51 protein-coding genes (1 of these 51 only partly in view) are annotated in these 57,111 nt (G+C 69.4%); 33 read left to right on the forward strand and 18 right to left on the reverse strand.

What is annotated here, in order from left to right; all coding sequences use genetic code 11:
* Window positions 1–892 precede the first annotated feature (892 nt).
* The 10 genes from BM362_RS43870 to BM362_RS43915 all read left to right on the forward strand — a co-directional run bounded on the left by BM362_RS43870 (window position 893) and on the right by BM362_RS43915 (window position 13,071).
* Window positions 893–1,417: a (2Fe-2S)-binding protein gene (locus tag BM362_RS43870; RefSeq protein ID WP_067589314.1), complete on the forward strand. Its 525-nt coding sequence runs from the start codon at window positions 893–895 to the stop codon at window positions 1,415–1,417.
* A complete protein-coding gene (locus BM362_RS43875) occupies window positions 1,417–3,855 on the forward strand; it encodes a xanthine dehydrogenase family protein molybdopterin-binding subunit (RefSeq protein ID WP_093577179.1) in 2,439 nt (812 codons plus the stop codon). The genes BM362_RS43870 and BM362_RS43875 overlap by 1 nt, the downstream gene beginning before the upstream one ends.
* Window positions 3,852–4,706: an FAD binding domain-containing protein gene (locus tag BM362_RS43880; RefSeq protein ID WP_067589312.1), complete on the forward strand. Its 855-nt coding sequence runs from the start codon at window positions 3,852–3,854 to the stop codon at window positions 4,704–4,706. Before BM362_RS43875 ends, BM362_RS43880 begins: the two co-directional genes overlap by 4 nt.
* A 134-nt stretch (window positions 4,707–4,840) precedes the next feature.
* Complete coding sequence (locus tag BM362_RS43885; RefSeq protein WP_067589309.1) at window positions 4,841–5,584, forward strand: SRPBCC family protein; 744 nt, start codon at window positions 4,841–4,843, stop codon at window positions 5,582–5,584.
* 220 nt (window positions 5,585–5,804) lie between these two features.
* Window positions 5,805–7,019: a GGDEF domain-containing protein gene (locus BM362_RS43890; RefSeq protein ID WP_093577216.1), complete on the forward strand. Its 1,215-nt coding sequence runs from the start codon at window positions 5,805–5,807 to the stop codon at window positions 7,017–7,019.
* Between the two features lie 38 nt (window positions 7,020–7,057).
* A complete protein-coding gene (locus tag BM362_RS43895) occupies window positions 7,058–8,113 on the forward strand; it encodes an NAD(P)-binding domain-containing protein (RefSeq protein ID WP_093577180.1) in 1,056 nt (351 codons plus the stop codon).
* Window positions 8,114–8,358: 245 nt separating this feature from the next.
* Entirely contained in the window at window positions 8,359–10,002 is a 1,644-nt protein-coding gene (locus BM362_RS43900; RefSeq protein ID WP_093577181.1) for a discoidin domain-containing protein, read from the forward strand.
* Between the two features lie 9 nt (window positions 10,003–10,011).
* Window positions 10,012–11,247 (forward strand): MFS transporter, encoded by a 1,236-nt coding sequence (locus BM362_RS43905; protein ID WP_067589305.1) that lies wholly within the window; start codon window positions 10,012–10,014, stop codon window positions 11,245–11,247.
* Window positions 11,244–12,188, forward strand: coding sequence for a TolB-like translocation protein (locus BM362_RS43910; RefSeq protein WP_067589303.1), 945 nt, complete (start codon window positions 11,244–11,246; stop codon window positions 12,186–12,188). Before BM362_RS43905 ends, BM362_RS43910 begins: the two co-directional genes overlap by 4 nt.
* Before the next feature lie 67 nt (window positions 12,189–12,255).
* Window positions 12,256–13,071, forward strand: a complete 816-nt coding sequence (locus tag BM362_RS43915) for an alpha/beta fold hydrolase (RefSeq protein ID WP_093577182.1) — start codon at window positions 12,256–12,258, stop codon at window positions 13,069–13,071.
* A 1-nt stretch (window position 13,072) separates the two neighbouring features.
* Here BM362_RS43915 and BM362_RS43920 read toward each other — a convergent pair whose 3' ends face one another.
* The 4 genes from BM362_RS43920 to BM362_RS43935 are packed head-to-tail and all read right to left on the reverse strand — an operon-like array spanning window position 13,073 to window position 16,774.
* The gene (locus tag BM362_RS43920; protein WP_093577183.1) at window positions 13,073–13,849 is read right to left on the reverse strand and encodes an ATP-binding cassette domain-containing protein; all 777 of its coding nucleotides are present in this window, start codon (window positions 13,847–13,849) and stop codon (window positions 13,073–13,075) included.
* Window positions 13,846–14,874 carry an ABC transporter permease gene (locus BM362_RS43925; RefSeq protein WP_093577184.1) on the reverse strand — a complete coding sequence of 343 codons (1,029 nt, stop codon included), beginning with the start codon at window positions 14,872–14,874 and terminating at the stop codon, window positions 13,846–13,848. Before BM362_RS43925 ends, BM362_RS43920 begins: the two co-directional genes overlap by 4 nt.
* Window positions 14,871–15,872 (reverse strand): sugar ABC transporter substrate-binding protein, encoded by a 1,002-nt coding sequence (locus BM362_RS43930; protein WP_093577185.1) that lies wholly within the window; start codon window positions 15,870–15,872, stop codon window positions 14,871–14,873. The genes BM362_RS43925 and BM362_RS43930 overlap by 4 nt, the downstream gene beginning before the upstream one ends.
* A 29-nt stretch (window positions 15,873–15,901) precedes the next feature.
* Window positions 15,902–16,774, reverse strand: coding sequence for a sugar phosphate isomerase/epimerase family protein (locus BM362_RS43935; RefSeq protein ID WP_067589293.1), 873 nt, complete (start codon window positions 16,772–16,774; stop codon window positions 15,902–15,904).
* 99 nt (window positions 16,775–16,873) lie between these two features.
* On the opposite strand from BM362_RS43935, the gene BM362_RS43940 reads away from it, so the two are divergent.
* Both BM362_RS43940 and BM362_RS43945 read left to right on the forward strand, forming a co-directional pair.
* On the forward strand, window positions 16,874–17,884 hold the full coding sequence (locus BM362_RS43940; protein WP_067589291.1) for a LacI family DNA-binding transcriptional regulator: 1,011 nt from the start codon (window positions 16,874–16,876) through the stop codon (window positions 17,882–17,884).
* Window positions 17,881–18,882, forward strand: coding sequence for a Gfo/Idh/MocA family protein (locus BM362_RS43945; RefSeq protein WP_208865528.1), 1,002 nt, complete (start codon window positions 17,881–17,883; stop codon window positions 18,880–18,882). The genes BM362_RS43940 and BM362_RS43945 overlap by 4 nt, the downstream gene beginning before the upstream one ends.
* Before the next feature lies 1 nt (window position 18,883).
* Here the strand turns inward: BM362_RS43945 and BM362_RS43950 are convergent, their stop codons facing one another.
* Together BM362_RS43950 and BM362_RS43955 are read right to left on the reverse strand one after the other, a co-directional pair.
* Window positions 18,884–19,615 (reverse strand): hypothetical protein, encoded by a 732-nt coding sequence (locus tag BM362_RS43950; RefSeq protein ID WP_143132648.1) that lies wholly within the window; start codon window positions 19,613–19,615, stop codon window positions 18,884–18,886.
* 121 nt (window positions 19,616–19,736) lie between these two features.
* A complete protein-coding gene (locus BM362_RS43955; RefSeq protein ID WP_093577186.1) occupies window positions 19,737–20,333 on the reverse strand; it encodes a TetR/AcrR family transcriptional regulator in 597 nt (198 codons plus the stop codon).
* Between the two features lie 61 nt (window positions 20,334–20,394).
* Between BM362_RS43955 and BM362_RS43960 the strand changes: the two genes are divergently transcribed.
* Window positions 20,395–21,054, forward strand: a complete 660-nt coding sequence (locus tag BM362_RS43960; RefSeq protein WP_093577187.1) for an SDR family NAD(P)-dependent oxidoreductase — start codon at window positions 20,395–20,397, stop codon at window positions 21,052–21,054.
* A gap of 53 nt (window positions 21,055–21,107) precedes the next feature.
* Entirely contained in the window at window positions 21,108–21,611 is a 504-nt protein-coding gene (locus BM362_RS43965) for a GNAT family N-acetyltransferase (RefSeq protein ID WP_232791885.1), read from the forward strand.
* A 172-nt stretch (window positions 21,612–21,783) separates the two neighbouring features.
* Here BM362_RS43965 and asnB read toward each other — a convergent pair whose 3' ends face one another.
* On the reverse strand, window positions 21,784–23,625 hold the full coding sequence (gene asnB, locus BM362_RS43970; protein WP_093577188.1) for an asparagine synthase (glutamine-hydrolyzing): 1,842 nt from the start codon (window positions 23,623–23,625) through the stop codon (window positions 21,784–21,786).
* Window positions 23,626–24,049: 424 nt separating this feature from the next.
* On the opposite strand from asnB, the gene kdpF reads away from it, so the two are divergent.
* From kdpF to BM362_RS44000, 6 genes are read left to right on the forward strand one after another with little or no spacing between them, the layout of a single operon-like run.
* Window positions 24,050–24,151 carry a K(+)-transporting ATPase subunit F gene (gene kdpF / locus BM362_RS43975; RefSeq protein WP_037358287.1) on the forward strand — a complete coding sequence of 34 codons (102 nt, stop codon included), beginning with the start codon at window positions 24,050–24,052 and terminating at the stop codon, window positions 24,149–24,151.
* A gap of 1 nt (window position 24,152) precedes the next feature.
* Window positions 24,153–25,814 carry a potassium-transporting ATPase subunit KdpA gene (gene kdpA, locus BM362_RS43980; protein ID WP_093577189.1) on the forward strand — a complete coding sequence of 554 codons (1,662 nt, stop codon included), beginning with the start codon at window positions 24,153–24,155 and terminating at the stop codon, window positions 25,812–25,814.
* On the forward strand, window positions 25,811–27,904 hold the full coding sequence (gene kdpB / locus BM362_RS43985; protein WP_093577190.1) for a potassium-transporting ATPase subunit KdpB: 2,094 nt from the start codon (window positions 25,811–25,813) through the stop codon (window positions 27,902–27,904). The genes kdpA and kdpB overlap by 4 nt, the downstream gene beginning before the upstream one ends.
* Before the next feature lies 1 nt (window position 27,905).
* Window positions 27,906–28,517, forward strand: a complete 612-nt coding sequence (locus BM362_RS43990) for a potassium-transporting ATPase subunit C (protein ID WP_093577191.1) — start codon at window positions 27,906–27,908, stop codon at window positions 28,515–28,517.
* Window positions 28,518–28,521: 4 nt separating this feature from the next.
* A complete protein-coding gene (locus BM362_RS43995) occupies window positions 28,522–31,080 on the forward strand; it encodes a sensor histidine kinase (RefSeq protein ID WP_093577219.1) in 2,559 nt (852 codons plus the stop codon).
* Window positions 31,077–31,775 carry a response regulator gene (locus BM362_RS44000; protein WP_067589273.1) on the forward strand — a complete coding sequence of 233 codons (699 nt, stop codon included), beginning with the start codon at window positions 31,077–31,079 and terminating at the stop codon, window positions 31,773–31,775. Before BM362_RS43995 ends, BM362_RS44000 begins: the two co-directional genes overlap by 4 nt.
* A gap of 67 nt (window positions 31,776–31,842) precedes the next feature.
* On the opposite strand, the gene BM362_RS48050 is transcribed toward BM362_RS44000, so the two are convergent.
* Window positions 31,843–32,511, reverse strand: coding sequence for a hypothetical protein (locus BM362_RS48050; RefSeq protein WP_157905062.1), 669 nt, complete (start codon window positions 32,509–32,511; stop codon window positions 31,843–31,845).
* 160 nt (window positions 32,512–32,671) lie between these two features.
* Here BM362_RS48050 and BM362_RS44010 point away from each other — a divergent pair, with 160 nt between their 5' ends.
* The 5 genes from BM362_RS44010 (at window position 32,672) to BM362_RS44030 (ending at window position 38,532) form a co-directional block, all read left to right on the forward strand.
* Window positions 32,672–32,968: an acylphosphatase gene (locus BM362_RS44010; protein WP_093577192.1), complete on the forward strand. Its 297-nt coding sequence runs from the start codon at window positions 32,672–32,674 to the stop codon at window positions 32,966–32,968.
* Window positions 32,969–33,147: 179 nt separating this feature from the next.
* The gene (gene smc / locus BM362_RS44015; RefSeq protein WP_093577220.1) at window positions 33,148–36,750 is read left to right on the forward strand and encodes a chromosome segregation protein SMC; all 3,603 of its coding nucleotides are present in this window, start codon (window positions 33,148–33,150) and stop codon (window positions 36,748–36,750) included.
* Window positions 36,751–36,886: 136 nt separating this feature from the next.
* The gene (locus BM362_RS44020) at window positions 36,887–37,435 is read left to right on the forward strand and encodes a hypothetical protein (protein WP_067589269.1); all 549 of its coding nucleotides are present in this window, start codon (window positions 36,887–36,889) and stop codon (window positions 37,433–37,435) included.
* 161 nt (window positions 37,436–37,596) lie between these two features.
* The gene (locus tag BM362_RS44025; RefSeq protein WP_067589267.1) at window positions 37,597–37,938 is read left to right on the forward strand and encodes a beta/gamma crystallin domain-containing protein; all 342 of its coding nucleotides are present in this window, start codon (window positions 37,597–37,599) and stop codon (window positions 37,936–37,938) included.
* 138 nt (window positions 37,939–38,076) lie between these two features.
* Entirely contained in the window at window positions 38,077–38,532 is a 456-nt protein-coding gene (locus tag BM362_RS44030) for a hypothetical protein (protein ID WP_093577194.1), read from the forward strand.
* A gap of 29 nt (window positions 38,533–38,561) precedes the next feature.
* Here the strand turns inward: BM362_RS44030 and BM362_RS44035 are convergent, their stop codons facing one another.
* Window positions 38,562–40,127, reverse strand: a complete 1,566-nt coding sequence (locus BM362_RS44035; protein ID WP_093577195.1) for a sodium:solute symporter — start codon at window positions 40,125–40,127, stop codon at window positions 38,562–38,564.
* 9 nt (window positions 40,128–40,136) lie between these two features.
* Window positions 40,137–41,351 (reverse strand): anhydro-N-acetylmuramic acid kinase, encoded by a 1,215-nt coding sequence (locus BM362_RS44040; RefSeq protein WP_093577196.1) that lies wholly within the window; start codon window positions 41,349–41,351, stop codon window positions 40,137–40,139.
* Window positions 41,352–41,491: 140 nt separating this feature from the next.
* On the opposite strand from BM362_RS44040, the gene ftsY reads away from it, so the two are divergent.
* From ftsY to BM362_RS44050, 3 genes are all read left to right on the forward strand, one after another.
* On the forward strand, window positions 41,492–42,850 hold the full coding sequence (ftsY, locus tag BM362_RS44045) for a signal recognition particle-docking protein FtsY (protein WP_093577197.1): 1,359 nt from the start codon (window positions 41,492–41,494) through the stop codon (window positions 42,848–42,850).
* Window positions 42,851–42,989: 139 nt separating this feature from the next.
* Complete coding sequence (locus tag BM362_RS47190) at window positions 42,990–43,196, forward strand: hypothetical protein (protein WP_143132649.1); 207 nt, start codon at window positions 42,990–42,992, stop codon at window positions 43,194–43,196.
* Window positions 43,193–43,675: a GNAT family N-acetyltransferase gene (locus BM362_RS44050; RefSeq protein ID WP_093577198.1), complete on the forward strand. Its 483-nt coding sequence runs from the start codon at window positions 43,193–43,195 to the stop codon at window positions 43,673–43,675. Before BM362_RS47190 ends, BM362_RS44050 begins: the two co-directional genes overlap by 4 nt.
* Here the strand turns inward: BM362_RS44050 and BM362_RS44055 are convergent.
* A complete protein-coding gene (locus BM362_RS44055; protein WP_067589255.1) occupies window positions 43,668–44,432 on the reverse strand; it encodes an IclR family transcriptional regulator in 765 nt (254 codons plus the stop codon). The genes BM362_RS44050 and BM362_RS44055 overlap by 8 nt on opposite strands.
* A gap of 108 nt (window positions 44,433–44,540) precedes the next feature.
* On the opposite strand from BM362_RS44055, the gene aceB reads away from it, so the two are divergent.
* The 4 genes from aceB (at window position 44,541) to BM362_RS44075 (ending at window position 50,854) form a co-directional block, all read left to right on the forward strand.
* On the forward strand, window positions 44,541–46,115 hold the full coding sequence (aceB, locus tag BM362_RS44060; protein ID WP_093577199.1) for a malate synthase A: 1,575 nt from the start codon (window positions 44,541–44,543) through the stop codon (window positions 46,113–46,115).
* Window positions 46,115–47,311, forward strand: coding sequence for a DUF6986 family protein (locus BM362_RS44065; protein ID WP_093577200.1), 1,197 nt, complete (start codon window positions 46,115–46,117; stop codon window positions 47,309–47,311). Before aceB ends, BM362_RS44065 begins: the two co-directional genes overlap by 1 nt.
* A gap of 264 nt (window positions 47,312–47,575) precedes the next feature.
* Entirely contained in the window at window positions 47,576–49,453 is a 1,878-nt protein-coding gene (htpG, locus tag BM362_RS44070; RefSeq protein WP_067589250.1) for a molecular chaperone HtpG, read from the forward strand.
* 66 nt (window positions 49,454–49,519) lie between these two features.
* Window positions 49,520–50,854, forward strand: coding sequence for an 8-oxoguanine deaminase (locus BM362_RS44075; protein WP_093577221.1), 1,335 nt, complete (start codon window positions 49,520–49,522; stop codon window positions 50,852–50,854).
* Window positions 50,855–51,088: 234 nt separating this feature from the next.
* Here BM362_RS44075 and BM362_RS44080 read toward each other — a convergent pair whose 3' ends face one another.
* A complete protein-coding gene (locus tag BM362_RS44080) occupies window positions 51,089–52,483 on the reverse strand; it encodes an FtsW/RodA/SpoVE family cell cycle protein (RefSeq protein ID WP_093577201.1) in 1,395 nt (464 codons plus the stop codon).
* 158 nt (window positions 52,484–52,641) lie between these two features.
* Here BM362_RS44080 and BM362_RS44085 point away from each other — a divergent pair, with 158 nt between their 5' ends.
* Complete coding sequence (locus tag BM362_RS44085; protein WP_093577202.1) at window positions 52,642–53,316, forward strand: DUF998 domain-containing protein; 675 nt, start codon at window positions 52,642–52,644, stop codon at window positions 53,314–53,316.
* Here the strand turns inward: BM362_RS44085 and BM362_RS44090 are convergent, their stop codons facing one another.
* The 6 genes from BM362_RS44090 to uraD all read right to left on the reverse strand — a co-directional run.
* Window positions 53,317–53,667: a twin-arginine translocase TatA/TatE family subunit gene (locus BM362_RS44090; RefSeq protein ID WP_093577203.1), complete on the reverse strand. Its 351-nt coding sequence runs from the start codon at window positions 53,665–53,667 to the stop codon at window positions 53,317–53,319. It abuts the gene before it with no gap.
* A gap of 36 nt (window positions 53,668–53,703) precedes the next feature.
* Window positions 53,704–54,312, reverse strand: coding sequence for a TetR/AcrR family transcriptional regulator (locus BM362_RS44095; protein WP_093577204.1), 609 nt, complete (start codon window positions 54,310–54,312; stop codon window positions 53,704–53,706).
* Window positions 54,309–55,655, reverse strand: coding sequence for a nucleobase:cation symporter-2 family protein (locus BM362_RS44100; RefSeq protein ID WP_067589242.1), 1,347 nt, complete (start codon window positions 55,653–55,655; stop codon window positions 54,309–54,311). The genes BM362_RS44095 and BM362_RS44100 overlap by 4 nt, the downstream gene beginning before the upstream one ends.
* A gap of 70 nt (window positions 55,656–55,725) precedes the next feature.
* A complete protein-coding gene (gene pucL, locus BM362_RS44105; protein ID WP_067589240.1) occupies window positions 55,726–56,616 on the reverse strand; it encodes a factor-independent urate hydroxylase in 891 nt (296 codons plus the stop codon).
* Window position 56,617: 1 nt separating this feature from the next.
* Window positions 56,618–56,935, reverse strand: coding sequence for a hydroxyisourate hydrolase (uraH, locus tag BM362_RS44110; protein WP_093577205.1), 318 nt, complete (start codon window positions 56,933–56,935; stop codon window positions 56,618–56,620).
* Window positions 56,936–57,002: 67 nt separating this feature from the next.
* On the reverse strand, window positions 57,003–57,111 hold the 3' portion of the coding sequence (gene uraD / locus BM362_RS44115; RefSeq protein WP_093577206.1) for a 2-oxo-4-hydroxy-4-carboxy-5-ureidoimidazoline decarboxylase. 377 nt of this gene lie beyond the right edge of the window; the window shows 109 of its 486 coding nt (coding positions 378–486); the start codon falls outside the window, past its right edge; it ends in the stop codon at window positions 57,003–57,005.

Genomic DNA, 57,111 nt, shown 5'->3' on the forward strand with positions numbered 1-57,111 from the left:
TGCTGCCTGGCTGGTGCGGGCGAGGGTTCGGGTGCTGCCTGGCTGGTGCGGGCGAGGGTTCGGGTGCTGCCTGGCTGGTGCGGGCAAGAGTTCGGGTGCTGCCTGGCTTGGGCGGGGTAGTCGAGTCTCGCGCGGACTGGCTTCCGGCGGTTGGCGGGCTGGACAGGTGCGGAGCCGGGGATCCGGGTGCTGCCTGGCTTCGGCGGCGTTGGCCGGGGCAGCCGAGTCTTGCGCGCGGGCTCGCTCCGGCGGCCGGCGGCACTCGGCGGGCTGGACGGGTGCGGAGCTGGGCTGGGAATCCGAGTGCTGTTCGGTCCGGAGTCCGGGACCTGCCGGTGCTTCGCGCGACCTGCGCGGCAGGTGCCGTTCGGCTTGAGACCCGGTGTCCGGTGACGCTGGCATCTGGGCGACGTGCGAGGTGTTGCCGGGTCCGGAGTCCGGTGCCTGGCGGCTCCGGGTGCTGGGAGGTCGTGCTCCGGGCAGCGGGTGCCACCGGGGACACAAGCTGGCCGGAAGCGCGGCACCGCGCCGAACCGTTCAGGGCGAGACCCAGACAGCTGTGCCGCGACGACCCTCCCAAGCAGTGCGATCCGCCGCGAAAACGCCGTCCAGCAAAGAAACCCGGTGAACCCCCGACTCGAAACCGCGTCCCCTCGGGAAGATCCGCCCACCGAAAAATCACCCGTCCGGTTTCACGCATCTGCGCCTCGAAAAGAACAGCAAAACCGCATCTGCGGAACCGCCACAGCGACGTGCGACATCAGGACTTGTCCGCGCGCGAAAGGCGTAGCACGCTCGGCTGTGAGGCCGATCACGATCGCGCCTTGGCCGTTCCCGAACCGGCCCGCTGCCTCCGCCGGGGCTGGCGGGCATTTGCACTTGGAGGCCTTTGATGCGCATCACCGTCACTGTCGACGGCACGAAATACACCGATGACGTCGAGCCGCGCACCCTGCTCGTCCACTACTTACGGGAACGCGTCGGGAAGGTGGGCACCGTCGTCGGGTGCGACACCAGCAACTGCGGCGCGTGCACCGTCCATCTCGACGGGCACAGCGTGAAATCCTGTTCCGTTCTCGCTGTGCAGGCCGACGGATGCGAGGTCACCACTGTCGAGGGGTTGGCCCGCGACGGCCAGTTGCACCCGGTCCAGCAGGCTTTCCACGACAATCACGCGCTGCAGTGCGGTTTCTGCACGCCGGGCATGATCATGCAGTCCATCGACCTGCTGGCGGACAACCCGGACCCGGACGAGCAGGCTGTCCGCGAGGGGCTCGAAGGCAATCTTTGCCGCTGCACTGGCTACCAGAACATCGTGAAGGCGGTTCGCGACGCCGCGAAGCACATGAGTCCTGGTGCGGGGCCGGAAGCCGAGAAGATCGAGCAAGCCGATCACGTCGGCGTGGGCGGTGAATGATGACTGCCACGATCGAGCCTGAAGTAGGAAAGTCCCGGCGCCGCAAGGAAGACGAGCGGCTGATCACCGGGCGTACCAGGTGGACGGACAACATCGCGTTGCCGGGGATGCTGCATCTCGCGGTGCTGCGGAGTCCGTTGGCGCACGCGAAGATCGTTTCGATCGACACGTCCGCGGCGAAGGAGGCCGCGGGGGTCGTCGCCGTTTACACCGCGGCCGACCTCGATCCCGAGGGCGCGATCGGCATGCCGTGCGCGTGGCCGATCACGCCGGACATGGCTGCGCCGCGACGTCCGGTGCTGGCGTCGGATCGGGTGAATTTCGCCGGCGAGGGCGTGGCGGTGGTGGTCGCGCGGTCGGCCAGTGAAGCGCATGACGCGCTCGAGACGATCGAGGTCGAGTACGAAGACCTGCCGCCGGTGCTCGACCTGGAAGCGGCGCTCGCCGAAGACGCGCCGCTCGTGCACGAGGAATTGGGCAGCAACAAGAACGCCCTCTGGGTGTTCGATTCGGCCGAGGCCGGAACCGGCGGCAACGTCGAGGAAGCACTGTCCTCTTCGGAGATCGTGCTGAAACGGCGGTTCCGCCAGCAGCGGCTGGTGCCCGCGTTCATGGAACCGCGCGCGTGTGTGGTCGACCCGACCGGCGCGCAGCTGACCATGTGGTCGGCCACCCAGGTGCCGCACATCCTGCGCGTGATGTCCGCGCTGACGCTCGGCATCCCCGAGCACAAGCTGCGCGTGATCGCGCCGGACGTCGGCGGCGGGTTCGGCGGCAAGATCGGCGTGCTGCCCGAGGAAATGATGGCCGTGCTGGTCGCGAACAAGCTCGGCAAACCGGTGAAGTGGAACGAATCCCGGTCCGAGACGATGCTCGCCGCGCACCACGGCCGCGACCAGATCCAGGACATCACGATCTCGGCGAAGGCCGACGGCACGGTCACCGGGCTCAAGGTCGAACTGCTCGCCAACCTCGGCGCGTACAACGGCCTCGTCGGGCCGGGCGTGCCGATCCTCGGCGCGTTCATGTTCAACGCGATCTACAAGATCCCGGCCTACCACTTCGCCTGCACCAACGTGTTCACCACGACCACGCTCACCGACGCCTACCGCGGCGCCGGCCGTCCGGAAGCGACGTTCGCGATCGAGCGGATCATGGACGAGCTGGCCGACGAGCTGGGCATGGACCCGGTGGAGCTGCGCGAAAAGAACTGGATCAGGCACGAGGAATTCCCGTTCACCACGGTCTGCGGGCTCACCTACGACTCCGGCAACTACGAAGCCGCGACCGAGAAGGCGAAGGAACTCTTCGGCTACGACGCGCTGCGCCGCGAGCAGCAGCAGCGCCGCGAGGCAAACGATCCGGTGCAACTCGGCATCGGGATTTCGACGTTCACCGAGATGTGCGGGCTCGCGCCGTCGCGGGTGCTGGGTTCGCTCGATTACGGCGCCGGCGGCTGGGAATACGCGTCGCTGCGGATGTTGCCGACCGGCAAGGTCGAGGTGACCACGGGTGCGTCGGCGCACGGCCAGGGGCACGAGACGGCGTGGAGCCAGATCGTGGCCGACCAGCTGGGAGTGTCCTTCGAGGACGTCGAGGTGCTGCACGGCGACACGCAGTCCTCGCACAAGGGTCTCGACACTTACGGTTCGCGTTCGCTGGTCGTCGGCGGCATCGCGATCGTCAAGGCGGCGGAGAAGGTGGTCGCGAAGGCGAAGCCGATCGCCGCGCATCTGCTGGAGTGTTCGGAGGACGACCTGGAGTTCTCCGGCGGCAAGTTCACCGTGAAGGGCACGGATTCGTCGACGACGATCCAGGACATCGCGCTCGCCGTGTTCGCCGCGCACAACCTGCCGGACGGCGTCGAACCGTCGCTCGATTCCGACGCCGCCTTCGACCCGGAGAACTTCTCCTTCCCGCACGGCACCCACCTGTGCGCGGCCGAAGTGGACACTGAAACGGGCCAGGTGAAACTGCGCTCGTACGTCTGCGTGGACGACGTCGGCAAGGTGGTCAACCCGCTGATCGTGGAGGGCCAGGTGCACGGCGGGCTCGCCCAAGGCATCGCGCAGGCGTTGTTCGAGGAAGCCGTGCACGACGAGAGCGGCACACTCACCACCGGCACGTTCGCCGACTATCTGCTGCCCTCGGCGGCTGATCTGCCGTCGTTCACCACGGCCCGTACGGAAACGCCGTCGACCACGAACCCGTTGGGAGCCAAGGGAGTCGGCGAAGCGGGCACGATCGCTTCGACGCCTGCCGTGGTCAACGCGGTGGTCGACGCGGTGCGCCAGTTCGGGGTGAACGACATCGAAATGCCGCTCACGCCGATGCGCGTGTGGAACGCGGTGCGGGGCGGTGCCGTGAATGCCGGCGGACCCGGCGGCGAGGCCGGCGGCGGTCTCGGTTCGATCGACGCTTCCGGAGGTGCCCAGTGATCCCGGCTCCGTTCGACTACGTCGCTCCGTCCACGGTGGACGAAGCCGTGCAGGCGCTCGCCGCGGCGGGCGAGGACGCCAAGGTGCTGGCGGGCGGGCAGAGCCTGCTGCCGGTGCTGCGGATGCGCCTCGCCGCGCCGACCACGCTGGTCGACCTCGGGAAAATCGCCGAAATGCGCGGAGTGCGCGAGGACGGCGACGCGCTCGTGGTCGGTGCGATGACGACGCATTACGAGGTCCAGCGCGACCCGTTGATCGCCGAGCACGCCGCACTGGTGAAGGAGGCGACCGACACGGTGGCGGACCCGCAGGTGCGGCACCGCGGCACGTTCGGCGGCGCGATCGCGCACGCGGATCCGGCCGGTGACCTGCTGGCTCCGGTGCTCGCGCTCGACGGCGAGCTGGTGCTGGCCGGACCGAACGGGCGGCGCACGGTGTCCGCGGCGGAGTTCTTCCAGGACTACTTCACCACCGCGCTCGCCCCGGACGAACTGCTCGTCGAGGTGCGGCTGCCCCAGCACACCGGCTGGCGGGCGCACTACGAGAAATTCAACCGGGTCGCCCAAGCCTGGTCGATGTGCGCGGTGGCGGCCACCGTGCGCACCGAGGGCGGTGTGATCGAGGAAGCCCGGGTGGCGCTCACGAACATGGGCGCGACACCCGTCCGGGCGACCGGCGTGGAGCAGGCGTTGCTCGGCGCGCAGGCCAACGCGGAGACCATCCGGGCGGCCGCCGCGCACGCGGCCGAGGGCACCAGCCCGGTCGCGGACGGGAATTCCGACGTCGAATACCGCCAGCATCTCGCGCGGGTGCTGACCGGGCGTGCCGTCGCGGCGGCGGTGGGCGCCTGAGCCGACCGGCGGTGAAGGACTCCTTGGGGGAATCAGATTCCCCCAAGGAGTCCTTCACCGCAACGCTCCCCGGGAGACGGCCGTAAGGTGGACGGCAACGGCTCGAAGCAGTGTGCAGGAGAGGAGGTCGGCCCGTGCGGCTCGACCACGAATTCACCGTCCCCGCCCCGATCGGGGAGGTCTGGCAGGCCGTCATCGACCCGGAGCGGGTCGCCCCGTGCATGCCGGGTGCCTCGCTCACCAAGGTGGAGGGGGACGCCTTCGCGGGCACGGTGAAGGTCAAGCTGGGGCCGATTTCGCTGCTGTACAAGGGAACTGGCGAGTTTCTGGAGAAGGACGAGGCGGCGCGCAAGGTCGTCATCAAGGCGTCCGGCAAGGACTCGCGCGGCGGCGGCACGGCGGCCGCGACGGTCACCCTCACGCTCACCGAGCGCGACGGCGGCACGCACGGCGCGGTGGCCACCGACCTGGCGATCACCGGGCGTCCGGCGCAGTTCGGACGCGGCCTGATCTCCGAGGTGGGCGGCAAGATCCTCGACACCTTCGCGGGGAACCTCGCGGCGTCGCTGGAGGCCCCCGTCACAGAGGTTCCGGCGGCGAAGACGGAAGAGAAGGTCGCTGAGGCGCCCGCGGCCAAGGGGAAGCACGCCGCCGCGGACAAAACGGTCGCTGCCGAAAAGCCCGCGGCCGAGGCGGTCGCCGACGAGAAGCCGCACCTGCGGAGCGTTCCGGCGGGCGGTTCGACCGGCGAGACCGAGGCGATCGACCTGCTCGACTACGCGGGTCAGTCCGTCGCGAAGCGGCTGGCTCCGGTGGCCGCGGGCGCGGTCGTGCTGCTGATCGTGCTGGCCGTCGTGCGGAAGCTGCGCCGTCGCTGACCGGTGCCGGGATTGCCCGCATGCGCTACCCAGAGCGTGCCCAGTGGGCAGATCGCAGGTGAGTTTTCGCTCGGTCCGGCTAGCCGCGGAGCGGACCCGCTACCCTGGGCAACTTCCGTAGGCCGAATACCGCGTGGGGGCGCCCGTGACGCAGGCACCTGTCCCCATCGGGGTGCGCGGCGCGGTGACGGCCTGGCGCGGCTGGCCGCCGCGCTGGGCGATGTGGGCGGTCGCGCGGCGGCGGTGGATCGGCTACGCGATGGCGTGCGAGGCCGTCGCCGGGGCGCTGATGGTGACGGGTCTGGCGACCGGGTTCGGCGGGCCGGTGCAGTTCAGTTCGTTCGGCGTGCTCGTCGGGCTCGGCATCGCGCAGGCCGAAATGTCGCGCCGGATCGAGCGGCTGCGGCGGTGGATGAGCGGCCAGACGCACATCAACGTCACGTCCGTCTGGTACCTCGCCGGTGCCTTCCTGCTTCCGCCGGCGTGGGTCGCGCTGCTGGCATTGGTGTTGTATCTGCATTTGTGGCTGCGAGTGTGGCGACACGTGCGTACGCGGCCCGCGCACCGCTTCGCGGCGAGTACCGCGTGGGCGATGCTGTCGTGCTTCGCGGCGTCTGCGGTGTTGACCATCGGCGGTCTGGATCAAGCGCGGCTCGACACTGCGTACGGCGTCCTCGCGCTCGTACTGGCGGCAGCCGTCTTTGAGCTGGTGAACGTCGTGCTCGTAGCGGCGGGCATCTACCTGTACACGAACAGCCGCTCGCCCGCGGACCTCATCGGCACCTGGGAGGACAACGCCTTCGAGCTGGCGACGTTGTGTCTCGGCGGGCTAGCTGCGCTGGCGTTCGTCCATCAGCCGGTGCTGGTGGTGTTCGTGCTGCCGCCGTTGCTGTTGCTGCACCGCTATCTCCTGCTGAAGCAGCAGTTGCAGGTGGCGGTCGTGACCGATGAAAAGACCGGGCTGCTCAACACCGCGGGCTGGCACGAGCTGGCGACCCGCGAATTCACCCGGGCCCGGCGGCGCGGGACCGGCAGCGGGTTCGCCGTGCTGATGATCGATCTCGACCACTTCAAGCGCATCAACGACACGTACGGGCATCTCACCGGCGACGAGGTGCTGGCGGCGGTGGCGGTGGCGATCGAGGCTTCGGTGCGGCAAAGCGACACCGTCGGCCGGTTCGGCGGTGAGGAATTCGTGGTCCTGCTGCCCGCGACCGGCGACACGGACGTGCTCGGGATCGCCGAACGGGTGCGGGTCGCGGTGGGGGAGCTGACCGTCGCGGTGGGAGGTCCGCTGCGGATCAGCGGACTGTCGGTGTCCGTCGGGGTCGCGTGCTATCCGCAGGCGGGCAACACGCTCGACGAGGTGCTGCGGTCAGCCGACGCCGCGCTGTACCGGGCGAAAGACGGCGGGCGGAACCGGGTGGCGGTCTGAGCCGGAAATACCAGGCGCGGGCAATTGTTGAACGTTGTATGAGCACTGCGGATCACGAGACCGACGTCGTGGTGATCGGGGCCGGGCAGGCCGGACTGTCGGCGGCGTATCACCTGCGCCGGGCCGGGTTCGCCAACGAACGCGGGTTCGTCGTGCTCGACCACGGCAAACGCGCGGGCGGGGCGTGGCAGTACCGGTGGCCGTCGCTGGTGGTCGGCAAGGTGCACGGGATCCACGACCTGCCGGGGATGGCGTTCGGGACCCCGGATCCGGCGCGTCCGGCGAGCGAGGCCGTGTCGGAGTACTTCGGGCGCTTCGAGAAGACGTATGACCTGCCGGTGCACCGTCCGGTCGACGTGACCGCGGTGCGGCGCGCGGGGGAGCGGCTGGTGGTCGAATCGCCCGCGGAGACGTGGGCGGCGCGCGCGGTGATCAGCGCGACCGGGACGTGGGATCGGCCGTTCTGGCCGCGTTACCCCGGCAGCTTCGCCGGACGGCAGCTGCACACGGCGGATTACCGCGGTGCCGAGGAATTTCGCGGCCGGCGCGTGGTTGTCGTCGGCGGCGGGACGTCGGCGGTGCAATCGCTGATGGAGATCGGTCCGGTCGCCCGTTCGACGGTGTGGGTGACGCGGCGTCCGCCGGTGTGGCGGGAGGAAGAGTTCAGCGAGGACTGGGGACGCATGGCGGTCGCGAAGGTCGACGAGCGGGTGCGGGCCGGGCTGCCGCCGGAGAGTGTCGTGAGCGTGACGGACCTGCCGGTGACGCCGCAGGTGCTCGCGGGCCGGGAGGCGGGATATCTCGACCGGCGGCCGATGTTCTCGCGCTTGGTCGCCGACGGGGTCGTCTGGGAGGACGGCGGCTTCGAGCCCGCGGACATGATCCTGTGGGCGACCGGGTTCCGCGCCTCGGTCGATCACCTGGCACCGCTGCGTCTGCGGACGCCCGGCGGCGGGATCCGGATGGACGGGACTCGCGTGGTCGCGCAGCCGCGGCTGCATCTGGTCGGGTACGGGCCTTCGGCCAGTACGGTGGGGGCGAACCGGGCCGGGCGCGCCGCGGTGCGGGAAGTGCGGCGGCTGCTGGAGCGCTGAAGGTCCGTGAGGGCCACCTTCACGGAATCTGATCCCCTCACGGACCTTCCGGAGGGCGAAGCGGGCGTTCCGGTGACCGGGGCGGCGAGCCGAGGGCTAGATCGTTTCACGGGCGTTCCGGGCTTGCCGGGAGAAACCGGGCCCGCTACTCTGCCGTTTTAGTTAGGAAACTTTCTTAACGCAACGAGACGCCGCAGAACCGTAACGCCGCCGCCCTGTTCCCGTCCGGCCCGAAGGAGTGCGACGTGTCCTCGTCCCGTGTCCGAAGTCTCGCCCGGTTCGCCTTGCCCGCGGCCGCGGTGGTGCTGCTGCCCGCCGCGGTCTCGCCCGCGCGCGACGCCAGTGCCGCTGCCGCCGATGTGCTGCTGTCCCAAGGGAAACCCGTCAGCACGTCCACGCTGGAGACGTCCGCGTTGAGCGGCGAGAACGCCGTCGACGGAAATCTCAAGACCCGCTGGGCCAGTGCGGTCAGCGCCGACGCGCAGTGGCTGCGCGTCGATCTCGGGCAGGCCGCCACGATCCACCGGGTGAAGCTCGACTGGGAAGCGGCCTACGCCAAGAAGTACCGCATCGAGATCTCCGACGACGGCGAGAACTTCAAGCCGATCGCCACGATCACCAACGGCGACGGCGGCACCGACGATCTCACCGGGTTGTCCGGGCACGGCCGGTTCCTGCGCTTCGTCGGCACCCAGCGCGCCACGAAGTACGGCTACTCGCTGTGGGAGCTTCAGGCGTACGGCACGCCGGACTCGTCCGGCGACACCCAGCCGCCCACCGCTCCGTCGAATCTCGCCGCGGCCGAGATCGGCTCGAACAGCGTCGGGCTGACCTGGGCTGCCGCGACGGACAACGTCGGCGTCAGCGGGTATGAGGTGCTGCGGGACGGCAAGTCCGTCGCCACCAGCACGAGCACGTCCTACACTGACAACGGCCTTTCGCCGGACACCGGCTACACCTACACCGTCCGCGCGAAGGACGCCGCCGGCAACGCTTCGCCGGCCAGCGGCGCGGTCAAGGTGCACACGAAGCCGGGGACCGCGGGCAACACCTTCGTCCTCGCCGCGGCGGGCGACATCGCCGAGCAGTGCACGGCGAGCAGCTCCAGCTGCATCCACCCGAAGACCGCGAAGCTCGTCCAGCAGATGAACCCCGCCGCGGTGATCACCATGGGCGACAACCAGTACGACTCCGACGACGTCGGCCTGACCCTGCAGAACTTCAAGGACTACTACGACAAGACCTGGGGCAAGTTCAAAAGCATCACGCACCCGGTCCCCGGCAACCACGAGACCTACGACGACGACACGCCGTTCAAGGCCTACGAGCAGTACTTCGGCAAGATTGCCACGCCGAACGGAAAGCGGTACTACAGCTGGGAAATGGGCAACTGGCACTTCATCGCGCTCGACTCCAACGGCTTCGTCGACGACAAGGACGGCGGCGAGCTCAAGGACACCGAGCAGATGAACTGGATCAAGCAGGACCTGGCGAAGAACACCAAGGGCTGCGTCGCGGCGTACTACCACCATCCGCGGTGGAGCTCCGGCGACCACGGCGACGAGCGCGGGTCGAAGCAGCTGTGGGACCTGTTCGCGCAGAACAAGGTCGACCTGATCCTCAACGGCCACGACCACCACTACGAGCGCTTTTTCCCGCAGAACGCGAGCGGCAAATCGGATCCGGCCGGCCCGGTCGAGATCATCGGCGGCATGGGCGGGGCGAACCCGTACCCGATCCACACCCCGCACGCGACCACGGCGAAGCTGCTCAAGGACACCTTCGGCGTGCTGAAGCTGACGATGACCGACACCACGTTCTCCGAGCAGCTGATCGGTCTCGACGGCAAGGTCCAGGACAGCAGCCCGACCTACACCTGCCACAACTAGGGGCCGGGCATGTACATCGCGGCAAGCCGCAGTTCGGACGTCGCGGCGGGCACCGAGCGGAAGGCCGGCCTGCGCCGGGTGTCGGCGAACGTCGTCGCACTCGGCGCGGTCAGCCTGGTCACCGACATCTCCTCGGAGATGGTGACCGCGGTGCTCCCGCTGTATCTGGTGCTCGGCCTCGGGCTGAATCCGCTGCAGTTCGGCCTGCTCGACGGGCTCTACGCGGGGGCCACCGCCGTGGTCCGCGTGCTCGGCGGGCATCTGGCGGACCGGTGGCGGAGGCTCAAGGCCGTCGCCGGGTTCGGCTACGGCCTGTCCGCGGTGTGCAAGCTCGGCCTGGTCGCGGCCGGTTCGTCGGTCGCGGCGATCGGAGTGGTGCTCGCCGCCGACCGCACCGGCAAGGGGCTGCGCACCGCCCCGCGCGACGCGTTGATCTCGCTCAGCAGCGAGCCCCACACGCTCGGCCGGTCGTTCGGCGTGCATCGCGCGATGGACACCGTCGGCGCTTTCCTCGGCCCGCTCGTCGCGATGGCCGTGCTCGCGCTGAGCCTCGGCAGCTACACCTCGGTGTTCTTCACCAGCTTCTGCGTCGCGGCGATCGCGGTAATGCTCCTGGTGCTGTTCGTCGGTGACCACAAGCAGGAAATCGCCGACCGGGCCGCGGTGTCCGTGCGGGCGGCGTTCGGGCTGTTGCGCGAGCGGGGTTTCCGCCGCGTGGCGGTGTGGGCGGCGCTGCTCGGGTTCGTGACGCTCGGCGATTCCTTTGTGTACCTGGTGCTTCAGCGGCGGTGGGACGTCGCGGCGACCTTCTTCCCGCTGTTGCCGCTGGGCACCGCCGGGGTGTACCTGGTGCTGGCGGTTCCGCTGGGCAAGCTGGCCGACCGAATCGGTCGCTGGCCGGTGTTTCTCGGCGGGCACGTCGCGCTCGTGGCCGCGCTGGTCGCGTTGTGCGGGCCGGTGTCCGGATTCTGGCTCGCGGCTCTCGCGTTGGGGCTGCACGGCGTGTTCTACGCGGCTACCGACGGGGTTTTGATGGCCGCGGCCGGACCGTTGGTGCCCGCTGATCTCCGGGCGACCGGCCTCGCGGTGGTCCAAACTGGACAGGCTGCCGCCCGGATGCTTTCGTCTGTCCTCTTCGGACTTGCCTGGACGTTGTGGGATCTGCGGCCCGCAGTCCTCGTGGCGGCCGGAGCGCTCGCTGTCGTGGCGCTCGGCGCCGCTTTCGCAAGGCCGGTGCGCCCATGAAAAAGGTCCTTCTCGCTGTTGCCGGAACTGTGGTGCTCGCGGCCGCGGCGGTGGTCTACACGGTTGCCGCGCGGCCCAGTCCGGCTGAGCCCGCGAAGGTGGAGCACCTTTCGCTCGCGCCGGGGCAGCTGTTCTTTCGCAGCACGAAGACGGGCAACGTCGGCGTCGTTCCGCTCGCGAATCCTGGTGCCGCACCGAAGTTCAGCGATCTGAAGTGCGACCGGTTCGCCGTATCCGCGTCGACGGGGATGTGCCTCGCGGTGCGGCCCGGCACGCTGCCCGCGGTCAGCGATTTCAGCATCCTCGACCGCGATTTCGCCACCACGCACAAGGACTACCTGCCGGGGACGCCGAGCCGGGCGCGCGTTTCGCCGGACGGCAAGCGGGTGTACTGGACGGTGTTCGTCACCGGTGATTCCTATGCCGCTACCGGGTTTTCGACCCGCGCCGGGATTTACCAGCTGGACAACGGCGAGCTGGAGAAAACGATCGAAGAGATGCCGGTCCTGGTCGAGGGAAAACGGTACTTCTCCGCCGACGTCAACTACTGGGGCATCACGTTCAGCAAGGACGGCAAGCGGTTCTACTCGACGCTGGGCACCAAGGGCAAGACATACCTGATCGAAGGCGATTACGACACCTACCGCGGCAAAGCGCTGCGGGAAAACGTGGAATGCCCGTCGCTGTCGCCGGACGAAACGCGGATCGCGTTCAAGAAGAAGGTCGGCGAGGGCGTCTGGCGGCTGTCCGTGCTCGACCTCAAGACGATGCGGGAGACCGCGCTCGCCGAGCCCCGCAGCGTCGACGACCAGGCGCTCTGGCAGGACGACCACACGATTCTCTACGGCCTGGAGAACGCCGTGTGGTCGGTGCCCGCGGACGGGTCCGGGGCTCCGCGCAAGCTGGTCTCCGACGCCGCGTCGCCCGCCGTCACCAGCTGATTCGACATCTCTTTACTTCGTATAGTACCCTCGTGCCCGGCGATACTTTACGACGTAAAGAGATGAGATGGCTGAAGCGACTCTGCACGACGGAACGCGGATCGAAGCGCAGGTGCGCGGGGACGGGCCGGTGCTGCTGCTCCCGGTCGACCCCCGGCCTGCCGAAGGGCCGGAGGCCGAGGCGGCCCGGCAATGGGGCGCCGATCCGGAGCTGGGCCGTTCGCTGATCGAAGGATTCGCCGGGTTCCGGGTGGTGGCCTTCGACTACCAGGGGCACCGGATGGCGCATCCCGCCGAGCTGACGCCGGACGTCGTCGCGGCGGATTTCCTGGCCGTCGCGGACGCGGTCGGGGCGGAACGGTTCTCGTACTACGGGTACTCGTGGCTGGCGCTTTCCGGGTTGCAGCTGGCGTTGCGCACGGATCGGCTGGACGCGTTGGTGATGGGCGGCTATCCGCCGGTGGACGGCCCGTATGCGGCAATGCACGCGGTAACCCGGGCGACGCACGAGATGGCGCTGGCCGGGCCCACTGCTGAAGGCAAAGGCGAACCGGGGGATTGGGATTCGGTGGACGTCACGTTGTCCACCGGGCAGACGAAGCAGTTCGTGACGTTGTACGAGGCGTTGCAGGATTTCGACGATCGGGCGGTCGAGCTGTCGTGCCCGCGGTTGTGCTTCGCGGGTTCGGAGGATCGGATCGTGTACAGCGAGCGGTGGGGCGGGGTGACCGTCGACATCGCTGGGCCGCTGGTCCGCGAGCGCGCCGAACTGGAGGCGCGCGGGTGGACCGTCGAGGTGCTGGACGGGCTGGACCACATGAGCGCGATGCAGGCGGCCGCTGTGGTTCCGGTGGTGCGGCCTTGGCTGGAAAAAGTCTTGTGAGCTATTCGGCTTGCCGCAGCTCGTGTTCCAGCGCCTCCAGTTCCGCGCCCCCCGCCATCTGCCGGGTCAGCTCGGGCAGCTCGATCTCCGGCTTCTCGTAGGACCCGAGCGCCGTGCCGCGTTTGAGCAGCAGGAAGCGGTCGGCCACCGGGTACGCGTGGTGCGGGTTGTGCGTGATGAGGACGACGCCCAGGCCCCGGTCGCGGGCCTGGGCCACGTACTTCAGCACCACTCCGGCCTGCTTCACGCCCAGCGCGGCCGTCGGTTCGTCCAGGATCAGCACCTTCGCGCCGAAGTGGATGGCGCGGGCGATCGCGACGCACTGTCGTTCGCCGCCGGACAGCGTGCCGACCGGCTGCTCGACGTCGCGCAGGTCGATGCCGAGATCGGCGAGGGCTTTCTTGGTCAGCTCCCGGCCCGTGCGCCGGTCCAGCGCGCGGAACGGGCCGAACCCGACGGTCGGCTCGGAGCCGAGGAAGAAATTGCGCCAGACGCTCATCAGCGGCACCACCGCGAGGTCCTGGTACACCGTGGCGATTCCGCGGTCCAGCGCTTCCCGCGGCGAAGCGAACCGCACCGGCGAGCCTTCGACGAGGAACTCGCCTTCGTCGTGCTGGTGCACCCCGGCGAGGATCTTGATCAAAGTGGACTTTCCCGCGCCGTTGTCGCCCAGCACGCAGGTGACCTCGCCCGGATTGACCACAGTGGACACCTCGCGCAGCGCGACCACGGTGCCGTAACGCTTGCCGACGTCCTTGACTTCGAGGAGAGCGTTCATCGCCGGACCCTTTCCGCGCGCCGCCGAAGAGCGTTGTTGACCAGGACCGCCGCCAGCAGCATGATCCCGAGGAACAGCATGAACCAGTCGTTGTCCCAGCCGGCGAACACGATGCCCTGGCGCGCCATGCCGAAGATCAGCGCGCCGATCGCCGCGCCGACGGCCGAGCCGAACCCGCCGGTCAGCAGGCAGCCGCCGATCACCGCCGCGATGATGTACTGGAATTCCAGCCCGATGCCCTGATTCGCCTGGACGCTCGCGAACCGCAGGATGTTGATCGAGCCGACGAGCCAGCCGGCCAGTGCGGTGCCCATGAACAGCAGGATTTTCGTGCGCACCACCGGAACGCCGGCCGAGCGGGCGCTCGTGGCGGAACCGCCGACCGCGAAGATCCAGTTGCCGAAGCGCGTGCGGACCAGCAGCCACGCGGCCACCGCGATCGCGCCGAGCCACCAGACGATGGAGATCTGGAACGGGGTGCCGCCGACGTCCACTGTGGAGGCGAAGACGAAACCGGCGGAGGCGTAGCCGTCGGTCGAGCGCATGCCGGAGACCTGCACGGTGCCGGTCACCAGCCGGGTGACGCCGAGGTTCAAGCCTTGCAGGGCGAGGAAAGTGCCGAGGGTGACGATGAAGCTCGGCAGCCCGGTCTTCATCACGAGCCAGCCGTTGAACGCGCCGACCGTCAGCGCGAAGACCAGCGAGACGAGCAGCGCGAGCCACACGTTCCAGCCCGCTTGGGTGGCGAGGATCGCGGTGACCAGCGAGGTGGACGCGGTCAGCACGCCCGCCGACAGGTCGAACTCGCCGCCGACCATCAGCAGCGACACGGCCACCGCCATGATGCCCAGCGTCGCCGCGTCGTCCAGCCAGGTCGCGGCTCCGCTGGCGCTGAAGAACTTGTCGGACGCGAAGGTGAAGAACAGGAAGACCACGACCGCGCCGAGCAGTGCGCCGATCTCCGGGCGGATCACCAATCGGTCGGTCAGCCGCGGCTTCTCCAGCTGTTCGTCGAGGGTCGTCATCGGGTGCCCCTTCGCACGTACTGGCCGACCTTGTCCACTGTGGATCTGCCGACCAGGTCGGGTCCGGTGAGCACCGGTTTTCCGCCGCCGACGACGTTCGCGTTGTCCCGGTAGAGCTTCAGGAACTGCACCGGGAGATAGCCCTGTTCGTACTGCTGCTGGTCGACCGCGAAGAGCACCTCGCCCGCCTTGATCGCGGCCACCACGTCGGAGTTGAGGTCGAACGTGGCGACCTGCGCCTTCGAATTCACCGACTTGACCGCGCTCACCGCACGAGCCGCGACCTGCGAGTTCAGCGTGAGGACCGCGTCGATCGACGAATCGGCCTGGACCGCGCCGCGGATGCGGGACTCGGCGTCGGTCGGGTTGGAGATGTCCACTTGCAGCGTCTGCACGGTGCCGGCGAATCCGGTCTTCGCGCCGTCGCAACGCTGCGCCTGCCCGACGTTCCCGGCTTCGTGGATCACGCACAGGAGTTTGTGCTTGCCGAGTTCTTCGAACTTCTTCCCGGCCTCTTGCCCGGCGATCGACTCGTTCTGCCCGACGTGCGTGAGCGCGCCGTACGCCGCGCTCTTGTCCTCGCCGGAGTTGATGGTGATCACCGGGATCCCGGCACGTACCGCGGCCTCGATGGACGGACGCAGCGCCACGGGATTCGCCATCGACACCACGAGCCCGCCGGTTTGTTGCGCGACTGCGTTGTCGATCAGCTTCGCCTGCGCACCGGGGTCGCCGTCGGAGGTGTATTCGACCTGGACGCCAAGATCTTTGCCCGCTTGTTCGGCGCCGTTCTTCACCACGTTCCAGAACGCGTCGCCCGCGGTGCCGTGGGTGATCACCGAGACCTTCAGCGGTCCGGACGGCGTCGGCGCGGCGGCGGGCGCGGTCGTCTTCGGCTCGGCGGCCGGACCGGTGCACGCCGCCAGCAGCAAGCCCGCGGCCAGCAGGCTCGCCACCGCGCGGCCGGAGCGTCGTGCGCGCTCCCAGCGATGGGACATCGTTGTCTCTCCTCGCTTGTTTTCCGACGTCAGCCGGTGATGGTGCGCAGATACGAAAGACTCGTCGCGACGTCGCGGCCAGGGCGGTCCACCGGGCTGTCGTCGCTCAGCGCGGTGTCCTGCTCCAGGACGTACCAGCCGTCGTAGCCTGCTTCGGCGACGGAGCGGACCATGGCTTCGATGTCCACGTCGCCCTCGCCGAGCGGCACGTAGAGACCCTTGCCGACAGCTTCGGCGTACGGCAGTTCGCCTGCTCGGACGGCATTCGCCAGTTCGCCGCGGACGTCCTTGAGATGCAGATGCCCGATCCGCCGCGGATGCCGCCGGGCGAGCGCGACCGGGTCGGTGCCGCCGATCATCAGGTGGCCGGTGTCCAGGCAGAGCTGGAGATCCGAGCCGGCGAGGAGACGTTCGACCTCGGCCCGCGTTTCCACGTGCGTGCCGACGTGTGGGTGCAAGACGGTTCGGAGGCCGTGTTTTGCCGCTAGGTCGCGGATCTTGCCTGCTGTGCGGACCAAAGTGGACCATTCGGCGTCGGTGAGGATGGGCCGTTCGTCGTAACCGTCGAGGCCGGTCGCGGCCGCGAGGACGAGCATGCCGCCGCCGCAAGCCGCGAAGAGCGCGGCCGAGTCTTCCGCTTCGGCGATGGCCGCGTCCGGATTCTCGTGCAGCGGTACGGCCAGGAAGCCGCCGACGAGGTCGAGCCGGTGGCTTTCCAGCAGCTTCCTCAGCTCGGCCGGTTCGCGCGGCAGATAGCCGGGCGGGCCCAATTCTGTTGCGGTGACGCCCAACGCGGCCATCTCGCCGAGCACCGCCGGGGCTTCGAGCACCCGGCCCCAGCCGGGAACCTCGCAGACTCCCCACGAGATCGGGGCGGCGGCGACGCGGATCTTCGCGGTCATGGATCCCTCTCCGGTCGGGGGACGGGCCCTTGATTAGAGCGCTCCAAGCTTGTAGCGTCCGACCCGTCGCGTCAAGCGCTTCTCCGGGGAGGTTTCGCGATGGGGAAGCCCACCATGGAGGACGTCGCCGCGCGAGCCGGGGTCTCCCGGGCACTGGTTTCGCTGGTGATGCGCAACGCGCCGAACGTCTCGGCGCGGCGACGCGCGGCGGTGGTGAAAGCGGCCGAGGAGCTGGGCTATTCGCCGCACGTGATGGCGCGGTCGCTGGCGAGCCGGACGTCGACGGTGCTCGGTGTGATGGTGAACGACCTGCGCAACGCCTTCTTCGCCGACGTGGTGGAAGGGCTGGACGCGGCGGCCCAAGCGGCCGGTTTCGACTTGATCCTCAACACCGGCGGGCGGATGCCTTCCCGGGAGGGTGCGGCGTTGCGCAGTCTTCTGTCGTTCCGCCCGGCTGGCGTCGTGTTGTTGTCGCCGGTGGTTCCGGCCGCCGCGATCGAGGCTGCGGCACGGCAGTGTCCGGTAGTGTTGGTGTCCCGGACTTCTCGGTTGTCCACTGTGGATACCGTGAACGACGACGGCGAGGCTGGCGCGGCGTTGGCGGTGGAGCACCTGGTCCAGCTGGGACATCGCCGGATCGCGCACCTCGACGGCGGAGGAGCGGCCGGTGCCGCGGCCCGGCGACGAGGTTTCCGGCAGGCGATGCGGGCGCACGCTCTGGAGCCGATCGTGGTGCGCAGCGAACACACCGACACTGCGGGCGAGAAAGCCGTGCGGGAATTGCTGTCCTCGTATTCTCCGGCACCGACCGCGCTGCTGGCAGGCAACGACTTCAACGCGGTCGGCGCGATCTCGGCGCTTGAGGAACACGGGTTGCGGGTGCCGGCGGATGTTTCGGTGGTCGGCTACGACAACACGTCCTTGGCTTCCTTGCGGCACATTTCACTGACCACAGTGGACCAGCCGCGCGCGGAAATGGCGCGACTGGCTTTCGACGCGCTATTGGAGCGCGTACGCGGTGAACGCACTGAACCGGTGCGGCATCTGCTTCATCCGTCCCTGGTCGTGCGGGAGACCACGGGGCCTGGCTCAGGGGAGGCGCAGCGATGAGGGTGGGACTGGCGGGGGCCGGACGGATCGGTGCCGCGCACGCGGAAACACTCGCGGGATTCGACGAGGTCGCGTCGGTGGTGGTCGCGGACGTGGATCCCGCGCGAGCCCAGTCGGTCGCCGATCGGCTCGGCGTCGAGGCGGCCGGAGGCATCGACGCGCTGTTCCGGTCTGGTCTCGACGGCCTGGTCGTCGCGGCGGCCACGGACGCGCATCCGGAGCTGATCATCCAGGCGGTCGACGCACGGGTGCCGGTGTTCTGCGAGAAGCCGGTCGCCGCGGACATCCCCGGCACGCTCGCGGTGATCGACCGGATCGCGCACTCGGAGGTCCCGGTGCAGATCGGCTTCCAGCGCCGGTTCGACGCGGGCTACCAGGCCGCGCGGGTCGCGGTGGAGAGCGGTGAACTGGGCTGGCTGCACAGCGTCCGGGCGACCACCTTGGACCCGGCGCCGCCGCCCGCCGCCTACGTCGCGCATTCCGGTGGTCTGTTCCGGGACTGCGGGGTGCACGACTTCGACATCCTCCGGTGGGTGACCGGCCGGGAGGTCGAGGAGGTTTTCGCCTTGGGGCGCAACAAAGGCGAGCAGTTCTTCGCGGATGCCGGGGATGTCGACACCGCAGCTGTCGCGATGACTCTCGACGACGGAACCCTGGCGACGGTCTCGCTGACGCGCTACAACGGCGCGGGCTACGACGTGCGTTTCGAGGCCCTCGGTTCGCTGGGCAACGCCGTGGTGGGCTTGGACGAGCAGGCTCCGCTGCGGTCGGTGGAGCCGGGCTTCGGGCCGTTGCCGGGACCCGCGTATCCAGGGTTCATGGAGCGCTTCCGGACGGCTTATGCCGCTGAGCTGCGGGCGTTCCTGGATGTTGCCGCCCGGCGGATCCCGTCGCCTGCCGGGGCGGCGGATGCGTTGGAGGCGTTCTACATCGCGGAGGCGTGCGAGGTCTCGCGGAGGGAGAACCGCCCGGTGCGGGTCGCGGAGGTGCGGCGATAGGTCAGGGTTTCGGGAAGTAGGCGACCACCTCGGCCAGAGCGTCGAGTTCTTCGGCATCGAAGCGACCGGTGGCGGTGTCTGCCTCGCCGATGACCATCGTCCGCCCGCGCGGCCTCGCGTGGTAGTGGTGGCCGGTGAAGCGGAAGCCGGCCAATCCGAGGAGCGCGCCGCCGAGCGGAGTCACATCGCCGTTGTCTTGCACCTGCTCGACCCGCTCGAAGGCCACGGCGTCTTTTTTGGTGCGGAAGCCGATCCAGGCTACGGAAAGCACCGCCGCGTTGCCGTGGCCGTCGCCGACTGCGTACAACCGCATGACGAGCGAAGTGCACGGGGTGCGGATGAAGAATTCCTGCACCTTGCCCGTCGAATTGAGCAGGCACTTCAGGTCGCGTTTCACCGTCGGCTTCAGCTCTTTGAGCTTGAACCTGCTGAATGTTTCGGCTGATTTCCCTCGCTGGGCGGATTTCCGGCCCTCGGTTTTCCTGGCCGAGGGAGAACGGCCGGGCAGCGAATCGACGACGTCCCCCGCGAGGTTGCCGGGCAGTGCCTCCGCGGCGACACCCGCGCCTCCCTCTACCGCGGCACCGCCGCCGAATGCGGTGACCCCACCTGCACCGATGACCGCGGCGACTCCCGCCGCGACGATTGCCCCGCCGCCGCGGCGCCCTCGCCCGTCGCCGTTGGGAATGCGGCGCCTGCGGCCGAATTCGTCCGTGTACCAGTCGTCTGCCATGCCAGCGATCCCCTCCGTGCCCCTCGATCGGCTGTGCGCGGAGAAAATCCAACTCCGAACAAGGCACGGAACGACACGGAACCTGGCAGGTTCACCTGAATGTCGGAATCCGCTGGTTAAGTCAGCCTCGCGGGCGAAGCAGCTTCTCCGCCAACGTATCCGCCAAGTCCCGCGGTACCGAATCCCCGGTTAGTGCGCTGTAGACAATCGGCCCGAGCAGAGCGGCCATGGTGGCTTCCGGATCCAGCACCGGAGAAATCTCGCCCGCCTCGGCGGCCCGCGTCAGCATCTCGCGCTCGGCGATCTGCCGCGGCTCCAGGTAACGCTCGTGGAACCGTGCGGCAGTCCCCGCGTCGTGCTGCGCTTCGGCCAGCAAGGTGAGCAGACACTTGCCCGCCGGGTCTTCGGCGAGGAAGTGCGCGAAGTCGCGGAGGTAGGCCCGGATGCTATCGGCAGTCGGGAGTTCCGTCGGCACCGGCAGGCGCTTCTCGCTGTCCTCGATCAGCGTGTCCAGCAGGATTTCGACCTTCGACGGCCACCAACGGTAGATCGTCTGCTTCGCGACGCCGGCCCGGCGCGCGATCGCTTCGACGGTCAGTGCGCTGAAGCCGTGCTCGACCAGCAGGTCGTCGGCGGCGTGGAGCACCGCCAGGCGCGCGGACTCGTCGCGCCGGTTGCCGGAGCGTGCCCTGCGGGGCTGGGAATTGACTGCGGGCATACCGGGCACCTTACCGTGCTACTGTCTAGACGTGACGTTGCGTCTAAACAAAGGAGGGGTCATGGCGGTACGCCGGGCATTGGTGGTCGGGGCTTCACGGGGCTTGGGATTGGTGCTGGTCACGGAGTTGGACCGGCGCGGGTGGGAGGTCATCGCGACGACCCGCGACGGATCGGTGCCACGGGAGGGAATGCGGACCGAGCAGCTGGAGATGACCGACGACGCACAGATCGCCGCGCTGCGCGAGAGAGTGGACGGTCCGCTCGATCTGCTCTTCGTGAACGCGGCGATCGACCGAGGGAATCTGCCGATCAGCGAAGTGCCCGCCGAGATGTTCGCCGAAGTGATGATCACCAATGCGTTGGGCCCGTTGAGAGTCCTCGAAGGACTGCACGATCTGGTCGCGCCGGGCGGCACGGTCGCGGTGATGTCGTCTGAACAGGGCAGTATCTCGATGAACGTCGAGCCCGGATACGAGCTGTACAAGGCGAGCAAGGCCGCGCTCAACCAGCTCATGCGCAGTTACGCCACTCGCCACGAGGCGGACGGGCGCACCGCATTGCTCATCGACCCCGGCCACAACCGGACGCGGCTCGGCGGTCCGGACGCGCCGTTGCTGCCGGAGGAAAGCGTGCCCGCGGTCGTTGACGTGCTGGAAGCGCGGGCAGGCGAGCCGGGGTTGCGGTTTCTCGACCGCTTCGGCAAGCCGGTTCCCTGGTAACGACTGTGCCGATCGGGTAGCGCGGGACGGCCTCGCGTGCCAAGCTGCGGGGCGTGCCTGGATCCGGAGAATCCGAGATCGTGCTGATCCCGCTCGACGAGCCGGGGCTGGAGCGGCTTCTGGAAGCCGCGGTGGCCGACGCCGAACCGGCCGAGGTCATGCCGCCGGTGGAAGGTCCCGCTGGCTGGACCGAAGCCCGCCGCGAAGCGTTTCTCGCGTTTCACCGCCGACGATCGCTCAATCCGGACACCGCCATCGAAACGACGTGGGTCGTGGAAGTCGACGGCCGCGTCCGCGGGGCGGCCCGGCTGCGGCCGGTGTCCGGACGGGCCGCGCTGGAGGTCGAGGCCGGGGTGTGGCTGGGCCGGTCGGCGCGTGGACGCGGGATCGGCCGCAAGGTGACCGCGGTACTGCTGGACGCGGCCCGCGACGGCGGCGCGGCGAAGTTCGTCGCGACGACCACTGTGGACAATGCGGCGGCACAGCGGCTGCTGAGCGGGGCCGGTGCGGAACTCGACGTCCGCGGCACGGAGATCGACGCGCACCTGGACTTCTGACCGCGTCCTCCCGCAAGCGCCCCAACGAGGCGGCCCTGCCCGCTGGTCCCAGCCGGGCCAGTGCGAACGTAGGTGAGGGGAACCGTGAGGGAATCAGATTCCCTCACGGTTCCCCTCACCTACGCCAGCGGGACCACGCGGTCCGGCCGGATGCTCGCGGGCGAGCGGCGGGTCAGGTGAGTTCCAGCTCCGGCGAGTACATGTCGAACCAGTGGTGCAGGTCCAGCGCCCGGTCCATGCCGACCCGCTGCGCCTGGCTGATCGCCGCCGGGTCGGTCTCCGCCGACTGCCGCAGCCACTCCCGGCTGACCATCTGGAACACCGGATTGTCCTTCTGCGCCAAGGCTTCCTTGATCTGCTGCTGCAACGCGATCGCGTACCCCGGGTCCTGAGTGGAGGGATACGGGCTCTTCACCCGGTCCCGCACCGACGCGGGCAGCACGTGCTTCGTCGCGTGCCGCAGCAAGCTCTTTTCCCGGCCGTCGTAGGTCTTCAGCGACCACGGCGTGTTGTAGACGTACTCCACGAGCCGGTGGTCGCAGAACGGCACGCGCACTTCCAGGCCCACCGCCATCGACATGCGGTCCTTGCGGTCGAGCAGCTGCCGCACGAAGCGGGTCAGGTGGAGGTTGCAGATGACCCGCATCCGCGACTCCCGCTCGGATTCGCCGTCCAGCAAGTCCACTTGGGACACCGCGGTGCGGTACTGGTCGTCGATGTAGGAATCCAGGTCGAGCTTCGCGGCGAGGCCGGGTTCGAGCAGCGAACCGCGGTTCTCCATCAGGCTGTTGCGGAACGCCAGCCAGGGGAAGGTGTCCGATTTCACCGCGGTCTCGTCGTGGAACCAGCGGTACCCGCCGAACACCTCGTCGGCCGATTCGCCGGACAGCGCGACCGTCGATTCCGCCCGGATCGCCTTGAACAGCAAGTACAGCGACGTGTCCATGTCGCCGAGACCGGACGGGATGTCCCTGGCGCGCAGCACCTTGCGGCGCACCTCCGGGTCGCTCAGGTCGGCCGGGTTCAGCATCACGTCCTGGTGTGCGGAACCGACGAGCTTGGCGACGTCGCGGATGTAGGGCGAGTCGGGGGTGTCGCGCATTTCGTCCGGCTGGAAGTTCTCCTCCTGCCCGAAGAAGTCGACCGAGAAGGTGCGCAGCTGCTCGCCTTCTTCGGACAGCCGCGCGGCGGCCAGGCCGGTGACCGCGCTCGAATCGAGGCCGCCGGACAGCAGCACGCAGCGCGGGACGTCGGCGACCAGTTGCCGGTGGACGATGTCGGTCATCAGCTCGCGCACGCGCTCGACCGTCGTCTCCTGGTCGTCGGTGTGCTCCTTCGCGTCGAGCTTCCAGTAGGTGCGGGTGTTGATGCCCTCGCGGGTCACCGTCACGACGGTGGCCGGGTCGACCTCGTACATGCCCTTCCACAGCGACCAGCCCGGCCGCTTCGTGAAGCCCATCAGCTCGCGCAGGCCGTCGCTGTCGACCACCTTGCGCGCCAACGGGTTCGCCAGGATCGCCTTCGGCTCGGAACCGAACAGGACGCCGTCGCGGGTGGGGTAGTAGTAGAACGGCTTGATGCCCATCCGGTCGCGGATCATCACGAGCTTCTGGTCGCGTTCGTCCCAGATCGCGAACGCGTACATGCCGTTGAGGTGGTCCACGACCTCGGTGCCCCATTGCAGGTAGCCGTGCAGCACGACTTCGGTGTCGCTGTCGGTCTCCCAGCGGTGGCCCAGTTTGGTGAGTTCTTCACGAAGTTCGGAGAAGTTGTACGCCTCGCCGCTGTAGACCATCGCGACTTCGCCGTTCGGGGTCTTGACGCTCATCGGCTGGCGTCCGCCCGGCAGGTCGATGATGGCGAGCCGGCGGTGCCCCAGAGCGACGGAGCGACGGACCCAGGTTCCGCGGTCGTCGGGTCCTCGGCAGGCCATGGTTTCGGTCATCGCGTCCGCGATCTCCTGCTGCTGCGTGAGATCGGTGTCGTAGGAAACCCAGCCCGCGATTCCGCACATACGAGACCTCCCGGAGTTAGTTAGTTAGTTGCTACAACTATTGGTTACTCAGGTGTAACACGGACCCCCGATCGTTGTCTGCCCGAATTGCACTCTCTGTCCTTGATCCGCTACCAGCTGTGCCGCAAGTCACCCACCAACTACGGAAAGTCACGTGGCCCCGCTAACCCGGATGGCGCTTGACGCAGTGGCCCGGGTCACCAGCCGTCAAGATCGCGTAAACGGCCCCAGGTCGCGGCGTCAAGGAGGCGTCAGGCGCGGGTGCTCACCCTCCGCGACGACCGCACAGTGGCTCTCGACCGACGGTCATCCCATGCCGGGTGACCCTTCCTGAGAGGTGCCTCGTGGCGGATTTGCTGTACGCCCTATTGCTCATCGGCGTGTTCGTGGTGCTCGCCGGTGTCCTGCGCGGGCTGGAGAAGCTGTGAGCGGCGCGGGCACCGTGGCCAACATCGTCGGCGGACTGCTGGCGCTCGGCCTTCTCGGCTACCTGTTCGTCGCCCTCGTGAGGCCGGAGAAATTCTGAGATGAGTGACGTCGCGGCCGGCTTCCTGCAAGCCGGCGTGCTCCTGGTCGCCCTCGCGGTGGTCTACAAACCCCTCGGCGACTACCTCGCCCGCGTCTTCTCCGCCGAGAAGCACCTGCGGGTCGAGAAAGCCCTGTACAAAATCGTCCGGGTCGATCCGGACACCGAACAGCACTGGAAGACCTACGCCTCGGGCGTGCTCGGCTTCTCGTTCGTCTCGGTGATCCTGCTGTACCTGCTGCAGCGGCTGCAATCGATCCTGCCGTGGAACTTCGGCCGCGGGCCGGTGTCGCCCGCCGTCGCGTTCAACACCGCGGTTTCCTTCGTGACCAACACGAACTGGCAGTCCTACACGCCCGAAACGACCATGGGCCACTTCGTCCAGATGGCCGGGCTCACCGTGCAGAACTTCCTCTCCGCGGGCGTCGGGCTCGCCGTGGCGATCGCGGTGACCCGCGGGTTCATCCGCTCGCGCACCGACCGGCTTGGCAACTTCTGGGTCGACCTGACCCGCGGCACGATCCGCGTGCTGCTGCCGATGGCGTTCGTGTTCGCGCTCGTCCTCGTGGCGCTCGGCGTCGTGCAGAGCCTGCGCTCCGGCGTCGCGGTGACGAACCCGGACGGCAGCCGCAGCACGATCGCGCTGGCCCCGGCGGCGAGCCAGGAAGTGATCAAGGAACTCGGCACGAACGGCGGCGGCATCTTCAACGCCAACTCCGCGCATCCGTTCGAGAACCCGAACGTCTGGACCAACGTCATCGAGATGTTCCTGATCCTGGTGATCCCGGTCTGCCTCACCCGTGCCTTCGGGCGAATGGCGGGCAACCGCAAGCAGGGCTACGTCCTGCTGTCGGTGATGGCCGGTCTGTGGACGGCGATGCTCGCGGTGATCTGGACCTCCGAGGCGCGCACGAACAGCCCGGCGGCGCTGGCCGCGGGGGCGAATCTCGAAGGCAAGGAACAGCGGTTCGGGATCGGCGGCACGTCGCTGTTCGCCGACACCACTACCGGCACTTCGACCGGTGCGGTGAACGGCGCGCACGACAGCCTCTCCGGGCTCGGCGGCGGGGGGACGCTGCTGAACATGCTGTTCGGCGAGGTTTCGCCGGGCGGTGTCGGCACCGGGCTGTACGGCATCCTCGTGATGGCCGTGATCGCGATGTTCCTGGCCGGGCTGATGGTCGGGCGCACGCCGGAGTACCTGGGCAAGAAGCTCGGCAAGCGCGAGGTCACCTGCGCGGCGATCTCGATGCTGGCGATGCCCGTCGTGGTGCTGCTCGGGTCCGGCATCGCCTTGATGATCCCGGGCACGCGCGACGCGCTCGGCAACCCGGGCACGCACGGACTGTCGGAAGTCCTGTACGGCTACGCGTCCACCGGCAACAACAACGGCAGCGCGTTCGGCGGCCTCACCGCGACCAGCGACTGGTTCCAGGCGTCGTTCTCGGTGGCCATGCTGCTCGGCCGGTTCGTGCCCATCGTCGCGGTGCTCTGCCTGGCCGGTTCGCTTGCCGCGCAGAAGAAAGTTCCCGAAACCTCGGGCACGCTGCCCACCACCGGGCCGCTGTTCGGGACGTTGCTGACCGGCACCGTCGTCCTCGTCGCGGCCCTCACGTTCATCCCGGCGCTCGCGCTGGGGCCCATCGCGGAGGCGTTGGCATGACCATCACGCAAGAGCGGACTCCGGAAGAGGAGACGCGGCACCATGTCGAAAACGCTGGCAGAGTCGGAGCCGGGGTCTTCAGCCCGAAGCAGCTGTGGTCGTCCATGCCGGACGCGCTGCGCAAGCTGAACCCGCGCCATCAGCTCAAAAACCCGGTGATGTTCGTGGTGTGGGCCGGTTCGGTCCTGACCACCGTCTTCGCGATCACCGGCCCGAGCGTGTTCTCCGTCCTCATCGCGGTGTGGCTGTGGTTCACCGTCGTGTTCGCGAACCTGGCCGAGGCCGTCGCCGAGGGCCGGGGCAAGGCGCAGGCGGAATCGTTGCGGCGGACCAAAAAGGAGACCGTCGCGCGGCGGCTCACCGAGGACGGCTCCGAGGAGCAGGTGCCCGGCGTGGACCTGCGGGTCGGCGACCGGGTGGTGGTCGAGGCCGGACAGGTGATCCCGGGTGATGGCGACGTCGTCGAAGGCATCGCGACGGTCGACGAATCGGCGATCACCGGCGAGTCCGCTCCGGTGATCCGCGAGTCCGGCGGCGACCGTTCGGCGGTCACCGGCGGCACCACGGTGCTGAGCGACCGGATCGTGGTGCGGATCAGCACCAAGCCCGGCGAGTCCTTTGTGGACCGGATGATCGCGTTGGTGGAAGGCGCTTCCCGGCAGAAGACGCCGAACGAGATCGCGCTGACCATCCTGCTGTCCACGCTGACCATCATCTTCCTGCTCGCCGTCGTGGCCCTGCAGCCGATGGCGGCCTACTCCGGCAGCGAGCAGCCGGTGATCGTGCTGACCGCGCTGCTGGTCTGCCTGATCCCGACGACGATCGGCGCGCTGCTGAGCGCGATCGGCATCGCCGGAATGGACCGGCTGGTGCAGCGCAATGTTCTCGCCACCTCCGGCCGAGCGGTCGAAGCCGCGGGCGACGTCTCGACGCTGCTGCTCGACAAGACCGGAACGATCACCTTCGGCAACCGGCGCGCGACCGAGCTGATCCCGGTCGGAAAGTCCACTATGGACGATCTGGCCCGTGCGGCCCGGCTGTCCAGCCTCGCCGACGGCACGCCGGAAGGCCGCAGCATCGTCGAGCTGATCGCCGAGCGGCACGGGCTTCCGGCCGCGGCGGACGACGGCGAGAAGCTGGCCGAGTTCGTCCCGTTCACCGCGCAGACCCGGATGAGCGGCGTCGACCTCGACGGCCGCGAGGTCCGCAAGGGTGCGACGTCGGCGGTGCGGCAGTGGGTCCGCGACCACGGCGGCGACGTGCCGGACGAGACCGAACGCGTCGTGGACGAGATCAGCCAGCAGGGCGGGACCCCGCTGGTGGTCGCGGAAGCCGCGGGCGGGACGGCGAACGTGTGCGGTGTGATCCGGCTGTCGGACGTGGTGAAGCCGGGCATGAAGGAGCGCTTCGAGGAACTGCGCTCGATGGGCATCAAGACGGTGATGATCACCGGCGACAACCCGCTCACCGCGAAGGCCATCGCACAGGACGCGGGCGTCGACGACTATCTCGCCGAGGCCAAGCCCGAGGACAAGATGGCGCTCATCAAGAAGGAGCAGGAGGGCGGGCGGCTCGTCGCGATGACCGGCGACGGCACGAACGACGCGCCCGCGCTCGCGCAGTCCGACGTCGGCGTGGCGATGAACACCGGGACCATGGCGGCCAAGGAAGCCGGCAACATGGTCGACCTCGACTCGAATCCGACGAAACTGATCGAGATCGTCGCCATCGGCAAACAGCTGCTGATCACCCGCGGCGCGCTCACCACGTTCAGCGTGGCGAACGACCTGGCGAAGTACTTCGCCATCCTGCCCGCGATGTTCACCGGCATCTTCGCCCAGCTCGGCGCGCTCAACATCATGCACCTGGCCACGCCGAAGTCGGCGATCCTCTCGGCGGTCGTCTTCAACGCGCTGATCATCGTCGCGCTGATCCCGCTCGCCCTGCGCGGCGTGCGGTACCGGCCGTCGTCGGCGTCCGCGCTGCTGCGCCGCAACCTGCTCGTCTACGGCCTCGGCGGGATCGCCAGCCCGTTCCTCGGGATCTGGGTGATCGACCTGATCGTGCGCCACATTCCAGGGATTGGCTGACATGAACGTCTTGCTCAAGCAGACCTGGGCGGGCCTTCGCCTGCTCATCGCGATGACCGTGCTGCTCGGCGTCGTCTACCCGCTGGGCGTGTGGGCGGTGTCGCGCATCCCCGGCCTCCAGGGGCACGCCGAGGGCTCGGTGGTGACGCAGAACGGCCAGGCCGCCGGCTCGTCGCTGATCGGGATCGACCCGGTGCCCGCCGACCCCGCGCATGACCCGTGGTTCCACAACCGGCCTTCCGCCGGTTCGAAGGACGTGCTCGGGCCGGGCGACCCGTCGACGTCGGGGCCGTCCAACAAGGGGCCGTACAACGAGGATCTGGCCAAGGCCGTCGCCCAGCGGCGGGGCTTGATCGCGCATCGGGAGGGCGTCAGCCCGGCGGAGGTGCCCGCGGACGCGGTGACCGCTTCGGGCTCGGGCCTGGACCCGGCGATCAGCGTCGCCTACGCCGACCTCCAGGTGCTTCGCGTGGCCCGCAACACCGGGCTGAGCGAGGAGAGGGTGCGGCAGCTGGTCGCGGACAACACCACCGGAAACGGGATCGGCGTGCCGGGCGTGAATGTGCTCCGGCTCAACCTTGCCGTGCATTCGGCCGCTCCTGGCGCACACTGACACCGTGAGCACCCCTGACACACCCCCGAAGCCGCGCCGAGGCGAACTGCGCATCTACCTCGGCGCGGCTCCGGGCGTCGGCAAGACCTTCGCCATGCTCGGCGAAGCGCGCCGCCGCCTCGACCGCGGCACCGACGTGGTCGTCGGCCTGGTCGAGACGCACGGCCGTAAGAAAACCGCCGATCTGCTCGACGGGCTGGAGGTGGTGCCGCGGCGCACCGTCAGCCATCGCGGGCACGAGTTCGCCGAGATGGACCTCGACGCGGTGCTCGCCCGCGCGCCCGAGGTCGTCGTCGTGGACGAGCTGGCGCACACGAACGTGCCCGGCGGACGGCACGAGAAACGCTGGCAGGACATCGACGAGCTGCTCGAAGCGGGCATCGACGTGCTGTCCACGGTCAACGTCCAGCACCTGCAGAGCCTCAACGACGTCGTCGAGCGCATCACCGGCGTCACCCAGCAGGAAACCGTGCCGGACGAGGTCGTGCGCCGCGCGGAGCAGCTGGAGCTGGTGGACATCACGCCGGAGGCGCTGCGGCGGCGGCTCGCGCACGGCAACGTCTACCCGGCCGAGCGCATCGACGCCGCGCTGGGCAACTACTTCCGGCCCGGCAACCTCACCGCGTTGCGCGAGCTGGCGCTGCTGTGGGTGGCCGACCAGGTCGATGTCGCGCTGCAGCGTTATCGCGCCGAGCAGAAGATCACCGACACGTGGGAAACCCGCGAACGGGTGGTCGTGTCGATCACCGGCGGACCGGAAAGCGAGACGCTGATCCGGCGCGCCAGCCGGATCGCCAACCGGGCGGGCGCGGAACTGCAGGTCGTGCACATCCTGCGCGGAGACGGCCTGGCCGGGCTCGGGCCGACCGCGATGGCCCGCTGCCGCACGCTGGCCGAAGAAGTCGGCGCGACCTTCCACACCGTGGTCGGCGACGACGTGCCGACGGCCCTGCTCGACTTCGCCCGCGGGGTCAACGCGACTCAGCTGGTCATCGGCACCTCGCGGCGATCCCGGATCGCGCGGCTCTTCGACGAAGGCATCGGCGCGACCGTGGTCCAGCAGTCCGGGCCGATCGACGTGCACATGGTCACCCACTCCTACGCCGGCGGACGGCTGCGGGCGCGGCTGGGCACGAGCCCGCTGGCACCGTCGCGGCTCGTGCTGGGCTGGGTGCTGAGCATCGTGGCGCCGCTCGTCGCGACCGGTCTCGGCGTGCTGCTGCGCGACGCGGTCGAGTTCTCCACCGACGTGATCCTCTACGTGCTGGCCACCGTCGTCGTCGCGCTGGTGGGCGGGCTCGGCCCGGCCTTGGTGGCCGCGATCTTCGGCGCGGGACTGTTGAACTTCTTCTTCACTCCGCCGCTGTACACGCTGAACGTGCACAGTCCGCAGAACGTCGTGACGCTGATCGCGATGATCGTGGTGGCGGTGATGGTGGCGTTGGTGGTCGCTTCCGCCGCCCGACGGGGTGTGGCGGCGGCGCGGGCTCGGACGGAGGCGTCGCTGCTGGCGTCTTATGCGCGCACAGTGCTCACCAATCCGAACCCGATCGAGCGGTTGCTGGAGAAGGTACGGGAGAACTTCGGCCTCACTTCCGTGACGCTGCTGGAGAAACGCAACGGCAAGTGGGACAAGGTCGCGCTGTCCGGCGGGGAGCCGTGTGCCGATCCGGACGAGGCCGATGTGGACATTGCGGTGACCGCTGACGTGCACCTGACGTTGCGCGGCCGCGCATTGCCCGCGGCGGACCGCCGGGTGCTGGAAGCCGTCGCGGGACAAGCGTTGCTCGCCTTGCGGCAGCAGCGGATGGCAGCGGCCGCGGCGGCCGCCGAGCGGAAGGCCGAGGCGACCGAACTGCGCACGACGCTGCTGTCCGCGGTCGGCCATGACCTGCGGACGCCGCTCACGTCCATCAAGGCGGCGATCGGCAGCCTGCGCGCGCCGGATCTTTCTCTGTCCGATGAGGACACTGAAGAACTGATGGAAGCCGTCGAGCTTTCGGCGGACCGGCTCGCCGGGTTGATCGGCAACCTGCTCGACTCCTCGCGGCTGGCAACGGGTGCGGTCACCCCGCATCTGCGGCCGGTCGGCTACGACGAGGTGGTCGCGCACGCACTGTCCAATGTGGATAACTCGCAGAGTGTGCGGGTTTCCGTGGACGCTCGATTGCCTTCGGTGCAAGCGGATCCCGGCCTGCTGGAACGGGTGATCGCGAACGTGCTCGACAACGCTCTCCGGCACGGCGGCGGCGACGTTTCCGCGCGGGCGAGCGCGCATTCGGAGTTCGTGGAACTGCGGATCGCCGACCACGGAAAGGGCTTGCGGAAGGGTGCCGCGGAGTCCGCGTTCGCGCCGTTCCAGCGGCTGGGCGGGGACCGGGATTCGACGCCGGGCGTCGGGCTCGGCTTGTCCGTGGCGAAGGGGTTCACCGAGGCGATGGGCGGTACCGTTCGCGCCGAGGACACTCCTGGCGGAGGGTTGACGGTGGTGATCTCGCTGCCGGCCTGTACCGGCCGGGAACTCGTGGAAGCCGAACCGGCGGAGGAGGGCGTGGCGCGATGACTGCCGATCCAGCGGCGACGGTGCTGGTCGTCGACGATGAACCGCAGATCGTGCGGGCGTTGCGGATCAACCTCAGCGCACGAGGGTACAAGGTGATCACCGCCCACGACGGGACTGCCGCGCTGAAAGCGGTCGCCGAAACGAAACCCGACGTGGTGGTGCTCGATCTCGGCCTGCCTGATCTGGACGGCACCGAGGTGATCGCGGGCCTGCGCGGCTGGACGACGGTGCCGATCATCGTGCTGTCCGCGCGCGGCGATTCGGCGGACAAGGTCCAGGCGCTCGACGCGGGTGCCGACGATTACGTCACCAAACCGTTCGGAATGGACGAACTGCTCGCCCGGCTCCGGGCTGCGGTCCGCCGTTCGTCGGTCGGCGGGACGGACGGCGCGGAAGCAGTGGTGGACACCGGGTCGTTCACGATCGACCTGGCGGCGAAGAAGGTGCTGCGCGAGGGGCGCGAGGTGCACCTGACCAAAACCGAATGGGGAGTGCTGGAACTGCTGGTGCGCAACCGGGGGCGGTTGGTGGCGCAGAAGCAGCTGCTGCACGAGGTGTGGGGGCCGTCGTATGAGACGGAATCCCATTATCTGCGCGTGTATTTGGCGCAGTTGCGGCGGAAGCTGGAGCCGGAACCGTCCCGGCCGCGCCACTTGCTGACCGAACCCGGCATGGGCTACCGCTTCGAACTCTGACCCGGCCGAAAAGTCGCGAGGGGAACCCTGAGGGAACCAGATTCCCTCAAGGTTCCCCGCACGGACTTCAGCGGCTGGCGGAGCTGCTCGGGTGGGTGTCCGAAGTGGACGCGCTCGGTGTGGACGACGGCTGGCCGCCGGTCGAGCTGCTGCCAGAGCTGGGCGGCGGGCTTTCCGGGGGCGAGGTGTCCGTGGTCGGCGGGGTGGACGGCGTCGTCGGCTGTGTGGAGCTGCTCGGCGACGTCGTGGGGTGGCTGGTCGGCGGGTCGCTGCGGTCCGACGTGGTGCCCGGCACCGGGTTGCCGCCAGGCTGACCGCCGGGCTGACCGGCGTTCGGCGGGGGCGTGATCACGCTCGTGGTCGGTTTCCCGTCCGGGCCGACGGCGACCACCGTGGTCGGGGTCGGCGGGGCGGTCTGGCCGGGGGTCGGCGAGCCGGGGACGGTCATCGGGCCGCCGGGGACGGCGTTGCCCGGCACGACTACCTGGGAACTGCCCTGCAGCCCGCCCTGGCCGCCGCCGGTGGTGTTCGTCGCGGTGTCGGTGACCGAGCCGGGGCCGGCCAGTTCGGCGACCGCGGCGAAGGCGGTGGCGACCACGAGGCCGCTGACGCCCAGGATCGCGTAGCCGGAGCGGCTGAGCCTCCCGCTCGCGCCCTTCGGCGGAGCGGTGGGGGCAGCGCTCACCGCGATCTCGGGCGACGCTGAGCTTGGTTCAGGCCCGTCGGGACGGGACATGCAGGCTCCTTAGAAGGGGTCAACGCTCAAGTCGGGGGGCGGCACGGGGGAGCGGGGCTCCGGCCCCGGACGCCAGGCGGGAGGTTATCACTGCTCAGGACCCGTTCGCGCGACCGAGGGACGGGGCCGTCACCGTCCGCAGCCGGGCGCGTGCGGCAGGATGGGGCCGGTGAACGAGCAGGAATCGCCCGTCCGGCTGGCCGCCTGGGTGCACGGGCAGGTGCAGGGTGTCGGTTTTCGCTGGTGGACCCGGAGCCGGGCGCTGGAACTCGGGCTGACCGGATTCGCCAGGAATCTCCCGGACGGCCGTGTCGAGGTGGTCGCGGAGGGTAGCCGGGACAACTGTGCGCACTTGCTGGACGCGCTGCGTTCCGGAACCTCACCCGGAAGAGTGGATCAGGTAGTTGAACGCTGGACCGCCGCCAAGGGCGGGCTGAACGGGTTTGCCGAACGCTGAGGCCGCTGGGGCGGTTGCGGCTGACGGGGTGCTTGAGGTTGCCGGGGCGGCCGTTCCTGTGCTAGGCGCGCCCGGGCGGCCCGGCCTCCCGCGTCGCCGGAGAACCCCCGGGTAGCCTGTCCCGATCCGGGGGAACCGGTAGCCATCCAGTACCCGTGGCCAAGAGGGGTCGGCAGCACGTGCACCTGAAAAGCCTGACGCTCAAGGGCTTCAAGTCCTTCGCCTCGGCGACCACGCTGCGCTTCGAACCCGGCATCACCTGCGTGGTCGGCCCGAACGGCTCCGGAAAGTCGAACGTCCTCGACGCGCTGCGCTGGGTCATGGGCACCCAGGGCGCGAAAGACCTGCGCGGCGGCAAGATGGAAGACGTCATCTTCGCCGGCACCGCGGGCCGCGCCCCGCTCGGCCGCGCCGAGGTCACGCTCACCATCGACAACGCCGACGGCGCGCTGCCGATCGAGTACGCCGAGGTCTCCATCACCCGCCGGATGTTCCGCGACGGCGCGAGCGAGTACGAGATCAACGGCGACCGCTGCCGGCTGATGGACGTGCAGGAGCTGCTCTCGGACTCCGGCATCGGCCGCGAGATGCACGTCATCGTCGGGCAGGGCCAGCTCTCGGCGATCCTGGAGTCGAAGCCCGAGGAGCGGCGCGCGTTCATCGAGGAGGCCGCGGGCGTCCTCAAGCACCGCAAGCGCAAAGAGCAGACCCTGCGCAAGCTCACCAACATGCAGGGCAACCTCGACCGGCTCACCGACCTCACCACCGAGCTGCGCCGCCAGCTGAAACCGCTGGGCAAACAGGCCGAGATCGCCCGCAAGGCCCAGTCGGTGCAGTCCGACCTGCGCGACGCCCGGCTCCGGTTGTTCGCCGACGACCTGGTCACCCAGCGCGAGTCCATTCAGCGCGACGAGGCCGACGAGCGCACCGCCCGGCAGCGCCGCGCCGAGGTCGAGCAGGCGCTGGAAATCGTGGCCGCCGAAGAGGCCGAGCTGGAGGCTTCGCTCGCCGAGGACGCGCCGCGGCTGCAGATCGCGCAGGAGACCTGGTACAAGCTGTCCGCGCTCACCGAGCGGCTGCGCGGCACCGTGCGGCTGGCGGTCGAACGGCAGCGGCACCTTTCTTCCGACGTCTCCGCGCCGACCGGCGGTCGTGACCCGGAGGAGCTGCTCGCCGAGGCCGAACAGGCCGCGGAGCGCGAGCAGGAGCTGACCGAAGCCGTCATGGAGGCCCGCGAACTTCTCGCGGAAACCGTGCTGCGCCGGGAAGATCTCGAACAGCGGGTGCAGGCCGCGGAGCGCGCGCACTGGGCCGCGGTCCGCGCGATCGCCGATCGCCGCGAGGGCATGGCGAAGCTGACCGGTCAGGTCGAAGCGTTGCGCAGCAAGAACGGCGCGACCGCGGAGGAGGTCGACCGGCTCACTGTCGGGCTGCAGGAAGCGGCCGAGCGCGCGGAAATCGCGGTCGAGGAGCTGGAAGAAGCCAAAGCCGTTGGCGGCACGGAAGAATCCGACGACGCCGAGTTGCGGCAGCGCCACGACCGCGCGGTGGAGGCGAACAACGCCGCCAAGGCCCGCGTCGAAGAGCTGGTGAAGGCCGAGCGCGGTGCCGAGCGCGAGATCGCGTCGGAGAAGGCCCGGGTCGAGGCGTTGTCGATGGGGCTCAAGCGCAAGGACGGAGCGGGCGCGCTGCTCGGTGCGTCCGCGGAATTGCCGGGCCTGCTCGGTTCGGTCGCCGCGTTGCTGACCGTGCAACCGGGCCACGAGGTCGCGCTGGCCGCCGCGCTCGGACCGGTGGCCGACGCGGTCGCGGTGTCCGGCGGCGAGAACGCGCTGTCCGCGCTGAAGTACTTGAAGGACACCGATTCCGGCCGCGCCGGGATCGTTCCGGTCGGCGCCGGGTCCACTGTGGACACCAGCTCGTGGCCTGCGCTGCCCGAGGGCGCCCGCTGGGCCCGCGAGGTCGTCAGCGCGCCGGAGCAGCTGCGGCCCGCGGTCGAGAAGGCGCTGGACCGGCTCGCGCTGGTGCCGGACCTGGAAGGCGCACGTCGGCTCGTGGCCCAGCACCCGCAGGTGCGCGCGGTCACCGCCGAGGGCGATGTCTTCGGGGCCAACTGGATCGCGGGCGGTTCCGCCGCCCGCGAGAGCGTGATCGAGGTCCAGGCGGCGGTCGACGAGGCGCAGGAACGCTTGCGCACGGCCGAACGCGCGCTGGAGCAATACTCCGCCGAGCTGGAAGGCGCGCGCGCCGAGCAGCAGTCCCGGCGCGAAGAGGTCGGGCAGGCGAAGGACGCGCTCGGCGACGCCAAGGTGCGCAAGGCCCGTTCCTCCGAGCGGCTCAACCGGTTGCAGCAGGCGGCGCGGTCGGCGCAGGCCGAGGTCGAACGGCTGACCCAGCAGCGCGCGAAAGTCGAGCAAAGCCGCGAGCAGGCGCTGGAACAGCTGGCAGAGCTGGAAGAACGGCTCGCCGCGGTCGCCGAGCAGCCGGTCGAGGACGACCCGGACACCGCTGAGCGCGACGAAGCCGCCGAGCAGCTTGCCGTGGTACGGCAGGAAGAAGTCGAAGCGCGGCTCGCGCAGCGCACTGCCGAGGAACGCGCGCGCAGCATCGCGGGACGAGCGGAATCGTTGCGCCGCGCGGCCTACGCCGAGCAGCAGGCGCGCGAGCGCGCGGCCAAGGCCCGGGAAGCGCGAGAGCGTGGCGCGGAAATCGCGAACGCGGTCGTCAACGCCGGTGAATTCGCGCTGGAGCGGATCGAGCTGTCGGTGCAGCGCGCGGCCGCCGAGCGCGACGAAGCCCAGGCGCAGCGCCAAACCCGCGAAGCCGCGCTCACCGCGGTGCGCGCGAAGGTGCGCGAGCTGTCCGGCGAACTGGAGAAGCTGACCGACGCCGTGCACCGCGACGAGGTGCTGCGCGCCGAGCAGAAGCTGCGGCTGGAAACGCTGGAAGCCAAGATCGCCGAGGACTTCGGCATCGGGCTGGCGGACCTGGTCGAGGAGTACGGCCCGAACGTGCCGGTGCCGCCGAGCGCGGGCGAGATGGCCGAGTACGAGGCGGCCAAGGAACGCGGCGAGGACGTCACCCAGCCGCCGCCGATGCCCTACGACCGCGAAACCCAGGCCCGCCGCGCCAAGCGCGCGGAGAAGGACCTGACCCTGCTGGGCAAGGTGAACCCGCTGGCGCTGGAGGAATTCGCGGCGCTGGAGGAGCGGTACAAGTTCCTCTCCACCCAGCTGGAAGACCTCAAGGACACCCGCAAGGACCTTGAGGCGGTCATCAAGCAGGTCGACGAGAAGATCCTGGAGGTCTTCACCTCGGCCTACTACGACGTCGCGCGCGAGTTCGAAACGGTGTTCAGCGTGCTGTTCCCCGGCGGCGAGGGCCGGATGGTGCTCACCGAGCCGAACGACCTGCTCGCCACCGGCGTCGACGTCGAGGCGCGCCCGCCGGGCAAGAAGGTCAAGCGGCTTTCGCTGCTGTCCGGCGGCGAGAAGTCGCTGGTGGCGGTCGGCATGCTGGTGGCGATCTTCCGTGCCCGCCCATCGCCGTTCTACGTGATGGACGAGGTCGAGGCGGCGCTGGACGACACCAACATGCGCCGGCTGATCGGCCTCCTGGAGCAGCTGCGCGATTCGTCGCAGCTGATCATCATCACGCACCAGAAGCCGACGATGGAGATCGCCGACGCGCTGTACGGCGTGAGCATGCAGGGCGACGGCATCACCAAGGTGATCTCGCAGCGGCTGCGCACCGCGGAAGAGGAACCCGTCCCGGCTTCCTAGGCGGGTTGCGCGGGATCCGGCGATCCTGCCCGAACGGGCAGGCCTGCCCGGACCGCCGTCCGACCGGCCAACTGCCGCCGGTGCCGCGCGTCTTCAGGGGTGTTGGAAGGCAACACATCCTGGAGGGAATTCGACAATGCGCACCATCGTGGCCCGCACGCTGATTTCCGGTTCGCTGCTCGGCGCCGCCCTCGCGGTCGCCGCGTGCGGCGGCGGCTCGCAGACCGGGCAGGCCGCGGCCGCGCCGAGTGCGCTCTCGGCCGCGCCGACCGCTTCTTCCGTGGCCGCACCGAGTTCTTCCGCCACACCTGTGCCGTCCACGCAGGCGCAGGCGCCGACGCACGCGAGCAAGCCCAAGCCACACCCGACCCCGGCCAAGGAACAGCCCGGCGACCGCCTGCCGGGCAAAGGCGAACTCGGCAACGGCGCCGACTGCGGTCCGATCGACGGCCCCGGCGGCAAGGTCGACGTGGTGACCGAGGCGACGCCGGCCGGCACTGTGGGCTGTACCGAGGCGATCGACGTGATGTCCGGCTACCTGGCCCAGGCGCCGACCAAGGCGCAGGGCACCGGGCGTTTCCTCGACGTCGACGGCTGGAACTGCGGATACGACGGCGGAAACGGCGGCAGCAAGCAGATTTTCTGCGGCAGCAAGGGTCTTTCGTTCCACGGCAAGGCCGGCTGAGCGCGGTCCGTTTCTCTCCGACCCCGGGTACGAACGGGTAGAAGCGGGCACCACGGCTGTCCGCTCGCGGTCTGGCGCTGGCACGGTCGATCTCGTCCGGCGGCGCGATTTCGCCGGGCGCACCTTCAAGGCAGCACTGGGAGAAAGGTTCCACAGCCATCATGCCTTCACTCGTCAAGAGACTCGCGATCGGCGGCGCCGCGGCGCTTGCGCTGGCCGTCACTGTTCCGGCCGGTCAGGCGTTCGCCATCGACCGGGTCGCCTGCAACGGGCGCACCGACTTCGTCCAGCTGCGCCTCGCGGGCGGAAACCCGTGGGACGGCAGCGATGTCGCCTGCTTCGCCAACGGTGGCGCGACGTACGTCGATCTGGGCGGCGTCGCCCGGGTCGACTCCGGCAACAACTCGGTCACCCTGTACTGGGACGGCGGCCGGACCGACCTCGGCCACTGGCAGGGCGCCGATCTGAACTTCGTGCACGTGCGGCAGGTCGTCATCCACTGACGCATTCCCGTCGCCGGCCCGGTTTCCCGCGGGAAACCGGGCCGTTTCGCGGTCACGCTGCCGTCGCGGGTGTCGCCGATTAGGGTGATCTCGGACGATCGGCGGCCGCGTCAGGGGAGGACCTTGTTCATACGCAAGATGATTGGCGCAGCGTCGATTCTCTCGTTGGGCGTGCTGGTCTCGGCTTGCGACGGGAGCACCGACACCGCCGCGGTCTCGTCCGCGCCGTCGGTCGCGCTCACTGTCACGTCCGCGCCGCCGAGCGTCCCGGGCAAGACGTCCAGCCCCGGCAAGTCCGCGAGCAGCGGCCCGGGCGACGGCGAAACGACCGGCCCGCCGGTCGGCTGCGGCCCGATCGACGCGCCGAACGGCAAGGTCGGCCTGATCGCCACCGAAACCCCAGCGGGCCGTCCTGGCTGCACCGAAGCGATCGACGTGATCACCCAGTACTTCCAGGACGCGCCGAAGAAGGCCGAGGGCACCGCACACGTGCTGAACGTGAGCGGCTGGCGGTGCATGGCCGACACCGGCGCGCAGGGCAGCGGCCGGGTCGGCTGCGACAAAGGCGGCCTGGTCTTCTACACCCAGCCATGACGACGTCGTGAGTGGCGATCGACCTCCCTCTACGCCACCCCTTCCGCCGCTTCCTCAAGCTTCGCCACATTCGGGTCCGCGCCGCGCCGCCGCAGCGACAGCAGCCCGCCGACGATCAGCGTGATCAGCACCCCGGCGAAGGTGTACCAATACGTCGCCAGCGGCACGAGCGTCTTCGTCGCCGCGCCGAACTGGATGTGCACCTCGGTGGTCGCCTTGTCGAATTTCACGAACAGGATCAGGAACGCCATCCCGACCACCGAGCAGCCGAACGCGATCACCGCGTCGGACTGGCGGGCCTTGCGCACCAGCAGGCCGAGGAAGAACGACCCGAGCAGCGCGCCGTAGGTGTAGCCGACGATCCCGAGTCCCTGCTGGATCACCGGGTCCTTCGAGTTGGTGAACATCGAGGCGAACACCGCGAACACGGCCGCCCAGATGAGTGTCCACATGCGACCGTGCCGGAGCAGCTTGGCGTCCTCGACCGACTTGTGCGTGAACCGCTGGTAGAGATCGGCGATCGTGGAGGTGGACAGCGCGTTGAGCGCGGACGCGAGCGCGCCCATGGTCGAGGCGAGGATGCCGGCGATCAAGAGCCCGGCGAGGCCGACCGGCAGGTCGTTGACGATGAAGTTGGAGAACACGTCGTCGCCGGACATCTTCCCGGCCGCGACCGCGGTGGCCGTGGTGCCGGTCTTGCCGCCGGTGTAGACCCACAGCATCGCGCCGACGAGCAGGAACAGCGCGAACTGGACGAACACCACGATGGACGAGCCGATCAGCGCGCGCTGGCCGTCGCGCAGGTTCCGGCAGGACAGCAGCCGTCCGACGATCAGCTGGTCCGCGCCGTGCGAAGCCATCGACAGGAACGCGCCGCCGACCACCGCGCAGAGGAACGCGTACGGGTTGGTGAGCAGGTTCGACGCGAAGTCGGTGAGCTGGAACCGGCCCTGGCTCGAAGCGATCTGCGTCCAGCCGGAGGGCAGCTTCGTGGACAGGAAGATCACCGCGCCGATCGCGCCGAGGATGTAGAGCGACCATTGGATGACGTCGACCCAGATCACCGACTTGATGCCGCCGACGAACGCGTAGATCACGGTGAGCGCGGTCAGCAGCACGACGATGTGCCAGTACTCGGTGTGGATGCCGTAGTGGCTGAGGATCGCCTTGATCGGGATCGCCCCGGCGAACAGCCGCAGCCCCTCGGCGAGCAGTCGCGTCACCACGAAGGTGACCGACGCGGTGCCCTGCAGCCCGCGGCCGAAGCGGCGGCCGAGGAATTCGTACGCGCTCACGTAATTGCCGCGGAAGTAACGCGGCAGCAGCACGAACGCGGCGATCACGCGGCCGATGATGTAGCCGAAAGCCACTTCCAGGAACAGGAAGGCGCTGCCGAACACGAGCCCGGGCGTGGAGATCACGGTGAGCGTGGACGTCTCGGTGGCCACCACCGAGAGCGTGACCGCCCACCACGGCATGCTGCGTTCGCCGACGAAGTAGTCGTTCGCGGACTTCTGTCTGCGGCCGACCAGCACGCCGATGACCGGCATCGCCGCGAGGTACACGATGACGATCACCAGATCGACTGGATTCATGGGGTTCTCCTACCGTGATTGCCCGGATTCCGCGACCCGGAGCCGGGTCGCGGCGCCCCCCAGCGGGGCGGGGAGATTCAGGGGAGCCGCACCCGGCGTCAGCGCGCCGAGCAGGCGGGGACCGCTCGCGCCGGTGGCCGAGGGCAGCGTCGCCGGGACGCCGCACCAGCTCAGCCAGCCGAGCAGAGCGGTCAGATAAGCCTCTTTGCCGGAGCCGGGAAGGCCGAGGTCGTCGCTGGTGCGGAGCGCGCCGCCGGGCAGAAGCCGGGCGAGCGCGGCCATCGTGGCGGGGTTCGCGCCGCCGCCGCCGGACGCGACGACGGTCGCCACGCCGTGCCGCCGGCATTCGGCGGCGACCGTCGCGGCGGTCAGTTCGGTGAGCGTGGCCAGCAGATCCTCCGGGGACAACGGCGGCAGCCCGGACAGGGCTGAGTCAAGGTATCCGCCGTGGAAGTGCTCCTTGCCAGTGGATTTCGGGGGAGCGGCAGCGAAATAGGGGTCGGCGAGCAGCCGGTCGAGCAGGTCTTCGCGGACCGAACCGGCGAGCGCGAGCCGTCCGTCGACGTCGGCGGACAGCTTGCCGTCGCTGACGTGGGCGGCGGCGAGATCGAGCAGCGCGTTGGCCGGACCGGTGTCGTAGGCGAGCACGTTGCCGGACTGCGTGACCACGGTGATGTTCGCGATACCGCCGAGGTTGAGCGCGGCCACCGGACGTCCGGTCTCCTCGGCGAGGCCGCGCAACCACATCGCGTCGAGCGTGCTGGCCAGCGGCGCGCCCTGGCCGCCCGCGGTGATGTCGCGGATGCGGAGGTCGGCGATCACCGGCACTCCGGTGCGCTCGGCGATCCACGCCGGCTGGCCGAGCTGGAGCGTGCCGAGCGCGACGCCGTTTTCGACCCAGTGGTAGACGGTCTGGCCGAGCGAGGCGATCACGTCCACCGGCCCGTACGCGGCGATCCCGAGCGCGGCCGCGTCCGCGAAGGACTGGCCGACCCGGGTGTCGAGGACGGTCAGCTGCCGCGCGCTGCTCGGCCGCGGCGGGAGGGCGTCGAGGAGGTCCGCGCGGAGGCCGGCGGGATAGGGCACGTCGAGCTCGCCGAGCGGGGTGAGGACGACGGTCCCGGCGTCCTCGCGGATTTCGGCGACCGCGACGTCGATCCCGTCCACGGACGTGCCCGACAGCAGCCCGAGGACGCGGAAACAGTGGCCGGCGGGGGTGGTCATCCGATGTGGTCTAGTCAACAGCGAAGGGGTGGCGCAAGACGCTTCGTGGAGTCTTGGCCGAATCGGAACCGTTCGCGTTACTCGTTGGCCTCGCGGTGGGGTGTCCCGTGGCTTGTGCACGCGGATGACAGGATGGTGGCGTGTCGAGCACCTGGTTCTGGATCGTTGTCGTCGCCGTCGTCGTCCTGGTCGCCATGCTGGTGTCCGGGCTGCTCATCGCGCGCAAGCGGCGGATCAGCATCGCCGAACAGCGCGAGGCCGAGGAGAAGCCGAAGGGCGGCGGGTACGCCGCGAGCGGCGGGATTTCGCTGGCTCCCGGCGGGAAGACCGCGGAGGCTCCGCCCGCGCCGTCTCCTGAGCCTGAGGCTTCGCCGGAGCCGGTGGCCGAGCATCCCGTCGAGGACCGGCCGGAAGTCGACGGCCAGCCCGCGGTCGGCGACGACGCCGCGGTCCCGCGCGACTCCGACCAGCGCTCGGTGCGCGACGTCAAGCTCCCGGAGCCGGTGGCGGAAGAAGAGGCTCCCGAGGCGGTCGTGCCGGGAACGGTCGAGCCGATCGAGGAAATCGAGTCCCCGGCCGGCCGGCTTGAGCGCCTGCGCGGCCGGCTGTCGAAGTCCCGCTCGGTGTTCGGGCAGAGCCTGCTGGGCCTGCTCGGCGGCGGCGACCTGGACGAGGACTCCTGGCAGGACGTCGAAGACACGCTGCTCCTGGCGGACCTCGGCGCGGCCACGACGACCGAGATCGTGGACCGCCTGCGCGACGAACTGAACCGGCGCGCGGTGCGCACGTCGGGGGAAGCACGCGAGCTGCTGCACGAGGTGCTGACCGCGGCGCTCTCCACGGACGCCGAGCGCTCGGTCCGGGCCCTGCCGCACGAGGTGGACGGCGAGAAGCAGCCCGCGGTCGTGCTGGTCGCCGGGGTGAACGGCACCGGCAAGACCACGACGACCGGCAAACTCGCGCGAGTGCTGGTGGCGCAAGGCGGAACCGTCGTCCTCGGCGCGGCCGACACGTTCCGCGCCGCCGCCGCCGACCAGCTCCAGACGTGGGGCGAACGCGTGGGCGCGTCGGTCGTGCGGGGCAAGGAAGGCGCGGACCCGGCCGCGGTCGCGTTCGACGCGGTCAAGCAGGGCATCAGCGAAGGCGTGGACACGGTCCTGGTCGACACCGCGGGCCGCCTGCACACGAAGACCGGCCTGATGGACGAACTCGGCAAGGTGAAGCGAGTCGTGGAAAAGCAGGCGCGAGTGGACGAGGTGCTGCTCGTGCTGGACGCCACGACCGGGCAGAACGGGCTCGCGCAGGCACGGGTGTTCGCCGAGGTCATCGACGTGACCGGGATCGTCCTGACCAAGCTGGACGGCACGGCCAAGGGCGGGATCGTGTTCCAGGTCCAGAAGGAGCTGGGGGTGCCGGTGAAGCTCGTCGGGCTGGGCGAGGGGCCGGATGACCTGGCACCGTTCGAGCCGGGTGCGTTCGTCGACGCGTTGCTGGGCTGATTCCCTTGGCTGGGTGAAGAGAGGGCGAAGCGGACATCTCTCGCGGCGCTGCCTGCCACGGTGGGAAGCGGCTCGGCGGTGAGTGGCCGGTCCGTGCGGTCCTCGAAGACTCGCGCGCGGCTGGCTCCAGGAGAAACCCGTGCGCTCCCGCATTCGTCCGGTCCGGTGCTCGCCGCCTGCGCTCTCGCCGGTTGTTCCAGGGCCGGCCAAGGCCGTCGAGGGGGAGTCGATGCGCCGCGTCCTCACTGCCGGTGGACAGAAAGCCGGTCTCACGGCCAAGATCGGCACGGTGAACGGCACCGAGGTGAAGTACGACGTCCAGGTCGATCAGAAACCCATGAAGTGACCCGCGTCACCCTTCGCCCGCTGACCGAGGCCGACCGGTCGAGGGTGCACGAGATCCTCTCCGCCCCGGAAGTCGCGCAGTGGTGGGGCGACCCCGGCGAGGAAACCGACGGGCTCCTCGCCAAGGAGGAGGACCACGTCTACGCCATCGAGTACGAAGGCCAGACCGTCGGCGTGATCCAGGGCTGGGAAGAAACCGCCCGCCGCTACCGGCACGCGGGGATCGACCTGGCCGTGCACCCCGGCCACTACGGTCTCGGGCTCGGTTCGGAGGCGATCCGGATCCTCGCCCAGCGCCTGTTCGACCAGGGCCACCACCGGATCACCATCGACCCGGCGGCGGCCAACGTCCGCGCGATCCACGTGTACGAGAAGCTCGGCTTCCGCCGCGTCGGACTCCTTCGCGATTACGAGCAGGGGCTCGACGGCACCTGGCACGACGGCCTGCTGATGGACCTCCTCAAAGGCGAACTCAGGTAACCGGCAGCTGCTGCGAAAGCCGGTCCGCGACCTTCTGCACCACCGGCGCGATGTGGCTCACCGCGTCCGCCGTCAGACGGCCGGACGGGCCGGAAACCGACACCGCCGCGGGCACCGGCGCGCCGGGGATCGCGACGGCGATGCACCGCACCCCGAGTTCCTGCTCCGCCTCGTCCAGCGCGTAACCCAGTCCGGCGATCTTCTTCAGCTCCGCCGCCAGCGCGTCCGGGTCGGTGAAGGTGTGCTCGGTGTACGCGGGCATCCCGGTGCGTTCCAGCAGCGACGCGACCTCGTCTGCGGGCAGTTCCGCCAGCATCGCCTTGCCCACGCCGGTGCCGTGCGGCAGCAAGCGCCGGCCGACCTCGGTGAACATCCGCATCGAGTGCTTCGAGGGCACCTGTGCGACATAGACCACCTCGTCGCGTTCCAGCACCGCCAGGTTCGCCGTCTCGCCGACCTCCTCGACCAGTTCCACCAGCAGCGGCCGCGCCCACGCGCCGAACTGCATGCTGGCGTTCTCGCCGAGCCGGATCAGCCGGGCGCCCAGCGCGTAGTGCCGGTTGGTGTTCTGCCGGACGTAGCCCAGCGACACCAGCGTGCGGATCAGCCGGTGGATCGTCGGCATCGGCAGCCCGGACAGGGTCGCCAGCTCCGACAGGCTGGCCTCGCCGCCGGTGTCCGCCAGGTGCTCCAGCAGCTCGAACGCGCGCTGCAGGGACTGGACGCCGCCGTCTCGTCCGCTCTTCTCAGCCGCCACCCGTGGTCCTCCTCACAGACCCGATTGATGTTCCGCTATGCAGAAACTATAGTCCGTCAGGTAAAAACCGTAGGGACGTTATCCAAAGCACTACTCGGGGTGTTGCGCATGTCTGAGGTCCAGGTTCTCGGCGGGTCCGTCGAGCGTGGGGACGAGATTCTGACGCCGGAAGCCCTCGCTTTCGTAGCGGGCTTGCACGACGAGTACGCCGCGCGGCGCGACGAACTCCTCGTCGCGCGGGGCAAGCGGCGCGAGGAGGCCCGGACCACCGGCCGCCTCGATTTCCTGGCGGAGACCAAGGAGATCCGCGAGGGCGACTGGCAGGTCGCCGGCGCGCCGGCCGCGCTGCGCGACCGCCGCGTCGAGATCACCGGTCCGACCGACCGCAAGATGACCATCAACGCCCTCAACTCCGGCGCCAAGGTGTGGCTCGCCGACTTCGAGGACGCCAACACTCCGCATTGGGCGAACGTCGTGGGCGGCCAGGTCAACCTGTCCGACGCGATCCGCGGCACCATCACGCTCGACCAGAACGGCAAGCACTACGAGCTGAAGCCCGACGTCGAGCACGCGACGATCGTGGTCCGCCCGCGCGGCTGGCACCTCGACGAGCGGAACCTGACCTTCGGCGGCCGCAAGGGCGTCGGCGCGCTGGTCGATTTCGGCCTGTACTTCTTCCACAACGCCCAGGAGCTGCTCAACCGCGGCAAGGGCCCGTACTTCTACCTGCCGAAGATGGAAAGCCACCTCGAAGCGCGGCTGTGGAACGACGTGTTCACGCACGCGGAGAAGGCACTCGGCATCCCGCACGGCACCGTCCGCGCGACCGTGCTGATCGAGACCATCCCGGCCGCGTTCGAGATGGAAGAGATCCTCTACGAACTGCGCGAGCACGCCTCCGGCCTGAACGCGGGCCGCTGGGACTACCTGTTCAGCGTCATCAAGTACTTCCGCGACGCGGGCGAGAAGTTCGTGCTGCCGGATCGCAACTCGGTCACCATGACCGCGCCGTTCATGCGCGCCTACACCGAACTGCTCGTGCGCACCTGCCACAAGCGCGGCGCGTTCGCGATCGGCGGCATGGCCGCGTTCATCCCGAGCAAGGACCCGGAAGTCAACAAGGGCGCCTTCGACAAGGTGCACGCCGACAAGTCGCGGGAGGCCGGGGACGGCTTCGACGGTTCGTGGGTCGCGCACCCGGGCATGGTCGCACTCTGCGCGGAAGAGTTCGACAAGGTCCTCGGCGACCAGCCGAACCAGCTCGGGCGCACCCGCGACGAGGTGAGCGTGACCGCCGACCAGCTGCTGGACGTCGCCTCGACGCCGGGCAGCGCCACCGCGGCCGGCCTGCGCGCGGCGGTCGACGTCGGCATCCGCTACCTGGCCTCGTGGCTGGGCGGCAACGGCGCGGCGGCGATCCACAACCTGATGGAAGACGCCGCCACGGCCGAGATTTCCCGCTCGCAGGTGTGGCAGTGGGTCAAGAACGGCGCGCAGCTGGACAACGGCGAGACGGTCACCGCGGAGCTGGTGCGCGGGGTCGTCGCCGACGTCCGCGGCGAGCTGGCGGCGGAGGTTTCCGACGATCTGCTGAAGCCCGCGGTCGAGCTGTTCGAGCAGGTCGCGCTGGCTGACGAGTTCCCGGACTTCCTGACCCTCCCGGCGTACGAGCACATCCAGTAATGGCAGGCGGACGGCTCGCCGAGGACGTCTACAGCGCCGCCGACGCGCGGTTGGCCGAGGCCGACGCGCGCGTGGCGGCGCGGTATCCCGGCGAGTCTCTGGGCCGTCGTCCGGTGCACACGGTGTACGTGCCGGCGTCGCAGTACCGCACGCGCCTGGTCGCCGACTGGGGCAAACAGGCGATGCGGGTCTTCGTCGAGCACGGCGACCTGCTGAACCTCGACCCGGCGGTGGCCGAGCGAGTCCGCGAGAAGCTCCTCACCGAGCCGATCGAGGACCTCCGCATCGACTTCGAGGACGGTTACGGCCATCCCGGCGACGAAGCGGAGGACGCGGCCGCCGAGGCCGCCGGGCGCACCCTCGCGACCACCGGCGGCACTCCGTTCGCCGGAATCCGGTTCAAGAGCTTCGAAGCCGCGACGCGACGGCGGGGCATCCGGACGCTCGACCTGTTCCTCTCCGGCTTGCTTTCCGAGGGATCGCTGCCGGACGGATTCGTGGTGACGCTGCCGAAGGTCACCGCGGTCGAGCAGGTCGAAGTCGCCGCGGAAGTGTTGGGGCGGCTGGAAACCGCGTACGGGCTGGCGGACCGCTCGTTGCGGTTCGAGGTGCAGATCGAGACCGCGCAGTCGATCCTCTCGACCGACGGCACGGTCTCGGTCGCGCAGATCATCCAGGCCTCCGGCGGCCGGTGTTCCGGACTGCACTACGGGACCTACGACTACAGCGCGGGTCTCGGCATCAGCGCGGCGTACCAGAGCATGGCGCACCCCGCCGCCGACTTCGCGAAGCAACTGATGCAGGTCGCGGCTGCCGGAACGGGCGTGCGGCTGTCCGACGGTTCGACCAACCGGCTTCCGGTGGGCGACGACCTGCCGGGCGCGTGGGCCGAGCACCTGCGCCTCGTGCGGCGGTCGCTGGAGAACGGCTTCTACCAGGGCTGGGACCTGCATCCGCACCAGCTGCCGACCCGGTACGCGGCGACGTACGCCTTCTACCGCGAGGGCGCCCCGGCGGCGGCCAAGCGGTTGCAGGACTACGCGTCGAAGACCTCCGGGGGAGTGCTCGACGAGCCTGCTACGGCGGAGGCGCTGGCGCGGTATTTGCTCGGCGGGTTTCAGTGCGGGGCGTTGGCGGAAGCGGAGCTGCCGTTCGAGGCGGCGCGGCTGGACGCGTATGCGAGGCGGCAAGCGTGAACTCGTGAGCCCACGACCTCCTCCACGAACTACGAGGCCAGCGAGACAAACGACGCCGACCGGGGACCGCCCGCGGCGAAATACCGGCCTCAGCTCGATACCTGCCATCGAACACGGCAACGGGATCAGTCCCGCCCAACCGGGCCCTCCCGGGCGGGCGCCGCTGGCGGCAACCGGACTTCGCGGTCTCCGCACGTTCTGTCGTCCCCCGTGGGTAGACTGCGTGCCGGTCTTTTCGAGGGCGGGAAAGGAAACACGAAAGCCATGGCTGAGGAAACCGGGACGGTCGAAACGCTGGAGTTCCAGTCCGAGGCGCGCCAGCTGCTGCAGCTGATGATCCACTCGATCTACTCGAACAAGGACATCTTCCTGCGCGAGCTGGTCTCCAACGCCTCCGACGCGCTGGACAAGCTGCGGCTGGAGACGTACCGCGACAAGGATCTGCAGGCCGAGACCGACAACCTGCACATCGAGATTCTTCTCGACGCCGAGGCGCGCACTCTCACCGTGCGCGACAACGGCATCGGGATGAGCCGCGACGACGTCGTCAACCTGATCGGCACCATCGCGAAATCCGGCACCGCCGACTTCCTGCGCAAGCTCAAGGAGTCGAAGGAATCCGCGGGCCAGGACCTGATCGGGCAGTTCGGCGTCGGCTTCTACGCAAGCTTCATGGTCGCCGACAAGGTCACCCTGGTGACCCGGCGCGCGGGGACCGGCGAGGGCGTCCGCTGGGAATCCGCCGGCGAGGGCACCTACACGATCGAGTCCCTCTCCGACGCTCCGCAGGGCACGTCGGTGACGCTGCACCTCAAGCCCGCCGACGACGAGGACCACCTCTACGACTACACGTCGCCGTGGAAGGTGCGCGAGATCGTCAAGCGCTACTCCGACTTCATCACTTGGCCGGTGCAGATGGCCAAGGAGGGTGAAGAGGGCGGCCTTGAGACGGTCAACTCGATGAAGGCGCTGTGGGCGCGTGCGAAGGACGAGGTCTCCGACGAGGAGTACCACGAGTTCTACAAGCACATCAGCCACGACTGGACCGACCCGCTTGAGACGGTCCGGATGCAGGCCGAGGGCACCTTCGAGTACCAGGCGCTGCTGTTCCTGCCCTCGCGCGCGCCGATGGACCTGTTCATGCGGGACGCGAAGCGCGGCGTGCAGCTGTACGTCAAGCGCGTGTTCATCATGGACGACTGCGAAGCGCTGATGCCGAACTACCTGCGCTTCGTGAAGGGGGTCGTCGACGCCCAAGACCTGTCGCTGAACGTGTCGCGGGAGATCCTGCAGCAGGACCGGCAGATCCGCGCGATCCGGCGGCGGCTGGAGAAGAAGATCCTCTCCACGGTCAAGACGATGATGACCGAGGACGCCGAGAAGTACGCGACGTTCTGGTCCGAGTTCGGCCGCGCGGTCAAGGAGGGCCTGATCGACGACCCGGAGAACCGGGAGCAGATCCTGGAGATCTCGTCGTTCGACTCGACGCACCACGCGGACAAGCCCACCTCGCTGCGCGACTACGTGTCGCGGATGAAGGAGGGCCAGGAGCACATCTACTACCTGACCGGCGATTCGCGCACCGTCATCGAGAACTCGCCGCACCTGGAAGCGTTCCGCGCCAAGGGGTACGAGGTGCTGATCCTCACCGACCCGGTGGACGAGATGTGGACGGAGCCGGCGAGCGGCTTCGACGGCAAGACGTTCCAGTCGGTCGCGAAGGGCGAGGTCGACCTCGGCGACGAGACGTCTGAGGAGAAGAAGGCCGAGTACGAGGACCTGCTGAAGTGGATGTCGGCGACGCTGTCCGACACCGTCAAGGAGGTCCGCCTGTCGTCTCGGCTGACGACGTCGCCGTCCTGCATCGTCGGCGACGCGGGCGATCTGACGCCGACGCTGGAAAAGATGTACCGCGCGATGGGGCAGGAGCTGCCGCCGGTGAAGCGCGTGCTGGAGCTGAACCCGGAGCACGCGCTGGTGACCGGTCTGCGCAAGGCGTTCGCCGAGCACCCGGACGACACCTCGCTGGCCGAGACGGCGGAGCTGCTGCACGGGATGGCTTTGCTCGCCGAGGGCGGCGAGCTGAAGGATCCGAGCCGGTTCCTGAATCTGGTGGCGGAGCGGGCGGCCAAGGCGTTGTGAGGGTTCTCGTGAGTGGCGATCCCGGTTCTCACCGGGATCGCCACTCACGAGCTTGAGGAGGTTCGGATGAGGACAGTCGTCGAACACGCCGCGATCGCCACAGTCAGCGGCCCTGAGCACCGCAGCGGCCACGTCGTCCTCGAAGACGACCGCATCGCGGCTGTCGGCGACGGCACCTACCCGGGGACGGCGGACGAACGCGTCGACGCGACCGGCTGCCTTGTCACGCCGGGCCTCGTGAACACGCACCACCACCTCTACCAATGGGCCACCCGCGGCCTCGCCGCCGACCACACGCTGTTCGAGTGGCTGGTCGCGCTGTACCCGGTGTGGGCCAAGCTGGACGCGGAGATCACGCACGCCGCGGGCACCGCCGGAATGGCGCGGCTCGCCCTGAGCGGCTGCACCACGGTCGCCGACCACCACTACGTCTTCCCGTCCGGCGGCGACCAGGTGGCCGCGCTCGTCGCCGCGCGGGAGCGGATCGGCTTGCGGCTGCACCTGGTCCGCGGCTCGATGGACCGCGGCGAATCGGACGGCGGACTGCCGCCGGACAGCCTGGTCGAGACCGCCGAGGAGGCCCTCCTCGGCACCGAAGCCGCGATCGACCGCTACCACGACGCCTCGCCGGGTGCGCACCTGCAGATCGCCGCTGGCCCCTGCTCGCCGTTCACCGTCACCGAACGGCTGATGGCCGACTCGGCCGAACTGGCCCGGCGCAAGGGCATCCGGCTCCACACGCATCTGGCCGAAACCCAGGACGAGGAAAAGCAATGCCTCGCCGAAACCGGTCTCACGCCCGCGGAGTACGCGGACAAACTGGGCTGGCTGGCGTCGGATGTCTGGTTGGCGCACACCGTCCACCTCGCGCCGGACGCGATCCGCCGCTTCGGCGCGACGGCGACGGGTTCCGCCCATTGCCCGACGTCGAATGGCCGCCTGGGCAGTGGAATCGCGCCGGTGCGGGATTTGCTCGACGCCGGTGCTCCGGTCGGATTGGGCGTCGACGGCGCGGCTTCGAGCGAATCCGGCGGCTTGGCCGACGAGCTGCATCAGGCGTTGCTGCAGGCCCGGCAACGCGGCGGCCCGACCGGATTGACCACGCGGGAAGCGTTGTGGCTGGGGACAATGGGCGGCGCGCGGTGTCTCGGCCGGGAGCGCGAGACGGGCTCGGTGGAGGTGGGGAAGCTCGCGGATCTGGCGGTGTGGGATCTCAACGGGCTGAACTACGCGGGCATCGAGGACCCGGTCGCGGCGCTGGTCCTGGCCGCGCCGCCGCCGCTGCGGAGGCTGTTCGTGGGGGGAAAGACGGTCGTCGACGGCGGGCGGTTGAAGTCCGCGGACGAGACGGTGATCGCGGGCGAGCTGGCGAAGGCGAGCGCCCGGCTGCGCGAAGACTGAGGCCGTGGGCTGATCTCGCCAACAGCCCGCAGCTTCAGGCACGGTTCACCGCGCGGTTGGCACGTGGCGGATCCGCACCCCGGCCGCTTCGGGGCGGCCGCCGCTGTTGTTCAGGCACCGGCTGGTCTGGGATCCGCCCCGGTGAGCCGCGGCGGTGCTCGTCTCGACGGCAGGGCAGTGCTCTCGTGGCCCGTGATCGAGCGGATGCCGCGCACTCGGGTGGCCCCCGCTGGCTCACTGCGGCCGCTTGACCAGCACCGTTCCCGCCTCCGCCAGCGGTGCCCGCGCCGCCTGCACCGGGTCGGTCGCGTTCGGCTGGCGTGCCGCGTCCGAGATCCGCAGCAGCAACGCCACCAGGATGTAGTTCGCGAGCAGCGACGAACCGCCCTTCGACAGGAACGGCGCGGTGATCCCGGTCTCCGGAATCAGCTTCGTCACCCCGCCCACGACCACGAAAATCTGCATCACCACGGTGAACGCCAGCCCGCCGCCGAGGAGCTTGCCGAAGCCGTCCCGGACGGCGAGCGCGTGCCGCATTCCGCGCAGCGCGATCAGCAGGTACAGCATCAGCACCGCGGCCAGTCCGAGGAAACCCAGTTCCTCGCCGATGCTGGCGGTGATGAAGTCGGTGTTCGACTCGGGCACGATGTCCGGCCTGCCCGCGCCGAGTCCGGTTCCGCCCATGCCGCCGGTGCCGAGGCCGAACAGACCCTGCGCGATCTGGTACCCGCCGCCGGCCTGGTCGTAGGTCGAGAGGGGGTCGATCCAGTTCGCGACCCGTTGCCGCACGTGGTTGAACAGGAAGTACGCCAGCACGCAGCCGCCGGCGAACACCGTCAGCCCGGCGTACACCCAGATCGCCCGCTCGGTCGCGAGGTAGATCATCACCAGCACGATCCCGAAGAACAGCAGCGAGGCGCCGAGTTCCTTCTCGAACGCCAGCACCGCCACGCAGCCGAGTGCGGCGAGCACGATCGGCCCCAGATCGCGCGCCCGCGGCAGTTCGACGCCGAGCACCTTGCGTCCGGCCACGCGGAACAGTTCCCGTTTCGCCACCAGCGTCGTCGCGGCGAACACGATGAGCAGCAGCTTCGCGAACTCGCCCGGCTGGATCGACATCGGGCCGAGCTTGATCCACACCTTCGCGCCGTTGGCCTCCGACAGCGACGACGGCAGCAGCGCGGGCAGGATCACCGCGACGATTCCGGCCAGCCCGGCGAGGTAGCCGTAGCGGGTCAGCACCCGGTGATCCCGTACGAAACCGAGCACTGCCAGGAACAACGCCAGCGCCACCACCGTCCACAGCACCTGCTGCCCGGCGACGGCCGAATACTGCTTTCCGCGCTGCACCGCCTGTTCGGCGAGCCCGAGGTCGATCCGGTGGATCACTACCAGGCCCAGCCCGTTCAGCAGTACGGTGCAGGGCAGGATCAGCGGGTCCGCGTGCGGGGCCCAGCGCCGGACGGCGAGGTGCGCCGCCGCGACCACCGCGGTGAACGAGGCGCCGTAGCCGACGATGGAGAAGCTGAGCTGTGCCAGGGCGTTCGCGTCCACAAGCAGGAACGCGCACCAGACGATCGCCACCGCGAACAGAAGCAGCCGCAATTCCATACGGCGCGCGGCAGGCATGGATTTCCCGTCGGTAGAAATCAGTGAACGGCCGCGAGGGTAGTCACGATTTCTGGCAGGACGCTGAGAATGCGCGGCAATTCGGTCGGACTGTCCGAAAGCGACGGGAGCGCGGCCGGGATATGCTTTCGGGAGAGCGGACGAGCGGAGAACCAGCAGTGGCGACAGAACTGACTCCGGTGCTGGTGCCTGCCCCGTCGGCGAAAGGAACGAAACGCGCGCTCGGCGCGGCGGTGGCCGCGGTGCTGGCCGCGGCCGCGTTCCTGGTGGTGCTGCACGTCGACCGCTACTGGGGCCCGATCGATCCGGTCAGCGCGATGCTCAGCGACTACGCCTGGACTCCCGGCTGGTGGATGTGGGCGGCGGCGATGCTGCTGACGTCGGCCGGTTCGGTCGTGGTGGCCGTGGTCCTGCGCCGCCGGGGGCTTCTGCGCGGAACGCTGACGGTCGTCGCGATGACCGCCTGGTGCGCCGGGCTCGCGGCGGTCGCGTTGTTCACGAAGGACCCGCAGGGAAATGCGGTGACGTGGGTCGGCAAAGTGCATCTCGGGGCGACCGGGATCAGTTGTGTGAGTTTGCCGTTGGCCGGATGGCTGCTCGGCCGGACGCACCGGAATGCGCCGGGGTGGCGGGGGTATGCGCGCTGGTCGCGTATTACGGGACTGGCGGCCGTGCCGTTCTTTCTGCCGTTTCTCATTCCGTTCGCGGCCAATGTCGCATTCGGGCAGCATCTGCCGACCGTCGCGACCGGGCTCGTGGAACGGCTGATGGCGGTGCTGGAACTCGTCGAACTGCTCGTGCTCGCCGGATGGGCGTGGCGCGCGGCGGAATGATCAGGTGGCGTCGGGATCGACCGGCGGCCGCTCGTTGGCGCGCAACGGAACCGGCGGCGGCGTCGAGGCCGGGCGGGGGGCCGGGGGCGTGTCGTCGAGCAGGTATCTCGTCACGGCCGCCCGGGGGCTGCCCATCCGCAGGGACTGCAGTTCCTGCAACGGTTTCCGCAGCTCCTGGTACTCCGGGCCGATCTCGGCTTCGAGCTGGGCTTTGGCGCCCGCGGCGAACCCGCGTGCCCGTTTCAGGGCTTGCGCGACCCAGTGCGCCGCCTCGGGCAGCCGTTCCGGGCCGAGGATGAACAACCCGGCGAGCAGTAAAATCACGATGTGGTCGATGCTGAGACCGAACACCGGCCACCTCCCGCGGACCCGGACGTTGGTTCCAGCTTAGCTGTCCTCGGGACGTCGCTTCCCGTCGTCACCCAGTTCCGCCAGCAGCCGTCGCGCCACGTCGACCACCGCCGCGCCCGCGACCGCCATCGGTTCGGTCGTCCGCATGGAGCGGCACAGCACGAACGCGCCTTCCAGGCTGGTCACCAGGGCGAGCGTGAGCGTGCGGGCGTGCTCCTCGGGAAGGCCGAAGGCGGAAAATCCCTTGGTGCCCGCTTTGGTCCACGCCTCGAACACGTCCGCGGTGGCCCTGCGCAGAGGTTCGTTGGTGGTCGCCGCTTCGAGCGCGACGGTCGCGATCGGGCAGCCCTCGACGTAGTCCGTGTCGAGCAGCGTGGTGACCGCGCCCGCGAAGAACGTTTCGATGCCGGTGATCAGGTCCGGCGAAGGGGCGATGAAGACTTCGAACAGCTGCGCGTACTGCATCCCCGAGGTGCGTACCACTTCTTCGCCCAGCTGCTCCTTGCCGCCGGGGAAGAAGTGGTACACCGACCCGAAGGGCGCGCCGGCTTTCTCGACAATCTGCTTCATGCCGGTACCCGCGTACCCGCCGTGGCGGAACAACTCCGCCCCGGCGGCGAGGATGCGGTCCTTGGTGCCAGTCACGCCACCGAGGATAACTCCTTGACAGTAGAGCGTTCTATCAAGCGCGGCCGGAGCACCAGGTTGAGCACCACCGCGGTCACGCAGCCCGCGCTGATCCCGGAGTTGAGCACGACCTGCAGCGCAGCCGGGAACCCGGAGTAGAAGTCCGGCATGGCGATCGGGATGAGCCCGACGCCGAGCGACGCGGCGACGATCGCGACGTTGACCGGATGCTCGAACGACGCCTTCGCGAGCGTCCGGATGCCGCTCACCGCGACGCTGCCGAACAGGACCAGCCCGGCTCCGCCGAGCACCGGCTGCGGCACCAGCGCGATGATCCCGCCGGTCACCGGGAACACGCCCAGCAGCACGAGCACCAGGCCGCTGGCCGCGACCACGTACCGGCTCACCATGCGGGTGAGCGACACGAGGCCGATGTTCTGCGCGAACGCCGTGCAGGCGAACCCGCCGAAGATCGTGCCGACGGCGGTGGAGAGCCCGTCCGCGCGCAGGCCGTCGGCCAGGACGCGACTGGTGGTCGGCCGGTCCACGATCTCGCCGAGCGCCAGCAGGTCAGCGGTGCTTTCCGCCATGATCACCAGCATCACGATGAGCATCGAGACGATCGCGGCGATGTCGAACGACGGGGTGCCGAAGTGGAACGGCGTCACGATGCCGAACACCGGGGCCTGCTTCAGCGTCGATGTGTCGACTTGGCCCATCGGCCATGCCGCGGCGGTGCCGGCGACCAGGCCGAGCAGCAGCGCGATCCGGCTCCAGAACCCGGTCAGGAACCGGGTGAAGACGAGCACCGCGACCAGTGTGATCCCGGCCAGCACGAGCCCGCTGGGCTTGGCCGATTTGTGCTGCGCGGCGATCCACTGCACGGCGACCGGCAGCAGCGAGATCCCGATGAGCGTGATGACCGTCCCCGTCACCACCGGCGGGAAAAACCGCGTCAGCTTGGAGAAAAACGGTGCGGCGAACACTACGAACACGCCGCCGGCGAGCGTGGCGCCGTAGACGACGCCCAACGCGTTGCCGTCGCGATGCTGCGCTGCGATGGACAGGATCGGTGCGACGGCGGCGAAAGTGACGCCGTTGACCAGCGGCAGTCTCGCGCCGAAGCGCCAGAAGCCGAGGGTCTGCAACAGGGTGGCCAGTCCCGCGGTGAACAGCGCCGCGCTGATCAGCAGCGCGAGCTGGCCGGGGGAGAGGCCGACGGCCGCGCCGATGACGAGCGGTGGCGCCACCACTCCGGCGTACATGGCCGCGACGTGCTGGATTCCTCCGAGGATCAACTGCGGCAGCGGAGGCGCCGCGTCCACGGGGTGCCGAGAAGGTCGTTCCTGTGTTCCTGACATGCGCTCTCCCGGGGGTGTCGTGAGTGGCGGTCACGGTGAGAACCGTGATTGCCGCTCACGAGGGACGGGGCTAGAGCACGGCGTCGGTCCAGGCCGGGCCGGGCTCTTCGGCTTCGTCGCGGACCACCGTGCCTTCGATGAGGCCGTACGGCCGGTCGGCGGCGTAGAACACCTCGCCTGAGTTCTCGAGGCCGAAGGGGCTTAGATCGACAAGGAAATGGTGCTTGTTGGGCAGGGAGAACCGGATCTCGGCTACTTCCGGCCGTGCCCGCAGCACGGCTTCGCCCATCGCGTACAGGGTCTGCTGCAGCGAAAGACTGTGCTTGGTGGCGAACGTCTCCAGGAGCGTCCGCCGGATCTCCCGATGGCTTTTGGCCCAGTCGATCCCGGTGAATCCCTCGTAGCGCCAGCGCGCGGTCACGGCGGTGGCGAGAATGCGGTCGTCGGTTTCGGCGAGCGTGGTGTACTCGTCCTTCGGGTAGCCGTGGAATTCGGACCCGGTGGACTTGAGCACGACCAGACCGTCCACTCCGGACACCACCCAGGCGCGGCCGGCGTGCACGGTGACGGTCGTGGTGCGGCGTTCGCCGCCGGAGCTGCTGAACGAGTGGTCGTGCGGCGCGCCGTCCACCGTGATGCGGTCCCATTCCTGCTCTTCGACGGAGATCCGCGCGCCGGTGATCTTCTCCTGGGTGCCGACGAAGTGCTGGCCGAGCCGGAGAGCGAAGTCCTCGATCTCGCCGACGTCCTGCTGCTTGGCGAACGCGTACACCGTGTTCTTCTGCGTGTCGGTGGCCAGCACGGCGGAGTTGTCGCCGGTGAGGTGCGTGGCCGACAGGTCGCCGCGCAGGGCCGAGGACACTGTGAGGTCGCGCAGATGGTGGACGCCGCTGGTGCGCCGGACGGTGACGAGGCGGACCTCGGCCTTGCCGTACTGGTTGGGGCCCAACGAGATTCCCATGTCAGCTCCCGCGATAGGTGGAATAGGCGAACGGGCTCAGCAGCACCGGCACGTGGTGGTGCGACGTGCCGTCGACGATCCGGAAAGCGATCGTGACGCCGGGGAAGAACGCCTCCGGGCCGAGGTAGCTCCCGGTGTCGAAGACCAGCCGGTACACCCCGGGGTCGAGCGTGTCCGGGCCGAGGTCGCGGATGCGGCCGTCGTCATCGGTCGCGCCCTCGGCGATCAGCGAGCCGTCCTGGCGCTCGAAGCGCACGGCGATCCCGGCGGCGGGCTCGCCGGTGGCGGTGTCGAGGACGTGGGTGGTCACGAGGCTCATGCCCTCGCCTCCTTGCCGAGTTTCCCGCTGCCTGCCCGGGAGCCCGTGATTCGCTGGCGAGCGGCGCTCATGCTGTTACCGCTTTCGCCAGGCGCAGTTGCGCGATCTTGGCCAGCTCCGCGCCGGCGACGTCGAGTTCGGTGTCCGGGTCGTTGCCGAGCCGGGAGCGCAGGTTG

This window comes from Amycolatopsis rubida (assembly GCF_900115345.1).
GTDB lineage: Bacteria > Actinomycetota > Actinomycetes > Mycobacteriales > Pseudonocardiaceae > Amycolatopsis > Amycolatopsis rubida.

Coding starts and splice junctions, on each gene's coding strand:
- BM362_RS43925 (WP_093577184.1), bottom strand. CDS start 14,874: ATGACGACCCTCGACGAACAGCTGGAGAAGCCGCGGCTGACCGACCGA.
- BM362_RS44080 (WP_093577201.1), bottom strand. CDS start 52,483: ATGCCTGCCGCGCGCCGTATGGAATTGCGGCTGCTTCTGTTCGCGGTG.
- htpG (WP_067589250.1), top strand. CDS start 47,576: ATGGCTGAGGAAACCGGGACGGTCGAAACGCTGGAGTTCCAGTCCGAG.
- BM362_RS44100 (WP_067589242.1), bottom strand. CDS start 55,655: ATGTCAGGAACACAGGAACGACCTTCTCGGCACCCCGTGGACGCGGCG.
- asnB (WP_093577188.1), bottom strand. CDS start 23,625: ATGTGCGGAATCGCGGGCTGGGTTTCCTACGACACCGATCTCACGCAG.
- BM362_RS43945 (WP_208865528.1), top strand. CDS start 17,881: ATGAGGGTGGGACTGGCGGGGGCCGGACGGATCGGTGCCGCGCACGCG.
- BM362_RS44030 (WP_093577194.1), top strand. CDS start 38,077: ATGATTGGCGCAGCGTCGATTCTCTCGTTGGGCGTGCTGGTCTCGGCT.
- uraH (WP_093577205.1), bottom strand. CDS start 56,935: ATGAGCCTCGTGACCACCCACGTCCTCGACACCGCCACCGGCGAGCCC.
- BM362_RS43870 (WP_067589314.1), top strand. CDS start 893: ATGCGCATCACCGTCACTGTCGACGGCACGAAATACACCGATGACGTC.
- BM362_RS43960 (WP_093577187.1), top strand. CDS start 20,395: ATGGCGGTACGCCGGGCATTGGTGGTCGGGGCTTCACGGGGCTTGGGA.
- BM362_RS43875 (WP_093577179.1), top strand. CDS start 1,417: ATGACTGCCACGATCGAGCCTGAAGTAGGAAAGTCCCGGCGCCGCAAG.
- BM362_RS43935 (WP_067589293.1), bottom strand. CDS start 16,774: ATGACCGCGAAGATCCGCGTCGCCGCCGCCCCGATCTCGTGGGGAGTC.
- BM362_RS43895 (WP_093577180.1), top strand. CDS start 7,058: ATGAGCACTGCGGATCACGAGACCGACGTCGTGGTGATCGGGGCCGGG.
- aceB (WP_093577199.1), top strand. CDS start 44,541: ATGTCTGAGGTCCAGGTTCTCGGCGGGTCCGTCGAGCGTGGGGACGAG.
- BM362_RS44025 (WP_067589267.1), top strand. CDS start 37,597: ATGCCTTCACTCGTCAAGAGACTCGCGATCGGCGGCGCCGCGGCGCTT.
- BM362_RS43905 (WP_067589305.1), top strand. CDS start 10,012: ATGTACATCGCGGCAAGCCGCAGTTCGGACGTCGCGGCGGGCACCGAG.
- kdpA (WP_093577189.1), top strand. CDS start 24,153: ATGAGTGACGTCGCGGCCGGCTTCCTGCAAGCCGGCGTGCTCCTGGTC.
- BM362_RS43915 (WP_093577182.1), top strand. CDS start 12,256: ATGGCTGAAGCGACTCTGCACGACGGAACGCGGATCGAAGCGCAGGTG.
- BM362_RS43930 (WP_093577185.1), bottom strand. CDS start 15,872: ATGTCCCATCGCTGGGAGCGCGCACGACGCTCCGGCCGCGCGGTGGCG.
- BM362_RS44035 (WP_093577195.1), bottom strand. CDS start 40,127: ATGAATCCAGTCGATCTGGTGATCGTCATCGTGTACCTCGCGGCGATG.
- BM362_RS43890 (WP_093577216.1), top strand. CDS start 5,805: ATGTGGGCGGTCGCGCGGCGGCGGTGGATCGGCTACGCGATGGCGTGC.
- BM362_RS44065 (WP_093577200.1), top strand. CDS start 46,115: ATGGCAGGCGGACGGCTCGCCGAGGACGTCTACAGCGCCGCCGACGCG.
- BM362_RS44020 (WP_067589269.1), top strand. CDS start 36,887: ATGCGCACCATCGTGGCCCGCACGCTGATTTCCGGTTCGCTGCTCGGC.
- BM362_RS44010 (WP_093577192.1), top strand. CDS start 32,672: ATGGGGCCGGTGAACGAGCAGGAATCGCCCGTCCGGCTGGCCGCCTGG.
- BM362_RS44040 (WP_093577196.1), bottom strand. CDS start 41,351: ATGACCACCCCCGCCGGCCACTGTTTCCGCGTCCTCGGGCTGCTGTCG.
- BM362_RS43920 (WP_093577183.1), bottom strand. CDS start 13,849: ATGAACGCTCTCCTCGAAGTCAAGGACGTCGGCAAGCGTTACGGCACC.
- BM362_RS48050 (WP_157905062.1), bottom strand. CDS start 32,511: ATGTCCCGTCCCGACGGGCCTGAACCAAGCTCAGCGTCGCCCGAGATC.
- BM362_RS44000 (WP_067589273.1), top strand. CDS start 31,077: ATGACTGCCGATCCAGCGGCGACGGTGCTGGTCGTCGACGATGAACCG.
- BM362_RS43950 (WP_143132648.1), bottom strand. CDS start 19,615: ATGGCAGACGACTGGTACACGGACGAATTCGGCCGCAGGCGCCGCATT.
- kdpB (WP_093577190.1), top strand. CDS start 25,811: ATGACCATCACGCAAGAGCGGACTCCGGAAGAGGAGACGCGGCACCAT.
- BM362_RS44075 (WP_093577221.1), top strand. CDS start 49,520: ATGAGGACAGTCGTCGAACACGCCGCGATCGCCACAGTCAGCGGCCCT.
- BM362_RS43910 (WP_067589303.1), top strand. CDS start 11,244: ATGAAAAAGGTCCTTCTCGCTGTTGCCGGAACTGTGGTGCTCGCGGCC.
- BM362_RS43955 (WP_093577186.1), bottom strand. CDS start 20,333: ATGCCCGCAGTCAATTCCCAGCCCCGCAGGGCACGCTCCGGCAACCGG.
- BM362_RS43940 (WP_067589291.1), top strand. CDS start 16,874: ATGGGGAAGCCCACCATGGAGGACGTCGCCGCGCGAGCCGGGGTCTCC.
- BM362_RS43990 (WP_093577191.1), top strand. CDS start 27,906: ATGAACGTCTTGCTCAAGCAGACCTGGGCGGGCCTTCGCCTGCTCATC.
- pucL (WP_067589240.1), bottom strand. CDS start 56,616: ATGGGAATCTCGTTGGGCCCCAACCAGTACGGCAAGGCCGAGGTCCGC.